Here is a 57,671-nt window from a genome sequence, read left to right as displayed (position 1 = left end):
CCGATGGAGGAGTTCGGCCTGGCCTCGCGCGATGCCATCGCGCTCGGCGGCGACGTCGAGGAACTCACCGGCGTGATGTTGAACGCGACGATCGTGTATCAGCATCCGACCATCGCCTCGCTGGCGGAGCGCATCATCAACGGGGAGCCGGAACTTCCCGAGGAGACCACCGACGACGCCTTCTACACCGCCGGATACCGGCCGGGCGAGGCACACGACATCGCGATCGTCGGCCTGTCCACCCGGCTGCCGGGTGCGGGCGATACGCCGGAGTCGACGTGGGAATTCCTGATCGGCGGCGGCGATGCCATCCGGGACCTGCCGCCGGGACGCTGGTCGGAGTTCACCGCGGATCCGGAGATCGCCGAGGCCGTCGCCTCGGCCAACACCCTGGGCGGTTATCTGGACCAGGACGTCGTGAAGGGTTTCGACGCCGAATTCTTCGCGATGTCGCCGGTCGAGGTGGCACGGGTGGATCCGCAGCAGCGGCTGATGCTGGAATTGACCTGGGAAGCGTTGGAGCACGCCAGGATTCCCGCGAGTGAGCTGAAGGGCGAGTCGGTCGGCGTCTACGTCGGCAGCTCGACCAACGACTTCCAGCTGCTCGCCGTGCTGGGTGCGGGCAACTCCGATCCGGACGCACCCGCCTCTGCCGATGCCTACGCGATCACCGGTAGTTCCTCGGCGATCATCTCCAACCGCGTCTCCTACTTCTACGATTTCCGCGGCCCGTCGGTCGCGGTCGACACCGCCTGTTCCTCGACGCTGGTCGCGGTGCATCAGGCCGTGCGCGATCTGCGTTCGGGCGATGCGGACCTCGCACTCGCGGGCGGGGTGAACATGCTGCTCGCGCCCGCGGGCTCACTGGGTTTCGACGCCATCGGTGCGTTCGCCAAGGACGGGCACATCAAGGCGTTCTCCGCCGACGCCGACGGCATGATCCGGTCCGAGGGCGCCGGCCTGGTGGTGCTGAAGCGTCTCGCGGACGCCGAACGCGACGGCGACACCATTCACGCCGTGATCAAGGGCACCGCGATCAACAACGACGGCCGGTCCAACGGCCTGCTCGCGCCCAACCCCGAGGCGCAGGCCGATGTGCTGCGCCGCGCCTACCGCGATGCCGGAATCGCGCCCTCCACAGTCGATTACATCGAGGCGCACGGCACCGGAACCCTGATCGGCGATCCGATCGAGGCCGGTGCGCTGGGCCGCGTCGTGGGCCGCGGACGCGACGAGGACAAGCCCGCACTGCTCGGTTCGGCCAAGACGAACTTCGGTCACCTGGAGTCCGGCGCGGGTGCGGCGAGCCTGGCCAAGGTGGTCATGTCGTTGCGGCACAATGTCATTCCGCCGAACATCCGGTTCGCGGGCCCGAACCCGTACATCCAGTTCGACGAGGCGCATCTGAAGATCGTCGACACCCCGACCGAATTCCCCCGCTACAGCGGTAAGGCCACGATCGGCGTATCCGGCTTCGGATTCGGCGGTACCAACGCGCACGTCGTGATCCAGGAGTACGTCCCGGCCGCACCGGAAGCTCCGCGGGCCGGCGCCGCGACGGATGCGGACGAGGAGACCACCGACATCGTCGCCGATGCCGAGGCCATTCTCGACCGGTCCGGCGAGCACGCCGAAACCGCCGCGCCGGAATGGACTTCGGAGCGCACCGAGCCGTTGCCGGTGGTCCTGCCGGTCTCGGCCTATCTGCCCTCGCGCCGCCGCCATGCCGCGCAGCAGCTGGCCGATTGGCTGGAATCCGATGCCGCGCAGGACGTTCCGCTCGCGGACGTGGCGCGCTCGCTGGCCAAGCGCAACCACGGCCGCTCGCGCGGCGTGGTCGTGGCGACCACCCGCGCCGAGGCCGTCGCCGGACTGCGCGCCCTGGCCGCGGGTAAGCCCGGACAGGGTGTGTTCACCGCCGACGCGCCCGCCGCGAAGGGCGCGATGTGGGTGCTGTCCGGCTTCGGCTCGCACCATCGCAAGATGGGTAAGCAGCTGTACCTGGAGAATTCGATCTTCGCCCGCACCATCGACGAGGTCGACGAACTGGTGCAGGACGAGGCCGGGTATTCCGTGCGCGAGATGATGCTCGACGACGCGCAGGACTGGGATATCGGCACCTCGCAGGTCGGCGTGTTCGCCATTCAGCTGGGTATCGCCGCGCTGCTGCGTGCGCACGGCGCCGAGCCCTCGTCCATCGTCGGACATTCGCAGGGCGAGGCGGCCGGATCGTATCTGTCCGGCGGTCTGCCGCTCGAGGACGCGGTCCGGGTGATCTGCGCGCGCTCGCGGCTGATGAAGGAGGGCGACGAGATGTTGCCCGACTCCGATATCCGCAATATGGCGCTGCTGGAGTACAGCGCCGAGGACATCGACGCGCTGCTGCCGGAATTCCCGGACATCGAGGTGGCCGTCTATGCCGCGCCCACCAACACCGTGATCGGCGGTCCGCCGGATCAGGTGCACGCGATCGTCGCGCGGGCCGAGGCCGAGGGCAAGTTCGCCCGCGTCCTGCAGACCCGTGGCGCGGGACACACCTCGCAGATGGACCCGCTGCTGGGTGAGCTGGCGGCCGAGCTGGCCGGGATCGAGCCGACCAAGCCGACCGTCGATCTGTATTCGACCGTGCACCAGGGCACCGTGTACCGCGCCGGGTCGGATCCGGTGCACGACGTGGACTACTGGGTGACCAATATGCGGCACTCGGTGTACTTCACCAATGCCGTGCGCCAGGCCGTGGACGCCGGGATCACCACCTTCCTCGAACTCGCGCCGAATTCCATTGCGCTGATGCAGGTTCTGGGCACCACCTTCGCCGCGGGCGTGCACAACGCGGCGTTGATCGCGACGCTCAAGCGCAAGGAGGACGAGTCCGCGGGCATCATCTCCGCGCTCGCCCAGCTGTACGTGCAGGGACATCAGGTCGATCTGTTCTCGCTGGTCGGCCCCGGTGACTACGCCGACGTTCCGCGAACTGCCTTCCTGCGCAAGGAGTATTGGCCCAAGGTCGGCATCGCCACTGGTTCGGGCAGCGGCCGGGCGCCGGGTGCGCACGTCGCGATGCCGGACGGCCGGCACGCGTGGGAGGTGCAGGCCGCGGCCGTGGCCGGACTGCCCCAACTGGTCGCCGCCGCCGCGTCGCAGGTGCTCGCGGACGTCACGGTCGGTGCGGCCGTGACGCATTCGCCGGTGCCCGCCTCGGGGACGTTGACCACCACGCTGACCCCGCATCCGGGTGGTGCGTCGGTGCAGGTGCACGCCAAGCAGGACAACGCTTTCCGTTTGCTGTTCGAGGCCGTGGTGACCTCCGCCTCGGCGGGCTCGGCCCCGATCGCCCCGGCGTCCGCCGTGGAAACCGTTGCGGCGCCTGCCGTTACCGCCGAGAACGGTCCGGCCGTCCTCGCCGAATTCGGCGAGCGCTGGGATCCGGCCGGCGGTGAGACCGTCGAGGCGCGCCTGGCCGTCATCGTCGCCGAATCCATGGGTTACGCCGTGGAGGATCTGCCGATGGAGATCCCGCTGATGGAGCTGGGTCTGGATTCGCTGATGGCCATGCGGATCAAGAACCGGGTCGAATACGAATTCGACATTCCGCAGTTGCAGATCGCCGCGGTGCGCGACGCCAGCCTGCACGAGGTCGGCAAGGTGCTGCACTACGCCATCGAGCACCGCGACGAGATGGTGGCGATGGCCGAGAAGCAGGCCGCCGAGGGCGGAACCCTCACCGTGGACGACGAATTCGTGGCCGCGGCCCGCGCGGCGGTGGAGGCCGGTCACGATCCGGCCGCCGTGCTCGAGGCGAAGGCCGCCGAGGCGAAGCAGCCTGCCGAGGCCGAAAAGCCCGCCGCGACAACCGAGTCGGGTGAATTCGAGGCGAAAACCGCAGTCCCGGAAGAGGTTTCCAATACCGCCGAGGCGAACGTCCCGCCGCGTGATGCCGCCGAACGACTGGCCTACGCCACCTGGGCGACCATCACCGGCAAATCCGCGGGCGGCATCTTCGACACCCTGCCGCAGCTGGACGAGTCCACCGCGCAGCAGCTGGCCGAACGACTCACCGAGCGAGTGGGTTCCGAGGTCACCGCCGCGGACGTGCGCGCGAGCGACACGATCGAGAAGCTCGCGAACATCGTGCGCGAACATCAGGAAGGCGACGTCGACGGTTATGTGCGCACCTTGCGCGCACCCGTCGAGGGCTCGGATGCGTTGCCGGTCTTCGTCTTCCACCCCTCGGGCGGCAACACCCTGGTGTACGAGCCGCTGCTCAAGCGCCTGCCCGAGGACACCCCGATGTACGGCTTCGAGCGCATCGAGGGGTCGATCGAGGATCGCTCCCGGGAGTACGCGGACAAGATCCGCGCACTGCATCCGGGCGGGCCGTACGTGCTGTACGGCTGGTCGCTGGGAGCGGTGTTCGCCCTCGGCGTCGGGCAGGTGATGCGCGCCGCCGGTGACGACGTGCGCCTGGTCGGCCTGATCGACCTGGCGATTCCGGTCGAGCCCGAGGACAACAGCCCGAAGGGCCGGCGCGCGCGCGTCGAGCGTTTCCAGGCGTTCGCCCAGAAGACCTACGGCATCAAGGGCGAACTGGACGACGACATGCTGCAGGAACTCGCGGACGCCTCCGACGAGGAGCAGTACCAGATCATCATGGAGCTGATGAAGTTCGCCGACGTCAAGATCCCCGGCGGAGTCATCGAACATCAGCGCACCTCGTGGCTGGACGGCCGGGATCTGGAGAAGACCCGTCCGTCGCACTACGACGGCGATACCGTGCTGTACCTCGCCGATCGCTATCACGACGGCATCATCGAGATCGAACCCCGTTACGCCGACCGGCTTCCCAACGGTGGCTGGGACGATTTCATCCCGAATCTGGAAATCATCCACATTCCGGGGGATCATCTCCAGATCATCGACGAGCCGCGTATCGCAACGATCGGGGCAGACCTCACCCTGAAACTCGCGGAAATTGCGAAGGGAGCCCAGTGAACACCACGGCGGAGAAGCTTGCCGATCTGCGCAAGAAGCTCGAACTTGCCCAGGAACCGGCGGGCGAAGCCGGTGTGGCCAAGCGCGCCAAGAAGGGAATCCCGTCGGCCCGCGAGCGGATAGACATGTTCCTCGATCGCGGCACCTTCGTCGAGATCGGCGCGCTGATGCGCAACCCGAACGTCAAGGATTCGCTCTACGGCGACGGCGTCGTGGTCGGCCACGGCAAGGTCGAGGGACGTCCGGTGGCGGTGTTCTCGCACGATCAGACCGTGTACGGCGGGTCGGTCGGCGAGATGTTCGGCCGCAAGGTCGGCATGATCATGCAGTACGCGGCCAAGGTCGGCTGCCCGATCGTCGGCATCCAGGACTCCGGCGGCGCGCGCGTGCAGGAGGCCGTGGTCTCGCTGGCCTGGTACGCCAACCTCGCGCTGCTGACCGAACCGCTGTCGGGCATGGTCCCGCAGATCTCGATCATCCTGGGCAACTGCGCCGGCGGCGCGGTGTACCAGCCGATCAACACCGACGTCGTGGTCGCCACCGAGAGTGCGCACATGTTCGTCACCGGGCCGAAGGTGCTGCGCGAGGTGACCGGTGAGGACATCAGCCTCGAGGAACTCGGCGGCGCGTACAGCCAGGCCGAGTACGGCAACGTGCACCACATCGCCAAGGACGAGCAGGCGGCGTTCGACTGGGTGCGGCACTATCTGAGCTTCATGCCGTCGAGCTGCCAGGACGTTCCGCCGGTGATCAATCCTGGGCTCGAGCCGGAGGTCACCGAGACCGACCGGGAACTGGATTCGATCGTGCCGGACTCGGACAACGCCGGGTACGACATGCACGAGATCCTGCTGCGCATCTTCGACGACGGCGACTTCCACGAGGTCGGCGCGGCGGCGGCGAAGAACATCATCACCGGATTCGCCCGCGTGGACGGACATGCCGTGGGCGTGGTCGCGAATCAGCCGATGGTGTACGCGGGTTCGCTGGACGCGCGCGCCTCGGACAAGGCCTCGCACTTCGTCCGGATGTGCGACGCGTACGACATTCCGCTGGTGTACGTCGTCGATACGCCCGGTTTCATGCCCGGTGTCGAGCAGGAGAAGATCGGCGTCATCAAGCGGGGCGGCCGGTTGCTGTTCGCGTTCGTCGAGGCCACCGTGCCGAAGGTGACCGTGGTGGTCCGCAAGTCCTACGGCGGCGGCTACGCGGCGATGGGTTCCAAGCAGCTCGGCGCGGATATCAATCTGGCCTGGCCCACGGCCCGCATCGCGGTCATGGGTGCGGAGAGCGCCGTCAGCCTGATCGGCGGACGGCAGATCGCCGCCGCGCCGGAGGACCAGCGCGAGGGCATCCGCAAGCAGATGATCGACTTCTACAACGCGACCGTCGCGACCCCCTGGGTGGCGGCCGAACGCGGCTACGTCGACGCGGTCATCGAGCCCTCCTCGACGCGCCTCGAGATTCGCCGGGCCATGCGCCTGCTGCGCGAGAAGAAGCTCATCCGCAACCCGCGCAAGCACCACCTGTTGCCGCTGTAGGGGTCCGGCATCTGAACGACAGATGAACGGAGTGTCTTTCCCGGATTCACCCGGTCGGGCCGCTCACATATGAGAGCCTTCAGCTATGGGTAGCGCACCGAAGGCCGTACTAGAAGGCGGGCCAACCGACCTGCCGCAACGCATCGTCCCGATCACCCCGCCCGGCATCGAACTACGTGTGCAGTTCCACGGCGGCTACGAGCGCTTCAAAGTCACCCCCCGGTGGCAGGACACCCCCGAAGGCAACCTTCCGGTCTACGAGTGGTGCGATCGCATCGAGCCGTAGCGGGCCGACGCGGTACGCCGACCACAGGGGTATCGCCCGGCCGTGTCCACCACCATGACGACGACAGACGAAGGGCGGCGCGGTATTTCACCGCGCCGCCCTCCCGTTCTGTCGATCAGTAGGAGCGCATGCGGCCCGGGGACCACAGGCCCGAGCGGGTCGCGGTGCCGGTGGTGATGGCCGCGGGCGTGGCGTCCGGGACGTAGCGGTCGTAGCGTTCGAGCGAACCCCAGTCGCGGGCCCAGTTGTCCTTCAGGTAGGTGGGGATGGTGGTGGAGCTCGCCAGCATCTGGGTGAATCCGAGCGGGCCGCCGAATTCCTCGGCCTGCCAGGTGTCGGTCGAGCTGACCGCGAGGGGGCGGTCCGGCAGGATGCGATAGTTCGGCATATCGGCCACGCCGTAGCGGTGCAGGAACGGCTGCTGGCAGGGGAACTGCAGGCCGACCGCCCAGTCCTCCAGCACCGGCTGCTTCGACCCCAGGAACGTGTTGAGCGTGCGCAGTTTCGGCACGCGGGGCGGTGTGAAGGCCAGCCACTGATCGCCGATCAGCACCCGGCGATCCGCGACGATGCGCACCACGTCGGTGTCGGGGGCGAGCTTGTCCAGCGGGATGCGCAGATTGCGCCAGGACGGCGCCGGACCCACGTCGCGCGGAACGTAACTGCCCTCGGACTGCACGGTTCCGTCGGCGCGGCGCTTGCCGTACTCGAGCACCAGATTCTGGCCGTACTGCATCGCGCCGGTCTGGTCGTAGGACAGGATCCGGCCCGCCGCGGTCACCACGACCAGCGGAGATTGCTCCGAACGCGGCGGCAGCTGATACCAGCTCGAGGTCAGATGCGCCGGGGTCTGCAGGCCATCCTGATAGCTGCCCATGATCGGCGTCTTCGCCGGATCCAGGCCGAACGGCAGGGCGACGGTGCTGCCGTTGACGCCCGGGTGCTGGATGGAACCGCCACCGGTTCCGGCGTTCTGTCCCTCGGCGAAGTTCGCGCCGACCGACTGGCTCGAGGTGTTGCCGGTCCCCGGTTTCACCTCCACCGCATCGGCTTTCAGATCCGAGGGCACACCGTTGGGGGTGAAGCCGGACGGATCGGCACCCGCGAGCGGATCGCCCTTGGCGGGCGGATTCGCCCGATCGATGATCGGCTGCAACCGGCCCTCGTTCGGATTCGGTTCCACCAGAACGTCATTGGCCAGGCCGCAGGAATTGCCGCCCAGGGCGTCGATATTCGAGCGGCCCAGCGAGAACGCCGGGTACTGCGAGTACGCGCCCTTCGCCAGCGAGAGTACCTCGAACAGCACCATCGCGGCCGCGATGACCGTCAGCGGTATCGCGGCGAATTTCCGAATTCGCCTGCCGCGCACGGACTTCGCGGACGCGGGCGGCTTCGCGTAGCCCTCGCGCAAGGCCTGCCAGCCCACCAGGACCAGCGCCAGCCCGAACAGCACCAGGATCACGGTGTTCGACCTGATGCCGTGCAGCACCACCATCTTGTCGAACCACGGCACACCGTAACTCGACACGTACCAGTAACCGTTGATGCCCGAGAACGACACCGCCAGCGTGAACAGCAGCGCCGCAAGGAAAATCGACCGGTTCTTGCGCGAACGCAGCGCGGTCGCCGAGACCGCCACCGCGGTCACCGCCGCCAGCGAGCCGGCGATACCGGCGTACGCGCCGAAGTGGTGGGTCCACTTGGTGGGGTTGAACATCATCAGGAAGACCGTCCCGAAGACCACGCCGAGCAGCCGCCACGTCGGTGCGCTCGCGATACCGGGAACCCGGCGCCGGCGCAGCAGCACCAGCATCGTGGTGATCAGGCACAGGATCATCACCAGGAAGGCGAATCGGCGCGACACCGAGCCGTCCACGGTCTCCACGAACAGGTAGTAGTACCGCAGATAGTCCTCGTACCAGGCCAGATTCGGCCCGGTCTGCTGCCGCAGCCGGTCGGCCTCCTGAATTCCGGCGAAGGTCTGATCGTTGTAGACGACGGTCAGCACCAGGAGCCCGGCCGCGGCGATCGGCGCCAGCAGCGGCAGTGTCGAACCCAGGAACGACCGGTCCCACCGATTGCGTCCCGATTCGGCCAGGACACGTCTGCGACGCACCACGATTCGCACCAGCGGGCGGATTCCGGCGAGCAGCGCGGCGATACAGTTCAATCCGGTCGGCGCGGCGGCCAGGGTGAACGCGGCCGCCAGTACCGCTATCGCGGCGGGGATCAGGCGTCCGGTCGCGATGGCGCGTTCGATGGACACCCAGGTGAGCAGAACTCCAAGGGCGACAATGGGTTCCGAGCGCAGGCCGTTGTCGTAGGGCAGCCAGAAGGCCAGGAACACCAGTCCGCCGGTCCACAGCGCGACACGCGAGTTGCGTACGCCGCGACCCAGGCGCGGCACCACCTCACGGCTGATCACCAGCCAGCACGCGATCGCGCAGAGCGTCGCGGGAATGCGCACCCACGGACTGGCGGTGGAGATGTGCGCGAACGCCTGGATGACGTCGTAGTACCAGCCGAACGGCGCCTCGGGCACGCCGTACCAGCGGAAATAGTTCGCCAGATAGCCCGCGTGCGGTGCCACGCGCACCATGGTCAGGATGTAGCCGTCGTCGGAGGTGTTCGCCCCGATGAAATGCCACACCACCAGCGTGCCGATCACCGCGCCGTCGGCCCAGGTCGGCTTCAGCCAATGCCGCGGGAAGATCCGGCGATGGCCGCGCTCGTCGCCGGAGTCCAGGCGGGCCAGCGCGCCCAGGGCGATCAGCGTGCACAGCAGCGCCGCGATCGAGGCCGTCAGCTTGGTGATCGTCGGGGTGGAGGTGAAGCGCGAGTCGACCGTCATGTGGAAGGACAGTCCCGCCGGGACCGCACCCTTCAGATCCGAGAACACGCCCACCACCTGCGGCCGCAGATCACCGGCCTGGGTGCCCTCGACCGGAACGGTCGCCTTGGTGGTCGCGCCGTCCGGCCCCGGCTGATCGACCTGCGTGGTCAGGCCACCGAACGCGGCGTAGGTGTGGTCGATATCCGAGACGATGTGGATCGTGCTGCAGCCGCGCAGTTCGGCGCGTTTGGCCGAAGCCACGATGGCATTGCGATTCACCACGTCGACGGTGTCCGGGGTGACGCGGACGAACAGCGCCTCGAGCGCGGCTCGATCGCCCTGGGCGGGCGCGGTGTTGAGCACCATCGCCCCGGGCTGGAGCTTGGACACCGCCGAGCACGGAATGTTCGCCTCCAGGTCCACCGGGACCTGGGACATCAGCGGCGCCTCGACGTTGCCGAGCGTGCCGTGCTGCGGCCAGTTCACCTCGGAAGTGGTCTGGTTCACCGGCAGGAACGGCGTCGCCAGCGCGAACAGTGCACCCAGAATCCCGGCGATCAGGGCGATCAGCCGGGCCGTGCGGAAGTCTCGTGACCTCGCTCGCGTAGCGGCGGGGTTCGGGTCTGTCAAGACAGCAGTAGCGGCGTCGGGCACCGGGTGATCGTAACTGTGTTTTTGGTCTCCGCTTCGCTCCGACGGGGTTTTCGGCGCTGTAAGGCTCGTCGTTCAGCCCTCGAGACTCGGCCTTCGGCCATGCGCTTCGAGGGCTGAACGACGAGCCCGCGCCGAAAACCTTTGTGGCTGGTGTTGCTGAACCTATCGCTTCGCGGGCGACTCCCAGCGGAACGGAGACGCTTCGCCGCTGGGCACGTCGGGCTTCGCCTAGCTTGGCTTCGGTGGGCGTTTGGTGGGGTCGCGTCGGGATCTTGTGGGGTTGGTGTTGTGGGGCCTGTTGCTTTGCGGGTGACTTCCGGCGGGACGGTGATGCTTTGCCGTTGGGGCGTTGGTCGTCGCCTCGCTTTGCTTCGGTGGGCGTTTGGTGGGGTCGCGTCGGGATCTTGTGGGGTTGGTGTTGTGGGGCCTGTTGCTTTGCGGGCGACTTCCAGCGAGACGGAGACGCTTCGCCGCTAGGCACGTCGGGCTTCGCCTCGCTTCGCTTCGGTGGGCACAGGGTGCGGTGCGCGCCGAAAATGCTGGGGTGGGCGTTGTTGAATCTTTCGATTCGCCGGCGACTTCCAGTGGGACGGGAACGCTTTGCCGCTGGGGGCGGCATTCTGCATCCGGCTCGCTTCGGAGCTGGGTCTTTGGCCGACGCTTCGCTCCGGCGGGGTCGGGGGCCGGTGGTTGGCTGGGGTCGGGGCTGGGGGTGGTGTTTCTTTTCTGCCGTTTCGGGGTGCTCACTTCGCCTTGATCGGGGGTTGTTTCTTCCAGCCCCAGGTGTTCTGCGCTGTGACGTCGATGGTGGCGGGGGTGGATTGGGGGGCGTAGGGGGTGAAGCGGACCAGGGAGCCCCAGTCTCGGTCCCAGTCGTTGTCGAGGTAGGCGGGGACGGTCTCGGCCTTCAGGAGCAGTTCGGTCCAGCCGAGGGGGCCGCCGCCGATATCGTCCTGCCAGGCGTTGGAGGCGTCCGATCCGGTGCGGTCGGGCAGGATGCGCCACTTCGGGACCTCGGCGACGCCGTCGCGATGGTCGAAGGGACGCTGGCAGGGGAAGGCCAGGCCGACGTGCCAGTCTTCCAGGACCGGATCATGTTGTCCCACTACCGAATTCAATGTCTCCAGCCGGGGCAGGCGGGGCGGGGTGACCGCGAGCCACTGCTTGGCGGTCAGGTCGTTCGCGACCGCGACGATACGAACGGCGTTGGCCTGTGCGGGAATTCGGTCCAGGGGGATCCGCATGTTCCGCCAGGACGGTGCGCCGCCGATATCGAGCGGGACGAACGAGCCGAGCGAAGTCTGCGTGCCGTCCGGTGCGCGATGGGCGAATTCGACGCTCAGGTCCTGGCCGTAGGTGACCACGCCGTCCTTGTCGACCGACTTGATCCGGCCCGCCGCGGTCACCACCAGCATTCGATAGGCCGGATCACGCTGTGCCCGTGCCAGATCCAGGCGATACCACTGCGAGGTCAGGTGTGCCTGCTGTTTGTCGCCGGTCGTATAACTGCCCATGACCGGCGTGCGGGCCGGGTCAAGGCCGAACGGGAGGGCGACCGTGCTGCCGTTGACGCCGGGGCGTTCCGTCGTGCCGCCCCCGGTCCCGGCCGAGGTGGTTCGGGTGGTCTTGTTCTGCGAACCCTGGTTGACCGAGTTCGCGCCGCCGGTCGAGGTCTCCTCCGCGTCGGCGGTCAGATCCTCGGCCACGCCGTTCGGCGTGAATCCGGCGCTGTCCGCGGACAAGCCGTTCGCGGCCGGACCGGAGTACGGCGTGAGCAGCGAGTCCGCGGTATTCGTCTCCACCAGAACGTCGTCGGCGAGGGCGCACGTATTCCCCGCCAGCGCACGCAGATTCGACTTCGCGATCGAATACGCCGGGTACTGGGTGATCGCGGCCTTGCCCAGCGAGGCGACCTCGAACAGCACCATGACCGCGGCGGCGATGGTCAGCGGTTGTACGGCGAATCGGTCGAAGCGTCGCCGTTGACCCGGAACGCCCTTGTGCCGGTACGGTTCCCGGTAGTACTGCCAGGCCGCGAGCAGCAGGCACAGCACCGCCAGGCCCAGGAACGCCGTGGAGAAGCCCTTGCCGAGGATCAGCGGGGCCTTGTCGTACCAGGACACCCCGTAACTCGACACGTACCACCAGCCGTTGGATCCGGTGAACGTCACCGCCAGCAGGAAGAACACCCCGGCGGCGAAGATCGATCGGTTGTATCGCGCGCGAATCCCGTTGGCGCCCACCGCGACCGCGGTCAGCGCGGCCACCGATCCGGCCAGGCCCGCGTAGACGCCGAAGTGATGTGTCCACTTTGTCGGCGTGAACATCATCAGCAGCAGCGACATGAACACGATGCCCTGGATACGCGCGGACGGTCCGCGCGAGGTCCCCGGGATCCTGCCGTTCTTGCGCAACATCACCAGCACGCACACCGCCAGGCACAGCAGCAGGCCCAGGATGCCGAAGCGGCGCGCGAGCGACCCGTCCGGGGAGAGTGACAGCAACGCATCCCAGCGGGTGCGTTCGTCGAACCAGGCGGCATTGGGGCCGATGATCGTGCGCACGCGGGTCGCCTCCAGCACCGCGGCCAGGGTCTGATCGGCGAAGACCACCACCAGGACGAGCGTTCCCGCGGCCACGCCGGGAGCCAGCACCGAGCCGTAACGCAGGACGACCGAACCGATTCCGCCGCGTGCCGCCCCCGGCACCTCGCGGCCCGAACCGTGCCGCGCGCGTTTGATGATGATCTGCAGCACCGGACGAGATCCGGCGATCATGGCGGCGATGCAGATCAGCCCGGTCGGCCCGGCGGCGAGGGAGAACGCCGCGATGAGCACGCCGATCGCGGCCGGTAGCAGCCGGCCGGTGGCGATCGCCCGCTCGATCGAGGCCCAGGTCAGCAACGCGCCCAACGCGATCAGCGGTTCCGGGCGCAGGCCGTTGTCGTAGGGCAGCCAGCCGGCCAGGAAGACCAGCCCGCCGGTCCACAGCGCCACCCGGTCCCGCCGGACGCGAGCGCCCAAGCGCGGCAACACTTCCCGGCTGATCACCAGCCAGCACAGGACTCCGGCCAGCAGGGCCGGCAGGCGCATCCAGAGACTCGAATCGCTGATCCGCGTCATCCAGGACAGCACCTCGTACGGCCAGCCGAAGGGCGCCTCGGCCACGCCGAACCAGCGGTAGTAATTGGACATATAGCCCGAATGTCCCGCTGTGCGAGCCATGTTCAGGATGTAGCCGTCATCGGAGGTGTTCGCGCCGATGACGTGCCACAGCACCAGCGTGCCCAGCACCACCGCGTCCGCGAGGGTGAACCGCCACCACCGCGCGGGCAGGAACCGGCGCGGGCGGCGGCCGTCGGCGGTATCGATCAGGTGCAGTGCGATCAGCGCGATGATGGTGAACAGCACCGCGCCCACGGTCGCGGCGGTCTTCAGCACGGTCGGCGAGGAGGAGAACCGCGCGTCGATGTCGGCGTGCAGATGGGCGTCGCCGAGCTGGGCGCGGGTCAGATCGGTGAAAACGCCCACCACCTGCGGCCGCACATCCCCGGCGACGGTGTTGGTGAACGGCGTGCCGTCCTTGCGGTGCACACCGGTCAGGGTGGCGGTCGTCCCGGCGACCGTGGATTCGAGGGTGAACTCACCACATCCGGCGACCTCGGCGACCGGCGCGGACAGCACCGGAATCTCGCGCTGCAACACCGAGAACGTACGCCCGGCGCCAGGCTCGTCGTTCACCCGCACGAGAAGCCCCTTGGCCGAGGCCTTCGCCGCCTCGACCGGCACGGTGGACAGCACGGTCCCGCTGGACAGCTCGCGCAGAACCGTGCACGGCAGCGAAAGACGCAGTTGGAGTGGTGTATACGAGACCAGCGGCGCGTCGACGTTCACCGACTGCGGCTGCGGCCAGTCCAGCGCCGCCCGGTCCTGCCGCACCGGCAGCAGCGGCGTGATCACCGCCAACAGAACTGCCAGCACCCCCGAGACGAGAGCAATCAGCCGGACACGGGAGAACCCGGAGGAGTCAGCGCGCACGATCCCCGATGCTAGCCATCCGCCCGTTCGATTCCCCCGGCCGGGCTCCGCCGCCCCGTGATCCCGGCCACACGCCGTGCCGGAGGTTGTACCGAGACGACTGCATTACCGCGCCTGCCCGATAGCCGGGAGGCAGCCAAGCGCCCTCGCCAACTGGAAGTGCGCCACTCTCGACATCCAGGTCGGCCCGCACGGATCTGTAGAACTCATCTCTCGATCGTCCAATGGACTCGTAGCGGCGAACGTGCTCGTCGTGCTCGATCGTTGTTTCTTCTCGGGCGACGAATATGAGCATCCAGGCGGCTTGGTGCCGGCTACGGGCAGCTGCGATCGCTTCCGGTGACCCGAGCCGGAGCACAGTCTCCCATTCGGCTGTCCGCCCGGCTTCCCCAGTAGCCAGCGCTTGCACGCCGGTGTCGAGGTCGGTCGGCAACGCGGATGCGGGACAGCCCGTATGGCCGCGACCCGGTACGAAACCTCCGGCGACTTCTTCGATGCAGTGGCGTAGTCGCTGTAGGCGGTCAACCGCTTGCCGTCCCAGCGAGTGTCGAGACTTCGTTGCCACTTCACCCGCTCGGTCATGGCTGTCGCTGTGCACGTCGCGCCCGCGCCGAGTACTACGCGGCGAGTGTCGGAAGCTGTGCTCACCGGTCCGAATCTGCCTGCGGCAGAACGTGGCCGGACGGGATCAGGTGAGTGCTCGCACGTCCCAGAGGTGGACGCCGTCGACGTATTGGCCTGGGACGTCGAGTAATTGGTCCAGGACGGTGCGCAGGGCGTCGCCGTTGCGGCTGGGTGGGAGGACGACGATGTCGGCGTGCCAATAGCGCAGGTCTTCCCGGGCCCGGTCGCGGGTGGTTGCGTCGATGTGTGGGATGCGGCCGGTGCGTTCGACGTCCATGAGCAGACCCGCGGTGGGACGGTCGATGGGGCCGTAGCCGCCCTTCTTGTCCTCCATCGGACCGACGAAATAGCCTCCGGCGATGCGGAAGTCGAAGTTCGCGGCGTACTGCCAGCGCAGCGGGCGGGCATCCAGGCGGGTCGGCGGCGGTGCGATGACCACCGAGCCGCCGCCGGCGTACCGCTCGACGGTTCCGTCGGTGAAGAAGGACGGTACGTCCGGGCGGTGGGTGACCGGCAGGATGGTGGGGGTCAGCGGCACCAGCGCCAGGGCCAGGGCGGCGAACCAGATCAGCGGTCGCGGCTCGGTCAGCGAAATCCGCCAATAGCTCAGCGCGCGTTCGGTGCCCAGCGCGAGGAGCACCGCGATCGCCGGGACCGCGGCCATGGCGAACCGCGTCTCGAGCATGGTGTCCAGCAGGGGCAGATTCTCCAGCCAATGCCATGGCAGCGTGATCCCGGTCGAATGCGTGCCGAACATCGCCGGCGTGCCCAGCGACAGGGCGCCGAAGCCGAGGATCACCACCGCGCACGCCCGCACCACACGGTACCCCGCCAGCTCATCGCCGGAAGGAATGCGCTTGCGCCACAGCAATATCGCGGTCACCGCCAGCAGAATCAGCAGGGGCCAGCCGAAATACGCGTTCTGCTCGGTGGGGTTGATCGCGACGTTCTGTCCCGGTGCGAATTCCCCGCCCAGCGATTCGGACGGGAACTGCGCCAGCGTCTTCACGTCGTTGCCCATCGGCCCGTGGTCGATGGAACTGTAGCTCTGCGGTCCGCAGAACTGCCACCACAGCGGAATCGCGGTGAGCGCGAGGGTGATCAGGGCCGCGCCCAGCACCGTGGGCGTGAGCGCGCACAGCACCCGCAGTCCGGCTCGCGGCCGATGCAGGTAGTACACGATCGCGAAAACCCCGAACGCGAGGGAGAAGATCAGCAGCGGTTCCTCGCCCAGGGCGATCTGCAAGGTCAGCAGCGCGGCCAGCAGCGCTGTGTCCCGAAGACCGCGCTTCGTGCCGGCAAGCGCGCGAATCCCCCTGCCGGCACTGCGAAAGGCGGTCGCGAGCGTGGGCCGGCCGTGCCATGAACCGGGCCGGCCCGGCACGACTCCGGCCTGCTCGGCGGCGGCTCGACGCGCAATGCGGATGAGCAGGGCGGCGATGGCGGGGAGGGCGGCGAGCAGGACGAAATTGGGATGGGCGTTGGCGTGGGAGATCATCGCCGGGGCGAAACCACAGAACAGGCCGCCGAGGAGCGCGGCGAAGCGTGAGCGTACAAGTTCGCGGGAGAACAGCCAGTACCAGGCGAAGGCGGTGGCGCAAAGGCCCATCGTGAGCACCAGCACGAAGGTGACGGTCGGACCGAACACCATGGTGACCGGGATGAGCGGCACGCCGACGCCGAACATGGCCGTATTCGCCATCATGTTCACCCCGTCGGGGAAATTCTGCAGGTGGGTGCCCAGCGGATTCTGCAGATGGGCGAACGCGTGGGCGGTCTCGGCGAAGAACCACTCCCACATGAACTGGTCCTGTCCGCTCTTGACCAGGTAGCCGTGGTGGGTGTCGCGCCACTGACCGGACAGGACGTAGGTGGCCAGGAGCAGGTAGGCGCCCGCGATGACCAGGTCGGCTCGGGAGAGCGACAACGGCCGTCGGCGCGGGACGCCCTGCTCATCGGCTGTGGGCCGATCCAGACCCGCGGTCGCGGCGTCTACCGCCGACTGCTCGGTCCGATCCGTTGCCCGCACCGATACCACTGGTAGAACTCCTCCTGCCGATCACGATCAGCGGCCCAGGCTACCTCCGGGTTCCGGATGCGCGTAGTCGGCCGAGGAGTTATCCACAAGAAAATGTCTTATTCCACAAGGTTATGCACAGGCCGACGGGTGTGTGTGCATCGCCATCATGTCGCATCACCGCACCACGACCAGCGTGAACGGCCCGATATCCGTCGTCTCGAAATGCGGATCCGCGAACAACGTCTTGGGGAAAGTCACAGAATACCGACGCACGTTCGGATCGTTCGGATACACGTCCGAGGACAGGCGCAGGGTGTAACTGTCCCCGCTGCTGCGGAACAGGAAGGCATCCGGCGCGCGCCAGGGTGAGTGCGCCAGCGCGTCGCGCAGTTCCGCCGGCGACTTCAGCTTGCTCCAGCGGGTGATCTCGGCGGCGCGGGCGGAGAAATCGGCCAGCGGATTGGCATAGTGCGGAGTGAGCGCCTGAAAACCGTAGTACGGGTAGTAGGACAGGAAGCTGGTGTCCGCGGTGAGCACCACGGTCTGATCGCGCGGACGCCCGGTCCGGGCCAGCAGCGCGGCATCCACGTCGTGGTAGTGCGATACCGCCGATGGGCTGCGCTGATCCGCGCGCACCCCGTCGCCGTCGGTATCGGTGTAGGCGGTGGTGATCTCGGTGTTCAGGATGCTCGGAATGTCCTGGGTGAACGCGAGCGCGCCGAGCACACCGACCGCGACGGTCACCGCGCGGAACCGCTCGGGCTCGTTGAGGGCGCGATACACCGCCCGGGTCCCCTCGGCGAATCCGAAGACCCCGGCCGCGGCCAGCAGCACCTGCAGGATCGGTTCGAGCCGGAACGCCAGCAGCGTGGTTCCGGCGGCCGTGGCCGTCATCGACAGCAGCGACCACAGATAGATGGCCACCACCGCGATACCCAGCGCCTGCGCCCGCCGCGAACTCGCCGCCCGCAGCACCAGCCAGATCGTGCCGATCAGGCACAGCGCGCCGAGCAGCGAGAATTGGAACATCGGGAATGACAGTTGCGAACCCGGCTCCGGCAGATAGTGCAGCGCGGCGTTGGACATGTGCGCGCTCAGCGACTTTCGCAGATAGGGCCCGTAGGTGATCAGGCCAAGCACTCCCGAGATGACGCCGATCACGATGAGCCGCAACAGAATCGGCCCGAGTTCCCGCAGCCACCCCAGACCGGCACGATCGCTGTCCCGGCGTCGCCGGGCGATCGCCGCGAGCCACGCGAAGAACGCCATCAGGCATACGGCGAATACCGCGATGCCGAAGAACAACGTATAGAACATGGCCGAGACGCCCAAGAAGGTCCCGGTGCCGATGACCGCTCCCCAGCCACCCGCCGTCGCGACCGGCGCGTCCGGACCCGAAACCCGCGGCCGGTGCAGCGCGCCCCACGCCAGTACCATCGCCGGTGCGAACAGCACCACCAGCACCGCGCTGTACGCCTCCGGAGACGCGTAGGCCACCATCACGGCCGTGGTCGCCGCCGCCACGCCGATCGCCCAATCCGCGCGAACCAGCTTGGACCACAACACCAGCGCCAGCACCGAGGCCACCGCCAGCGATACGATCGCCCACGGCTTGAACGCCTCCCACCCCGGCAGCCCGAGCAGACTCGCGACCCGCCCACCGAGCCAGAACCACCCGGCCGAGTAGTAGGGCGGCAGATCCGCATATGTCATATCGTGCAGCGCCGCGGAATCGGTCAGCCGCGTGAGGTATTCGGTCCGGAACTCCTGATCCACCGAGATGCCGAACAGATACAACTTGGTAGCCGCCAGCGGCATACCCAGCGTCACCGTGACGAACGCCGAAATCCCGGCCCACGACAGCACTTTCGCCAGCCAGGGCCACCGCCGCATTCGCACGATCGTCACCGCCGCGATGAGCAGCACCGCCGCGCCGACCTGCCCGACGGTCGTGATCGCCCGAGTCACATTGGACGCGTTGAACGCCGGCCAGTGCACCACCGAGAACGCCTCGAGCCCAACCACTGCCACCACGACCGCGACCACCGTAGCGAGCACGCCGTCTCCCACGGCCCCGCCGACCCGCCGCCCCAGCACCGCGAACCCGCCGGACACGTGCTGCTCCGGATCCACTGCCATCGTGCTCATCCGCGGGCTCCTGTCGTGCTCTCGCCGATGGCCGGCGAATCGTCCTGCCGCAGGAGACCCTGCCCTCGATCCCTTCCGTGCTGCGCTGACCGGCCGGACGCCGGCACGCTCGTTGCGGTGCCGTCGGTCCAGGCGCGGATAACGTTGCGTCGCTCAGCAATTCGGTGTCCACGGCACACGACCGCAGAGGGGTGGCCGCTCGCCTGTGAACCGGAGATCGCCGGGACAGCAACACCCCGTGGCGGGGTCGACACGGCCGCGTCGCTCGAACGCGATGAAAGAAGGTGCGGGCCGAGTGTGCGGGCACGTGCCGGGGTGCTCCTGGCGTGGGCCTGCCCGCCGAATCGTCGCGCGGATGACCCGCCTACCGGGAACTGCCCGATCCTGTGCACTGTGCCCTCCGGAAAAGTCTTCTCACCACGCTGTCCGAGCGTCCGTCGCCGGGCGTCAGCCTAGCCACTCGTCCTCGCGCTGACAGATGAGGTCCGGTTGGTGACGGATGCCGCCTGGTGGTAGTACCGTGATTCCTACTGGAAGTAGCATTGGGGGTATGAAGTTGAGCGTCAGTCTCTCCGAGCAAGATGTTGCGTTGCTCGACGAGATAGTGCAGGAGGGGGGCTGTCCTCGCGGTCGGCGGCGGTGCAGGAGGCATTGCGCCTGATCAGGCAGGCCGGTCTGGCCGATGCTTACGCGGATGCCTGGTCGGAGTGGGAGTCCTCGGGCGAGGCGCAGCTGTGGGGCGACACCACCGGCGACGGGGTCGAGTGAGTGCGGCGAGGTGAGATCCGGCTGGTCGATCTGGAGCCGGTACGCGGTGCCGAGTCGAACGAGCGCCGCCCGGCGGTGATCGTCAGCAACGACCGTGCCAACGAGACCGCGGCCCGCTTGGGGCGAGGCGTGGTCACCGTCGTGCCGGTGACGAGCAACACCGGCCGTGTGTATCCGTTCCAGGTTTTTCTGAGTAGCGAATTACCCGGTGTCCGTGTGGATTCCAAGGCGCAGGCCGAGCAGATTCGCTCGGTGTCCGTGGAACGGCTCGGCCCCGCGCTCGGGCGGTTGCCCGAATCGGTTGTAGCCGAGATAGATCGAGCGATATGCCTGCATCTGAGCCTGTAATGCCCGCCGGAGAGTTCAGCTGGGACGCGCTGCGTGAGGCGTTGGCCGAGGGGGGAAGGCCGTGGCCCGTCGATCCCATTGGATCGGGACGCGTTCCTCGCACGAAAGCGCGGCGAAACCGCACGGTGAGGTCGGCACCTGTGCCCGGGACCGTCCGGCGGTCCCGGGCCGGTGACTCTAGATCGGCAGCCGGCGGAAGATCGGGCGCGGGATGTGGCGCAGGATCATCATGACGAAGCGGAACTGGTTGGGAGCCCAGACCAGCTCCTTGCCCTTCTGGGCCGACGAAACCGCAAGCGTCGCAATATCTTCCTTGTCGACGGTGAGCGGGGCCTCCTTGACGTGCGCGGAGAACCGGGTGCGCACCATGCCGGGGCGGATGACCGTGACGCGCGTGCCGTGCGGGCGCAGCGCCTCGCCGAGGCCGAGGTAGAACCCGTCCAGTCCGGCCTTGGTGGAGCCGTAGACGAAGTTGGAGCGGCGCACCCGCTCACCGGCGACCGAGGACATGACGATGATCCGCCCGAAGCCCTGCGCCTTCATCTTCTCGCCCAGCAGCACGCCGACCGACACCGAGGCGGTGTAGTTGACCTGAGCCACCCGGACGGCCTTGGCCTGGTTCTGCCAAAGCTCCTCCGGATCGCCGTCCAGGGCGAACGCGACGATGGCGACGTCGATATCGCCCGCGCTCCACGCCGCGTCGATCACCTTGGCGTGGCTTTCGGTGTCCAGCGCGTCGAAGTCGATGACCTCGACCGCGGACGCGCCCGCGGCCTCCATCTGCGCGACCGCGTCCGCGCGCAGCGGATCGTTCGGCAGCGCGGCCAGCACGATGCGCGCCGGGCCCTTCTTCAGGTACTCGGCGCAGATCGCCAGACCGATTTCCGAGGTGCCGCCCAGGAGCAGAATCGTCTGCGGATTACCTACGGCGTTGATCACTGCAGCTCCAGCCTTCTCGCCATATCGGACATGAAAACGCCTGTGGGATCGACACTTCGGCGGATCTTGATCCACTCGTCGATCCGGGGGTACATCTGGTGGAAGGCCTCGGCGGTGGTCCGGGAGTCCTTCGCGGTGTAGAGCCGGCCGCCGAACTCCATGACCCGGCGGTCCAGATCGCTCACCAGCTCGTTGAGGCCGGGACGGATCGGGAAGTCGCAGCAGATGTTCCAGCCCGGCATCGGGAAGCTCAGCGGCGCCGGGTTGCCCGGACCGAACAGCTTGAAGACATTCAACGCCGAAATGTGGCCGGACGCCTGGATATCGACGATGATCCGCTTGAATTCCTCGACCGCCTCGGTCGGCACCACGAACTGGTACTGCAGGAATCCGGCCGGACCGTAGGCGCGATTCCACTCCGCGACCATGTCCAGCGGATGATAGAACTGCGTCAGGTTCTGGATCTTGCCGGTGTAGTTGCCGCCCATCGCGTAGTACGCCTCGCCGACCGCACCCAGCGTGAGCCGGTTGGCGGTGAAGCTCGGAAAGATCGGCGGCACCGTGAGCAGTTGCGGCGCATCGAATTTGAGCGGGTTCTTCTGCTTCTTCTTGGGCAGCTCGTCGAGCTTGGCCAGGCGGCCGCGGGTGATGCAGGCCCGGCCCAGCTTCGGCGCCGGGTTCATCACGTCGAACCACGCGCTCGAATACGTGTAGTTCGCCTCGCTGCCGTCGCTGTGCGCGGCGATGGTCTCGTCCAACGTCGAGGTCTTGACGCCGTCGTTGATGAAATAGGCCGTCTCGGTCGGCGCCATCTCGATGCTCGCGCGCAGGATGATTCCGGTCAGCCCGTTGCCGCCGACCGTCGCCCAGAACAACTTGGCGTTGCGCTTGGGCGTGATGTGCTGCACCTGGCCGTCGGCGGTGAGCAGCTCGATCGAGCGGACGTGGTTGCCGAAGCTGCCCTCGCTGTGATGGTTCTTGCCGTGGATATCGGAGGCGATCGCGCCGCCGATGGTGACCTGCCGAGTGCCCGGCAGCACCGGAACCCACAGCCCGAACGGCAGCGCGGCCTTCATCAGCTGATCCAGGCTGACGCCGCCGTCGACGTCGACCATGCGGGTGTCGCGGTCGATCCGGTGGATCCGGTTCATCGCGGTCATATCGACGACCAGGCCGCCCGCGTTCTGCGCGTGGTCGCCGTAGGAGCGGCCCAGTCCGCGCGCGATGACGCCGCGGCGCAGGTGCGCCGGCTTGGACTCGTTGTCCTCGGCGACCATGGCGACGGCGCGGGCGATCACTTCGGGATCACCCGTCGAGAGCACTTCGGAAGTGGTTGGCGCGGTGCGACCCCACCCGGTCAGCCGACGAGTGTGCGTGGCGAGTGCTGGGGATTCCTGCGACCCAGCGCTGCCGATCTGCGGTTCGCCGCCCTCACTGGCGGCCGTATCCGCGGCTGTGGAGGTCTGAGCTTTCGTGGACATCGGCATAGAGGCTACAGGTATCGCCGGAGGAAGGACCGGGCGTCACCACCGCCTGCCTCGGATGGAATCCACATCACAGTGCGCTGGGAAGTTACTGGACATCCGATCCCCGCGGGGACTGGCGCACCGCGCGCGGCCCGCTACGCTCGTGCCCGTGACCGCGCAACCCCATCTTCCGCTGCCGCCCGAGTTGCCCCTGGCCGACGAGCCCGGTGGTACGGATGTCGATCTGAAGACGCAGATCTTCCGGTTCATCCTGACCGGTGCGCTGTCCGCGGTCGTGGATTTCGGGCTGTACCTGGTGCTTTGGAAGGGCGCGGGCCTGGATCGCGACATCGCCAAGGCGTGCAGTTTCATCGTCGGCACCACGACGGCGTACCTGATCAACCGCCGCTGGACATTCAAGGCCGAACCCAGTCGCGCCCGGTTCATCGCGGTGGTCGTGCTCTACGCGATAACCTTCGCCGCCCAGGTCGGCATCAACGCGCTGCTGAATACGACCCTGCCCGCGATGAAACTGCACGTCCTGGGCCACCCGGTGACGCTCGCGGTCCTGGTCGCCTTCGTGGTCGCCCAGGGTGTGGCGACCGTGATCAATTTCGTCGTGCAGCGCGCGGTCATCTTCAAGATCTGACGCGCTGACCCGCCTCGCTCCCCCGCCTCCCCGAGACTTCAGCGGGCCGTTGGGGGCGTGGGACTTGGGCGTCGGGCCGGCGGTTGTGAGCCGATAACCTTTTGGGCGTGCCCGGGGTGTTGCCCGTGTGCTTCCGAGATCAGCTGTTGCGCTTCCCCGCGGCCTCCACGGGCCGTGGGTGTCCCTAGATTCAGGGGCCGGGCCGGCGGCCGGGTGCGTACTTCGGTCCTGGGTGTGCCCGGGAGTTATTCATGTTCTTGCGAGATCAGTGATTCCCGTTCAGTGAATCTCGGTTGCTGCCCAGTGGCTCAGGCTGGGGTCAGGGTTACCGGGACTCCGTTGAAGACCGCGTTGCCGGAGGGGGCGTCGACCAGCGAAACGTCGGTGAGGGTGTTCGCGTTGACTCCGGGATGGGTGCGGGCGACCGATTGGGTGTCGTTCTCCTCGTGACCCCAGCCGTGCGGGAGGCTGACGACGCCGGGCATGATCTCGTCGGTCGGTTCCACCGGGACGGTGACCGCGCCCGCCGCGGACTTCACCACCGCATGGTCCGTGAGCCCGAGGCGTTCGGCGTCGGCGGGGTGGATGTGCAGGGTGCAGGTGTTGGAGCCGCCGACCAGGGTCGGGATGTTGTGCATCCAGCTGTTGTTGGAACGCAGCTGCCGCCGGCCGATGAGCAGTAGTTCAGGTGCGGTGTCGGCGAGGCGCTCGCGCAGCCGGGACAGGTCGTCCAGCAGTGGCCGCGGCGCGAGTTCCACTCGGCGCGAGGCGGTGCGCAGAATTCCGGGCAGACGCGGGCGCAGCGGACCCAGATCGATGCCGTGCGGATTGTCCAGCAGCACTCGCAGATTCAGGTCGCCGCGGACGGCGGTGTCTTCTTCGGCGGCGGCCGCATTCCACTCCCCGTACGGGCCCAGACGCAGCATCATATCGATGCGCTGCTCGGTGCTGTTCTCGCCGTGCAGTTCCTCGCGACGCTCCAGCAGTCCGGCCTTGTGCAGCGTTCCGGCGATGACCAGCTCGTCGACGGCGGCGATCGGGTCGCGGCTCGGTTCGGGTTGCTGCCCGGAAACCGCCATCGCCAGCCGGGCGAGGATCTCCGCCTCCGAGGCGCTGTCGCCCAGCGGCACCAGCGGCCGCGAGTAGCGCGCGTAGTTGCGCACCGCGAACTGCAGCAGCGCGAAATCGTAATGCGGCGACTGCACGGTGCGCGGCGGCGGCAGGATCACATCGGCGTGCCGGGTGGTCTCGTTGAGGTAACGGTCCACGCTCACCATGAAGTCCAGTTCGGCGAACGCCTCGGCGAGCCGGGGCCCGCCCGGTGCGGACACCACCGGATTCCCGGCGACGGTGATCAGCGCCCGGATCTGCCCCTCACCGGGTGTGCGGATCTCCTCGGCGAGTGCGGCGATCGGGAATTCGCCCATGGCCTCGGGCAATTCGCGGACGCGGGTGGTCCAGCGGCCGAGCCGGAACGGGCGGGTCCGGACGATGCCGAGCGCGGCGGCGGTGGCGAACATCGCCCCGCCGGGACGATCCAGATTGCCGGTGAGCACGTTGATCACATCCACGAGCCATTGCGTGAGCGTGCCGAATTCGGCGGTACACGTGCCGATCCGGGCGTAAACGGTGGCGCTGGGCGCGGCGGCGAGTTCCCGGGCGAGCCGGATGACGGTGTCCGCGGCGACGCCGGTGCGTCCGGCGACCACGTCTGGGGTGAAATCGGCCGCGGCCGAGCGCACCTCGTCCAGGCCCTCCACCGGTACCCGGACATCGGTGAGATTCTCCGCGAAGAGCGTGTGCACGATCCCGAACAGCAGGTAGGCATCGCTGCCGGGGCGGATGAACAGATGTTCGTCGGCCAGTTTCGCGGTGCGGGTGCGTCGCGGATCCACCACGACGAGCCGGCCGCCGCGTTTGCGCAGCGCCTTCAGCCGTCCCGGATAATCCGGCGCCGTGCACAGTGACCCGTTGGACTCCAGCGGATTCGCGCCGAGCATCAGCAGATAATCGGTGCGATCCAGATCCGGCACCGGCACGGTGAGCGGATCGCCGAACATCAGACCGCTGGCGACCTGTTTGGGCATCTGGTCCGCGGTACTGGCCGAGTAGAGATTGCGAGTGCTCAACGCGCGCATCAGCACCGGGGCGTACAGCGCCCCCGCCAGGGTGTGGGCGTTGGGGTTTCCCAGATACAGCGCCACTGCCGAGCGCCCGAATTCCTGGACCAGCGCCGGAATTCGCTCGGCGATCAGATCGAATGCCTCCTGCCACGAGGCGGTGCGCCAACTGTCGTCGGCGCGATCGCGGATCATCGGACGGGTGAGCCGGTCCGGATCGGCGTCCAGATGCCCCAGACTCGCACCCTTCGGGCACAGGAATCCGCGACTGAACGGATCCTCCCGATCTCCGCGGACCCCGATGACGTGATCCTCGGCGTCGAGGGTCAGCTCTAATCCGCACACGGCCTCACACAGCGGGCAGGTGCGCAACAGGGTGCGAGGAGCATTGGTGACGTCGGTCATAGCACCATCATCACCCGCGCTGCCCACCGCTGAAATGTAAACAGCCATACGCAACACAAAACCGCGAGAACCGGGCGGTTCTCGCGGTTTTGTTGTTGAAACTTCAGCGCTGGATCAGCTGGCGATGCGGGCCAGCTGCGGCTTGCGCCGCCCGGCGAGGGCCGAGCGGACGGCCGCGCCCAGCGCGACCACCGGCGGGATCCAGCGGGCCTCGCTCGGGGCGACGCCCCAGCAGGCGTCGCCGGTCGAGAGCTGGGTCGGCGGCAGCGGGATGCCCGCGCCGTCGGTGTGGACGATCGCGCCCGCCTTGCGCAGCGCCTCTATCGCCATGGCGGCCTTGGCAACGCCGGTGACGAGGTGGATCTCGCGGCGCTCGGCGCCCGGGATCTCGATGACCGGGCCCGTCAGGTCGTTCGCTCGCAAGAACCGGCGCACGGCAGCGGCGAGTTCGCCGATGACCTCGATGCCCGATACATCCTCATCGGTGATCAGGCAGATGCCGTTGGCCGTTTCGGCGACCGTCCAGCCGCGCTGGATGTAGTCCTGCGCGCTAGCGGCCAGCGTGGCCGCCTTGACGGAAGTCGGAAACGTCGTACGCACTGTCTTCTCCATTCCCCGTAAAGATCTGGGTCCTGCTTCGATGCTGTTGGGTCTTGCTGCTGTCACTAGCTGGTCACGAGTCATATCGGGATGCGGCATCCGCGGTGTTACATGTCCTCGAAACTTTTTCGGCAGCCGTAGAATTCATCACAAGTCGGGCGGTCTGATTTGTAACGGCTATCACCCGGACGGTGTCGCCTTCGGCTGTCATGGCTCCTACCTTCTCGCTGCTGCCTGTGAATCCCCGAGGTGCTACCTGTGAATCAAATCCGTTGGGACTGGCAGATTCCCAACGGAATTCTTAACGTCGGCTGGGAGCGGTCGCATTGCCGCAGGCCGCGGGCGGGTAGAGGATCACGGATATGACCGACGACACCGGCGAACCTGTGAGCGTGGAGGCGGACGAGGAGTACCTCGCCTGGCGTGAATCCGTGGCCCAACGCCTGCCGCTGCGCTCGCGGAGTACCGGCGAGGAACCGCGTGCGGAGCCCTTCCGGAGTCCGGGGGCGTTCCGCGAATGGTGTGCGTCGGCCGCGCGAGCCCTGCTCGACGTGCAGTTCGCCCGGCCCGCGACCCGCACCCTGCTGCCGCTGGCCTACATACTGGGCCTGGCCTTCGCGCTCGCGGTGCCGATCGTGCTGACCGTATTGCTGTGGCGGGTGTCGCTGCCGCTGGGGATCGCGTTCCTGGTGGTGGTCGCGGTGCCGCTGGGCCTGACGATCGCCGCCGTGGTTCGGCTGGCGCTGGAGTTCCTGGTGAACGCCGCGCGCCTGGCCGGCCGCGTCGAGCACATCACTCAGCTGGCGGACGACCTGTTCCAGGCGCTGTCCGATGTGGCCGAACCGGTCAACCAGCTGTCCGAGGATGTGCGCGCGGTGCAGTTCTGGCGGTTCCGGAAGCGTCCGCCGCGAAAATAACCCTGGTTGGCGCATCTGTGAGGTTGGCGTGAATGCGCCACACCCCATATCGGGAGATCGTTTTGTTGTGCGACAATCCGAACTCGGGTCCGGCAAGCCGAATCCGGTATCGCATAAGGGTTTTGCCGTTCGGTGTGCCGCGATGGCGAGTACGATCGGCGCACGGACGCAGGGGGAAGTACATGGGCCTACCGCACGGGATCACCGGTTCGACGATGCCCCGCCGCCAGCTGGGCCGACGCCTGCGTGATCTGCGCAACCGGGCCCGGATGACCACGCGGGTGGCCGCGCAGCGGCTGGAATGGTCCGAGGCCAAGATCTGGCGGATCGAAACCGGGCAGACCTCGTTGCGCGGCTTGGACGTCGAGGCCATGTGCAAGGTCTACGGCGCTTCCGGGGAGGCGGCCGAACCGCTGATCGCGCTGGCCCGCGAGACCAAGGCGCGGGGCTGGTGGACCGAGTACAGCGATGTGATCGCCGAGGGTTTCGAGGTGTACCTGGGTCTCGAGGAGGCCGCCACTCGCCTGTCCACCTACGAGAACGAACTGGTCCCCGGCCTGTTGCAGACTCCGGACTACGCCCGCGCGGTGCTGACCGGCGCGCGCCCGGACATCTCGTCCGTCGAGGTCGATCGACGGGTGGCGGTGCGCATCGCCCGCCAGGCGGTACTCACCCGCGGCTCCAAGCCGCTTCGGCTGGAAGCGATGATCACCGAGGCGTTGCTGTGGCACCGGATCGGCAGCGCCGGGGTGATGGCCGCCCAGCTCGACCACCTGCGCCGGCTGTGCGAATTACCCAATATCGAGATCCGCGTCGTCCCAACCGATTCCGGCTACCACGAGGGCATGGACTCGGGCAGCTTCGCCCTACTCGAATTCGACGACGCCACAGGCGAACTCGCCGAACCCCCGGTAGTATTCGTCCAGAACTACACCGGCACAGCCTATTTCGACAAAGAAAACGAAATCACCCGCTACCGCCAGGCTTTCGAGAGCATCCGCGCCGCGACCATCGATGCCCGCGCCCCCCTCGAACAGGCCCGCGCGGGCCTGAACACGTGATTCCCCGTCTCGATTGCGTCACAACAACATCCGATCCCGCCAGAACACGGGCAAACTCCCCGGGTTGCAGCCGAAACGCATCAACTCGCGACCATCGGCCCGACGCCCGATGCTCCAGACGCTCAACTGCCACCCGAAGTCGCGGAGAGGCTGAGTAACAACGGTTTTCGCACGGACACGGCTGGCTCCCAGCTGACGTCCGGAAGGTAATCAGCTCCCAGCCGCCCGCCCGACGCGCAAGTCCCAGCGCACTCAACGACCCGCTGAAGTCACGGAGAGGTGAGGAAGCGTAACAACTGATCTCGTACGGACGTGGGTAACTCCCGGGTACGCCCAGGAGGTAATCGCCTCCCAACCGCCAACCCGCTGCGCAAGGGAGGCGGGGAGCCTAGAGGAGTTGGGACAGGATTTCGCGGTGGGTGCGGGCGGAGGCGGCGTGGACGGCGCGGCCCTTGTCGGTGAGGCAGACGAAGATGGCGCGGCGGTCGTCGCTGCACATGCTGCGGCTGACCAGGCCATCGCGCTCGAGCCGGGCTACGGCGCGGGACAGGGCGCTCTGACTGAGGTAGATGTCGGCGGCCAGATCGCTCATCCGGTATGTCTCACAGGCGGCGTCGACCAGCCGGTCCAGCGTTTCGAATTCGCTCAGGCCGATGCGGTGCCGGTGCTGCAATTCCTTCTCCAGGGCGCAGGACACGGCCGCGTGTTTGTCCAGGAGCTCACGCCACTGCCCCACCAACGCGGTGGGTGCTGCCGCTCGCGGCGCTGACGCTGTCGACGCCTTCGTCATGCCGCCATCCTAGTGGCCCGGACCGAACAATGCAAACGCATTAAATGCTTGCACATTTAATGCACACGCAAGTAATGTTCCGTGTCATGACTTCCACGGCAACGTTCTCGGCGGGCTCCGCTGCCGATACCCGGTGGTCAGCACGCCTCTGGGGCATGTTGATCACGCTGTGCATCGTGTTGTTCCTCGACGGACTCGACGTTTCGATGATCGGTGTCGCCCTGCCGTCCATCGGTAAAGATCTGCATCTGGGCACCTCGACCCTGCAATGGCTGGTCAGCGGCTATGTGCTGGGTTACGGCGGATTGCTGCTGCTCGGCGGGCGCACCGCCGATCTGCTCGGCCGGCGCCGCGTCTTCCTGCTCGCGCTGGGCGTGTTCGCGCTGGCCTCGCTCGCGGGCGGGCTGGTCAGCTCGGCCGCACTGCTGATCGCGACCCGGTTCATCAAGGGTCTGGCCGCGGCGTTCACCGCGCCGACCGGCCTGTCCATCATCACCACCAACTTCGCCGAGGGGCCGGCCCGCAACCGGGCGCTGTCCATCTACACCGTGTTCGGTGCGGGCGGATACTCGATGGGCCTGGTGTTCGGCGGCCTGATGACCGGTCTGGGCTGGCGTTGGACGTTCCTGCTCCCGGTGCCGATCGCGCTGGCCGCGTTGATCGCCGCGGCCGTCCTGGTGCCCCGCGACCGCCGGGCAGAGGAGGGCGGACACGATCTGCTGGGCGCGCTGTTGTCCACCGCGGCCATGCTGCTTCTGGTCTACACCGTGGTTTCCGCGCCGCAGGCCGGATGGGCGTCGGCCCGCACGATCGGTTCGTTCGCCGCGGTGGCGGCGTTGTTCATCGGCTTCGTGGCGGTGGAGAAGCGGGTGCGGCATCCGCTGATCCGGCTCGGCATCCTCCGCCGCGCGACGCTGGTGCGGGCCAGTCTGGTCATCGTCGCACTGGCCGGGTCGTACTTCAGTTGGCAGTTCATCGTGACGCTGTACCTACAGGACACGCTGCACTGGTCGCCGCTGCAACTGGCCATGGCGCTGCTGCCGGTGGGTCTGCTGGTCGCGCTGTCCTCGGTGTTCTCCGACAAGTTGGTCGACCGGTTCGGCACCGGCCCGATCATCGCGGCGGCCATGATCGCGATGAGCATCGGCTACCTGCTGTTCCTGCGGGTGAACACGCACCCGTCCTACCTGACGGTCATCCTGCCCGCGGTCCTGCTGGTCGGCATCGGCTGGATCGGCTTCCCGTCGATCAACATCCAGGCCACCGCCGGTATCGATGATGACGAACAGGGCCTGGCCGCCGGAGTGCTGCAGACGTCGATGCAGGTCGGCGCGGCGATCGTCCTCGCGATCAACACCGCGATCATCGCCTCGGGAGCCCACACCGACGCCTCGCCCGCGGCCGTCCTGAGCGGCTACCGTCCGGGCCTGATCTTCGTCGGCGTGGTGGCGATGATCGGCGCACTCGTGGCACTGACCCACTTCCTGCCCACCCGCCGGGCCGCCGAACCCGTCGTCGGCCTGGACGATGAGCCGAAGCAGGAGGAACTCGCCGCCGCCTGAATCACATGATCGGACGAAGCTCTCGGTGGACGAATACGATTCGTCCACCGAGGGCTTGTTCGCGTACCGATTACGAGGCCGCTCCGAGGTTTGCGGCCCGTCGCACCGACCGGGCTCGCGGCCATGCGGTCGAGACGCACGCCGGAGAACACCCGGGACGTTCACCCTCGATAATGCCGACCCCGAGGTTCGCGGCCCGTCTCGCCGCTCGGACGCGTGGCGGGTGCGAGGAACGAGTGCCGAAACGGGGCCGAGCGGGCGAGACTTCGAGGGCCGCGAACACGCCGTAGCGAAGCGGAGGCCAATTACAACAGCGTGCGCAGTGCGGGCGCCGCGGCGTCCTTCGGGGAGCGGACGTAGGTCAGGGGCCGGCCGTCGCGGCCGGTAGTCGGCCAGTCGATGGCGAGGTCGGGGTCGAAAGCGTCTATGTCGCGGTCGAATTCGGGAGAGTACTCGAGCGAGCAGAGGTACGTGGCGGTGGAGCCGTCGGCGAGGGACAGCAGGGCGTGGCCCAGGCCGTCGGACAGAAAGACCGACCGGCGGTCCACATCGTCGATCAGTACGGTGTCCCAGGTGCCGAAGGTGGGCGAGTCCGGACGCAGGTCCACCACGACGTCCAGGAAGGCGCCGTGCGCACAGGTCACGTATTTCGCCTGGCCGGGCGGGGTTTCGGTGTAGTGGATACCGCGCAGCACCCCGGCCGCGGACACCGAGGTGTTGACCTGCCGCAGATCGAACGGCCGCCCGACCGCCTTCTCGAACTCCGAGGCCTTGAACGACTCGAGGAAGAGCCCGCGATCGTCGCCGTGCAGCCGGGGCGTGAACTCCCAGGCGCCGGGTACGGACAACTCACGAATCTGCATCTCACCAATCCTGTTCGTATTCCGGCGTATTCGTCTCGCGCCCGCGTGCGAGCAGGCCGAACAAATACTCGCCGTAGCCCGAGCGGGTCAGCGGTTCGGCCAACCGCGCGAGCTGTTCGTCGTCGATATAGCCCATCCGCCAGGCGACCTCTTCGGGCGCACCGATTTTCAGGCCCTGGCGTTCCTCGATGGTGCGGACGTAGTTGGCCGCGTCCAGCAGCGAATCGAAGGTTCCGGTGTCGAGCCAGGCGGTGCCGCGGGCCAGCACGTCCACCCGGAGCCGGTCCTGCTCCAGATAGGTTCGGTTGATATCGCTGATCTCGTATTCGCCACGTGCCGAGGGACGTAGCGCGCGGGCGATCTCCACGACGTCGTTGTCGTAGAAGTACAGCCCCGGGACCGCGTAGCTCGACCGCGGCTTCGCGGGCTTCTCCTCGATGGAAATCGCACGGCCGTCGGCGAATTCGACCACTCCGTAGGCGGTCGGATCGGACACCGGGTAGGCGAAGATCGCACCGCCGCTGATCCGGCGGAACCGCCGCAGTCGCGTGCCCAGTCCCGGCCCGTGAAAGATGTTGTCGCCCAGCACGAGGGCGGCCGGTTCGTTGCCGATGTGATCCGCGCCGAGGACGAACGCCCGCGCCAGCCCGTCCGGTTTCGGCTGCACGACGTAGCTGATCGCGATGCCGAACTGCGATCCGTCGCCCAGCAGCCGGGTGAAGGACAGGGCGTCCTCGGGTGTGGTGATGATCAGGATGTCCCGGATACCGGCCAGCATGAGGGTGGAGAGCGGGTAGTAGACCATCGGCTTGTCGTAGACCGGGACCAGTTGTTTGCTCACCCCGCGCGTGATCGGGTGCAGCCGTGTTCCGGTGCCACCGGCCAAGATGATTCCGCGCATGTCACACGAGTCTGCCAGCTTCGGCGGGATAGGGCTCGATGAGGTTCCGACTAGGCGGCGAAATCGTCACGGAAGGTTATACGGGCCTCGATCCGGCCGATTCATATTGTGTAGATCACTTCCACGTGGTCTTCTGAATCGACACTGTGTGAGATGTCAGCGCCGACAACTCGCCGCCGGAGCTCCGGTTGCCGGTGACGCGGCGCGTCCGGAGTGAGGTGGTGCGTGATGACGACCCTTGGAGTGCGCGAATCCGGATCGGGTGTCGTGGCGAATCCAGACGGGAGCAGTCTGACCTCCCGAATGTTGCTACTCGCTTGCCGGAGTTTCGTCGGCCCTTTCGCGCGGCACTATCCGGTCACGCCGTTGACCATGCCGGCGGCGCGGATGCTCGTCGACGGCCTCTCCGCCCTTCGCCCCGGGCCCACCGGTGTGGAACGAGAACAGGTGTGGCTCAACGGTTTCCGCATGGAGATCCTGCGTCCCGCCGGAGCCCGCAAGGCATTGCGCGACGGCGCGGTGATGTACATGCACGGCGGCGGGTTCTTCCTGTGCGGCCTGGACACGCATCGCCCGATCGCGGCGGCGATCGCCCGGCGCACCGGCCTCGCGGTGGTCAACGTCGAATACCGCCAACTGCCGGGCATAACCATCGCGGAATCGGTGCAGGACTGCCTGACCGCGTACCGCTGGCTGATGCGGCACGGGGTCGATCCCGCCCGGATCGTCTTCGCGGGCGACTCGGCCGGTGGATATTTGAGTTTCGTGACCGCGATGCGCGCGATCGAGGCCGGTCTGCCGTCCCCGGCCGGGTTGGTCGGCCTGTCCCCGCTGCTGGACCTGGACTGCGCGGCAAAGAAGGATTACATGAACGTCGGCCGCGACGCCTACATCCCGCTGTGCGGTCTCGAGCAGGTGGTCGAACACGGTGCGAAGGTCGGGGGCCTGCTGGATCCGGCGCTCTCACCGGTCAACGGCGCGCTGGCGAGTCTTCCTCCGGCGCTGCTGATCGTCGGGGAGGACGAATTGCTGCGCTACGACTGCGAATTGATGGCCGAGCGGCTGACCGCGGCCGGGGTGCCGAACTCGCTGGAGTTGTGGCGCGGCCAGGTGCACGCGTTCATGAGCATCCTGCCGAACATGCCCGAGAGCCGGTCGGTTCTGGGCCGGGTGGCGCGTTTCGTGCGGGCCCGGATCGAGCCGGAAACCCCCGCGCGCACGGCATGAGAGTTCGTGTGCCGCAGCACGACTCGATCGAAGCGGCCGCAAGGCCCGAATGAGAGAGCACCCCCGCACCGGCGATCGGTGCGGGGGCGCTGTGGCGTTCGTGCGGTATTACTTGGCCGGGGTGAACGGCGCGTTGATCGTGGTGAAGTACTGCGCCGCGGCCGCGATCGCGACCGGGGCGGTCACCAGCAGCTGGCCCGCGAGGGTGCCCAGCGCGCCGACGGCGATGATGCCGCCGAGGCAGCCGATCGCGGCGGCCGGGATGAACGCACCGAACAGGCCGACGATGGCCGCGGCCGCGACGGTCGCACCCGCGATGCCGCCGAGCACGCAACCGACCGCGCCGCCGCCCAGGCCACCGACCAGGGTGCCGATGGTGGCGCCGGTGGAGATGGTGTCCTTCATGCGGTTGAAGGCGGCCTGCTCACGGTCGTACGGGGTCTTCCAGGGCGCGGTGTTCTGGTACGGCAGGTCGACCGGCTTGTAGACCGCGTGCTGCATGTCGAACTGCGGGGTCAGCGTCGCGGTGTGGTCGGCGATGTTCGCGGCGATCGGGAACTCGAAGTCGTCCACCCGGAACTTCAGCGGCGTTCCGGCCAGCACGGTGCCGTTGGCGGCCTTGATCTTGAAGACGCCGTTCTCGACGTCCATCGAGCCGGCATCGGTCTTGATGATGGTCGCGGTCTTGGTGGTGGTGGCCTTGTAGTCGACCGCGCCGTTGGCGGCGGTGGCCGGGGCCGCGTTCACGGTGCCGGCGGTGATGCCGAGCGCGGCGATCACCAGAGCCGACGTCGCGGCGAATTTCCTCATCAACATGTTCGTGGAACCTCGGTGGTTTCGAATCGGGGGGACCAGGGAATCGAAATCCAGGTCAGCTAACGCCCGGTGAATCTGCTGTGACCGTTAATTCAAATTCTGTTCACCGAGCGGTACTGGCGGTTTGTGCGATGTCGGAAAAACGCAGCGCGCGTGGGGTTTTCGGCAAGCTATCGGACCGCTGGCCGGTACTTACAGTGACGAACATCACATCAAATGAAGGTATCCAGTGCTGGAAACGCGACCTGAATAGGGTATTGACACGGCGCACCCTAGGGGTGTCCACTCGGCGGATATCATCGGTGATCGTGCGATTGCTCATTACCGGCGGCGCCGGATTCATCGGCGCGAACTTCGTCCAGCACACCGTCGCCGAGCGGCCGGATATCCGCGTCGTGGTACTCGACGCGCTGACCTATGCCGGTAACCGGGCGTCACTGGATTCGATCGCGGATCGAATCGAGTTCGTGCGCGGGGATATCGCCGACGCGGAATTGGTCGACCGGCTGGTGGGCGGCGCGGACGCGGTCGTGCACTTCGCGGCGGAATCGCACAACGACAACTCGCTGGCCCGGCCGTGGCCGTTCGTGCAGACCAATATCGTGGGCACATATACCCTGCTCGAGGCGGTGCGGCGGCACGACGTGCGGTATCACCACATCTCCACCGACGAGGTTTACGGCGACCTGGACGCGCAGGCTCCGGCATTCACCGAGAACACTCCCTACAATCCGTCCAGTCCCTATTCGGCCTCCAAGGCCTCGAGCGACATGCTGGTGCGCGCCTGGGTGCGTTCATTCGGGGTGCGCGCGACGATCTCCAACTGCAGCAATAATTACGGTCCGTATCAGCACGTGGAGAAGTTCATTCCGCGGCAGATCACCAATCTCATCGACGGTGTGCGACCGCGGCTGTACGGCGAGGGCAATCAGATCCGGGACTGGATTCACGTCGAGGACCACAACCGGGCGGTCTGGATGATTCTGGAGTCCGGCCGGATCGGGCAAACCTATCTGATCGGTGCGAACGGCGAACTCGACAACAAATCCGTGGTGCGGCTGATCCTGACCGAATTCGGCCGCGATCCGGACGATTTCGACCACGTCACCGATCGGCCCGGACACGACCGACGCTATGCCATCGATGCGAGCCTGTTGCGCACCGAACTCGGCTGGACACCGCGATACGGCGACTTCCGTGCCGGCCTGGCGGCAACCATCGAGTGGTACCGCGAGCACGAAAACTGGTGGCGGCCGGGCAAAGCCGCCGTCGAAACCGCGTATGCGCAAGCGGGGGAGCGGGTTCTGTAACCGCTCCCCGGGTCGCTCAGCCCCAGACCATGAAGCGGTACTTCAGGACCGCGGCCACCAGCGCCACGACCGTCGCCACGACGATCAGCACGGCCGGGCCGCGCGCCGGTGTGCGACCGCCGGAGTCGGTGAGCCGCAACGGGACCCAGCGCAACAGCACCGCGAGGCCGACGATGGCCAACGGGACGAAGTAACGCCCCTGCACCCCGTCGACGAGGTAGAACCCGACCGGTGAGAAGGACATGTACAGCGTCACGTAGATCATCGCGACGCTCGCCAGGATCACCAGCGCGACGATCGCGGTGCGCAGCCGCGCCGCGGACATCCGCTCGGCGATCCCGGTGCTCACCGCGAAAGCCAGCAGGCAGGCCAGGACCGACAGCGCCGGCACCTCGACATAGGCGAAGCCGAGTTCACCGAAGAACTGGGTGAACCAGTGCTGATCGCGGAGCCAGATGCTGTGGACGAAGATCTGCGTGAACCGCCACGGATGTTCCAGGATGAACTGCAGCTGATCACCCGGCCGCACCGAATACCATTGCGCGGGAGGGCGCATCAGGCCCATCCCGTCGCCGGTCGGCGCGGCGATCTTCATCCACACCGCGAACAGCGCGGCCCCGAGAACCGCGAAGCACCACGGGATCCAGCGCAGGGCGCGGCCGAATCCGTACTGCCGCGCGGGAATCAGCGCGACCAGCATCGCCAGCAGGACATAGGTCGGTTTGCTCAGCGGTAGCGCGACCGTGGCGAACAGTGCGGCCGCGACCTCGCCGCGAGACAGGCGCGCGTTCAGGAACAGGCCCTTGACCAACAGACAGGAGACCAGAACGGCCAGTGCGTTGGTGATGGTGTCGGCGGTGACCGTACCGGCCTGGAACAGTGCGATCGGCAGCACCGACACGGTGAACGCCAGCCACTGCACCCGATATCCGCGCAACGCGCGCAGCCCGAAGGCGACCAGCACCAGATAGGCGAGCAGTCCGGCGAGCCTGGTCAGCAGCACCGTCTGCCCGACGTTCAGTCCCGTCGCCTGCGCGATGCGCAGCCCCACGGCCGCGGGCACGTATGGAACCGGGGAGTAGGCGGCGGTGTTGGTGAACCACATCTGCTTGGTCGCCGAGGAGACCGGCGCGTCGCCGAGCCGGTCGTACTGCGCGCGACCGGCCGACAGCGGTGCCGGCTCGGGCGGTTTGCGGTTGTAGTCCCGGAACGCGTAGTTCATCATCGCGTCGATGCTCACCGGAATCTGCCCGCCGTAGGCGACCCCGCGCGAGTCCGCGATCCGCTGCGGTCCGAAACCGCCGTGTGCGACCTGATAGGACCGGCCGAACTGGGTGAGTTCGTCGTGTCCCCAGAACGGCGGCGTGAGCACGGTGAACACCGCGCCGAAGAGCCCCGCGACCAGGACGAAGGCGAGCGCGCCGAGGCCCAGGTGGCGCTGTACCCAGCACAGCGCGGCGCCGGTCCGGCTCGCGCTGCGGGAATTCGCCTGGGCCCCAGCGCTTTCGGACTTGCTGTCGGTCCGCTGCCCGGCGTCGTCGGCGGGCGATCGGTCCGCTTCGGGTTCGGCCTGCGTGGTCATCTCGCCTGCCTGGCAGGTTCGGGCACCGCGGCGCCCACCGCCGAATACCGCAGATACATCAGCCTGGCGGCCTCGTGGCGGGAACGGCGGATGCCGTCCAGGATCAGCCCCGCGGTCCAGGCCAGACTGCCCAGCAGCAACAGCGTGAAGGCCAGGAACAACGTGGGGAACCGGGGCACCGAGTGGATCTGGTAGAACTGCACGATGATCGGCACGGTCAGGATGATCGAGATCAGCCAGGCCAGCGTGCCGAACAGGCCGTAGAAGGCGACCGGACGCTCGTGCCGGGCCAGGCCGATGATCAGCGCCAGGATCTTGAATCCGTCGTGGTAGGTGCGCAGTTTGCTCTCACTGCCCGCGGGGCGATCGCGGAAACCGACCGGTACCTGAGTCTGCGGAACCCGCAGGTGCAGCGAATGCACCGTGAGCTCGGTTTCGATCTCGAATTCGCGCGAGACCGCCGGGAAACTCTTGACGAACCGGCGCGAGAACACCCGATAGCCCGAGAGCATGTCCTCGACGTTATCGCCGAACACCTTGCCGACAACGCCGTTGAGAACCTTGTTGCCCGTTTCGTGACCGGTGCGGTAGGCCGAGGCGCCCGCGTCCTCGCGGCGCACACCGAGTACATGGTCGTAGGGCCCGGACAGCAGGGCCTCGATCATCCGGGGCGCGGCGGCGGCGTCGTAGGTATCGTCGCCGTCGATCATCAGATAGATGTCGGCCTCGATGTCGGCGAAGGCACGCCGGACCACGTTGCCCTTGCCCTTGGTCGTCTCGGTGCGCACGATCGCACCCGCTTCGCGGGCCCGTTCGGCGGTGGCGTCGGTGCTCAGATTGTCGTAGACGTAGACGACGATATCCGGCACGGCGGCCTTGAGGTCGCTGACGACCTTGGCGACCGCGGCCTCCTCGTTATGACACGGCACCACAGCGGCGATGCGAAATTCGGTGGGGTCCACCCCGTCAATCCCTCGGTATTTTGATCGGCCGACGAAATTACGAACACCGGGAGGCTACAGGGCTCCCACGAGCACCTGTTCGCGAACCCTGTATACGAGCTGTGCCGCACGTCCGGTCTTCGCGCCGGGTACCGCCCGACCCGAGGGCGATTCGCGGAACGCTGAAAGTTCGCGGCGCGTCACGATCCCGCATGCCCGGATCCGTTCCCGGGCCACCCCGACGCCGGTCGCGGTGGGCCGGAGGCGGGGCGGGTGCCCGGCACGGGGTGAGTTGCGGGGACTGGCCTGATCGACAACACGCCCGTGCGGAAGCCCGCATACGCCTCGCGCCCGTCTCGCCGACCCGGTGCGTGCCGGGCGTCGGACATGACCGCGGGGAACCGGCTCAACGGCGGGATTCGGGGGCCGCGAACACCTCGGAACGGCGCGGAGGTGAAGATTGCAGCGTGTCCCGGAATGAGATAGTGGCCGAGGAAACCGGGAGATCCGGTGCTGCCCTGCTCGGCAGGTTGATCACCGCATTGCGGACCGGCGGAGCATTTCTGGTGGTCGGCGCGATCGGGTTCCTGGTCGACGCGGGCACCTACAACCTGCTGGTCTTCTGGGGCGGTCACGGCCTGCTGTACCGCTCGCCGCTGATCGCGAAGATCATCGCGATCGCGGTCGCGACGGTGGTCACCTATTTCGGCAACAAATGGTGGACCTTCGCGCACAAGAAGGGCGGCAGCGCGGCGCGCGAATATCTGCTCTACACGGTGTTCAATCTGATCGCCATCGCGTTGCAACTCGGCTGCCTGGGGTTTTCCCGATATGTGCTGCATCTGTCGACGCCGCTGTCGGACAACATCTCGGGCACCCTCATCGGTCAGATCGTGGCCGTTGTTTTCCGCTATTGGGCATACGACAAATTCGTGTTCACCGGCGCGTCGGCGACCCGCCCCGACACGCGGGCGTGAGTCGGCGATAATGATTGCCGCCGCACAGGAATCACCGATCATACGAAACACAGAGGGAAATCCAGTATGGAACAGTCGGCTGGTCAGGCCGTGACCGAGAACGACCGGCGCTCCGTCGCCCCCACACCGGGGGTGCGGGCCGCGGAGAACCTCGCGCCGGACCGGCTGGTGCTGGCGCGCGGCGTGTTCACCGGCCCCGCGCCCAAGATCAGCGACGAACTGTATGCGGTGGTCAAAGGCAAGTCACGGCGCGAGCGGCTGTCGTTACGGCTGGACAAGGGTGCGAGCGCGCACACCAACACGTATTTCGGCCGGTTCGCCGCCAGCTACTGGCAGCGTTGGACGACCGTGACCGAGGTCGAGGTCGCGATGACCCTCGAGGTGGCCGATCGGGCGCACATCCGCCTGGCGGCCTCCGATATCGCCGGACACCGGCGCATCATCGACTCCGCCGACGTGTCGAGCGATGCCCGCCTGAACGGTCAAGGCCCGAAGGAGGCAGCGCGCGTAACCACGCAGGGCCTCCGATCAGGCGGAATTCAACACAGAGTGGTGCTGCGCGCACCGCTGGACCAGTACGTCGACGGCGGTGCGCTGTGGCTCGAATTCGACGCTGTCGGTGGCGAACTCGGCATCAGCGAACTGGTCTGGAGTGCGCCCGCGCCCGAACGCGTGCGCCCGCTGGCCATCGCGATCTGCACGTTCAACCGTGCCGAGGATTGCGCGCACACCGTCGCGGCGCTGGCCTCGGACCCGGTGGTGCTGTCGGCGCTGACCGCGGTGTACGTGGTGGATCAGGGCACCGATCTGGTGGAGAACCGGCCGCTGTACCAGGAGACCGCGCCGCGGTTCGGCGAGAAGCTGCACTACATCCGCCAGCCCAATCTCGGTGGCGCGGGCGGTTTCACGCGCGGTCTGTACGAGGCGTCCGCGCCGGGCAGTTTCGCCGATTCCGAGCACGCCGACATCATCCTGATGGACGACGACATCCTCTGCGAGCCGGAAACCGTTGTGCGACTTCAAGCTTTCGCCAATCTGACGGTGGAGCCGACGCTGGTCGGCGCGCAGATGCTGTTCCTGCTCAACCCCGACTACCTCAACGTCGGCGCCGAGGAGGTACATCTGAACGAACTCGAGCACGGGCAGAAGGTGCCCAAGGCGTTGCGCAACACCAGCATGCTCAAGCGCAACCAGGAACGTCGCGTCGATGCCGGCTACAACGCCTGGTGGACCTGCCTGATCCCGGCCGAGGTGGTGGACCGGATCGGGCTCCCGGTGCCGATCTTCTTCCAGTGGGACGACGTGGAATACGGCATCCGGGCCCGCGAGGCGGGTTTCGTGACGGTGACGCTGCCGAACGCCGCGGTGTGGCACGCGGACTTCTACTGGAAGGACTACGACGACTGGGCGCGCTATTTCAGCATGCGCAACTCGCTCATCGTCGGGTCGATGCACACCGACCTGGATCCCAAAGCGGTTACCCGCCAGCTGTTCCGGACTCTGGCCGAACATCTCGTCGCGATGCAGTACGGCCTGGTGCACACCACGTTGCAGGGCATCGAAGACTTCCTGAAGGGCCCGAAGGTGTTGCGGGACGGTGGCATCGCCGCCCTCGCCGCCGCGCGCGGCACTCGCTCGGAGTACGAGGAGACGGTCAAACATCCGGCCGCGACCGCTCCGGTCCGGTCCGCCGACATCCAGGTGCGCCGCGACGTCGGCGATCCCAGCCGCCCCCTGCTGGTACTGATCAAGCGTGCGATCCAGCAGTGGACCGGCCGCACCCAGCCGGGCCTCAAGGCCGTCACCCGCGAGGACGCGCACTGGTGGCACGTGGCCCTGTTCGACCACGTCATGGTCACCGACGCTTCCCAGTCCGGTGTGCGAATCCGCAAGCGGGACAAGGCCAAGGCCCGCGCCCTGCTGCTGCGAACCATCCGCGTCCTGCGCCGCCTCCGCCGCGAACTCCCGGCCCTGAGCCGGCAGTACCGCACGGCCATGCCCGAACTCACCAGCCGGGAGAACTGGGAGCGGTTGTACGAGCTGTGATTCCGGCGCTATCGCCTCGGCTCCCCGCTTCGCGGCGACAGGGCCGGGTCCTGTCGACTCCGGCGCTATCCCGCCTCGGCTCCCCGCTTCGCTCCCGGCGTTTCGGCCGGTCCGGGCCCGCGGCGGGCCTCGGAGTGTGAGTTGCTCGGGGAATCGGGTGCTCTGCTCCGTGCGTCTGGTCTGTGTGCGTAACCGCACAGGGCGCTGTGTTCCAGGGCGGCCTTGTCTTTTGCGTGTGATCGCGTGTGCGGGCGGCTACGGCCGCACATTCGGTACGCATCACCCGTAGACGTGGAATTCGGGCCGAGGTCCGAAATTCCTCGGGACGGCGGGAACTTGTCGTCGTGAGGTCAGTTGTCGTCGCGGGACCGGTTGGCGGTCAACAAGATTCGCGCAGCCTCGGCGACTTCGGCTTCGAGCCACGGGGGCAATTCCCCTTGGCGCGCGTGACGGCGGAGGGTGGCGCCCGGGAGGTCGACCACGGCGTTGGCCACCCGGTCCAGGTCGCGGGGGCTGGTGCTGTGGAACAGGTCTCGGGCGAGGCGCTGGATGTGGGCGAACAGCGGGGCGTTCATCTGCTCGAGGCGGTGGCGCAGATCGGATTCCGGTTCGCCGTCGAGCAGGTCGCGGGGGCGTAGTTGCAGCAGGAGTCTCGCGTCCTCCGGCAGCGCCCGGGCGAAATCTATTGTGGATACGGCCATTCCGACCGCGGCCTGGAGCGGGTCGGGATGTTCGGCCGCGGCCAGGGCGCGGGCCTGGAAGCGTTCCAGGGCCCGAATCCAGGTCGCGACCAACACGCCGTTGCGGTTGCCGAACCGGTGGTAGAGCGTGCCGACGGGCGCACCACTGGCCGCCGCGATCGCGGCGACGCTGGCCGCGCGTGGACCGTCCCGCAGCACCAGGCCGCGGGCGGCATCCAGGATCGCGTCGGTGTCGTGCTTGCGGGGCGGCGCCATCTACCAGTGCATTCCTCGGTCGGGAAGTCCATCGCTGACGGCACCCCAGACTAGTCCGGCCCGGACCTCGCACCGGGTCCGGGCGCGGACCGGATCAGAGGAACAGGTCGGTGGTGAGCGGCCCGTCGCCCGGGGTCACCCGATATTTGTCCAGATCGGTGATGCCGTGTTCGGCGAGCACCTCGTCATCGATGTAGAAGTTGCCGGTGGCGCTCTTGCCCGGCGAGGTCAGCACCAGGTAGGCGGCGTCGGCGTAGATATCGGGCGTGCGCGAGGTGGAGACCATCTCGTCGCCGCCGAGCAGATTGCGGACCGCGGCGGTGGCGATGGTGGTGCGCGGCCACAGTGAGTTCACCCCGATGCCGTACTTGCGCAGTTCCTCGGCCAAACCCAGTGTGGTGAGCGACATTCCGTACTTGGCGATGGTGTAGCCGAGCGAGGCGCCGGCCCATTTCGGGTCCAGGTTCAGCGGCGGCGAGAGGGTCAGGATATGCGGGTTGCGATCGGCCTCGGCCGACGCCCGCAGCGCCGGAATGCTCAGTTTGGACAGCAGGAAACTGCCACGGCAGTTGATGTCCTGCATCAGGTCGTACTTCTTCATCGCCAGCTGTTCGGTGGGTGCGAGATCGATCGCCGAGGCGTTGTTCACCACGATGTCGATCCCGCCGAACCGTTCCACGGTCTCCTGCACCGCGCGGGCAACGCCCTCGTCGTCGCGCACATCGCCGACGAATTTGTGTACTGCGCCGCCCGCCTCCTCGAGTTCCGCGGCGGCGGTGTGGATGGTGCCGGGCAGCTTGGGATGCGGCTGATCGGTCTTGGCGATCAGGGTGATGTTGGCCCCGTCGGCGGCGGCGCGCTTGGCGATCTCGAGTCCGATGCCCCGGCTGCCGCCGGACATGATCATGGTTTTGCCCGATAGCGGCTTCGCTGCGTTCGTCATGCCTGTCTCCAATCTTCTCGGCGTCGCTCCCATTCGATGATCTCGAATGAGCCGCCGCCGGTGTCCGGATCGACCTGAAACGCACCCTAAGCCACAGTCGGCCGCTATGCAATCAGTTGCATATAATGTCACAGTGCGCGAGATCGGCCGGATCACCGGACGGGGTATGGCGAAATCGGATGGCGGAGCGCAAGTTCACCGGTGCACAGGCCGCCGATGTTGGTATCCGCCCGCGGCAGCGCGCACGCGAGAGCCCGGTGGGTGTCGCGATATCTCGTGTGCGTTCGCATCCCTTCCGGATCATCGGTGGGGATCGCGCGGGCCGGGACCCAGCCGGTATCGAACAGCCGTGCATACCCAGCGAAAACGGCCGTATTCAGCCGTGCGGACAGGGGGACGCGTCGACGGTGAGTGGGATCGCGGGCGACCGGACCGGTAGGGCGGTCCGGTCGCCGCGCGGGACTCAGCGCAACGCGAGGTGGAGGGAGATGGGTGCGACGACAGGGGTCGCCTCACCACCTCGCAGTCCGGTCCTCCCCGGCCGGATATTCGCCTTCACGTATCTCACCTCCCGCGCTTCGATGGCTGCTGAACTGTGATACCTACTGTCGCAGCCCATTACGCGGACCGCAACGGAATTTAGCGGTGGCTCCTACGCGGCCAGGCCGACGAAGATTTCGAGCAGGATCAGAAGCGCCACGACACCCCAGATGACGTACATGGCCGTGACGCCGGGCGTCTTCTGCGGTACCGGGCCGATCGCGCCCCCGAGCATCCACATCACCGGTGAGCGGTAGTAGACCTTGGTACTCTGCCCGTCGGCGACGGGCACGACCGCGTCACCCGGGCCGAAATCCCAGATCCACTTGGTCTTGACCTGTACGTGGTACTGACCCGCGCCGACCGGAATATGCGTTGTGCCCCAACGGGCTCCGGGCACCTCCTGCCCACTCAGCAGGATCCGCGGGCTGCTCAGCGCGAGCAGGGCCTGCAGCGGGAAGTACGACGCCTCCACCACGATGCCGGGCGGACCGGGCTGCGGCTGGAAGAAATCGCCCTGTGGTACACCATAATTCGGTTGCGGGTAGGGGGCGGGCTGACCGCCGTAGGGATTCGCCGGACCGCCGAACTGCTGTGGCGCACCAGGATTCGGCGCACCGTACCCCGGCTGGGGCACGCCCTGCTGCGGATACCCCGGTTGCGGAACTCCCGGCTGCGGATAACCGGCCTGCGGGATCCCCGGCGACGAAACGTTCTGCGGCTGTGGATAACCGGGTTGCTGATAGCCGGCCTGCGGATACCCTGGCACCGAATTACCTTGCGGCTGTGGGTAACCCGGCTGCGGCACCGCGGCTTGCTCCGGACCGGTCTGCGGCTGCGGTGTGCCCTGGGCGCTGTGTCCGTTGGGCGACTGCGGCGCATCGGGACTCGGCTGTGGGCTGTTCGGCTGCCAGGGCTGCCCGTAGGGTGGTTGTCCGCCGAAGGGGTTGCTCACGCCCATGCCTCCAAAAAAGTACTGGTCTATCCGGGTTTGTGGAATTGCTCGCGCCGCCCGAGCCGCCGCAGGCGCAACCATTCTCGCAGACCCGCCGGATCTTTCTGCTGTACCAGGAAGAACCAGGAGAACCGGGCCCACTCCTGCGGCAACAGTTTTCGCATGCCGGGCTGGGCCATGAGGTACCCGCGATTGCGGTAGGTGAAGTACCGCTTCACCGGATCGTCCGGGTACTGGGTGTGCATGCGGCCGCCGAGAATCGGCTTGAACTCCGCGGACCCGTTCGGATGCAGATAGGCAGTGCGCAGACACGTCCCGAACGGCAGGCCCGATCGAACCAGCCGCCGATGCACCTCCACCTCGTCACCGCGCACGAACAGGCGCAGATCCGGCACGCCGATCACATCCACCGCGCGAGCGGAGATCAGCGCGCCGTTGAACAGCGAGGCGATACCCGGCAGCAGATCCTCGTCGCCGTCCGCGGAGGTGTACAGCTCCGAACGCCGGCGCCGCCACACCACACCGCGGCGCAACGGGAAGGCGAGCTGATCCGGATCGTCGATATCGCAGACCACCGGCGACACCTCGGCCAGACCGTGTTTCGTCGCGCAGTCCGCGAGCGTGGCCAGCACCTCGGGTCCCTCGGGACGGCCGTCGTCATCGGCCAGCCACACCCAGTCCGCGCCGAGCGTCAGCGCGTGCAGCATGCCCAGCGCGAAACCGCCCGCGCCGCCGAGGTTGTGCTCCGAACCCAGATAGGTCGACTCCACCCGCTGCTCGCGCACCAGCTCGCCGACCTCGGGTTCGTTGGCGTTGTCCACGACGATCAGGTGATCGATCGGACGCGTCTGCGCGGTGAGCACCTGCAACGATTCGGCGAGCAGTTCGCGACGCTTGTGCGTGACGACCACCGCGACGATCCGGGACTTCGGGCCGGGGCCGGACAGCTGTACGCCCTCACCCGGGACCTGATCACTCATGAACGATTGTGCTCCAGTTCCCGTGCGAGTTCGCGCTGTATCTGGGCGACATGGTCACCGGCCTCCGGGCCCTCGTAGGCCCGCACCACTTCCTCGATGCCGCCGCGCATCCGCACGGTGCCGTGATCGATCCAGATCGCGGAATCGCAGAGCTGGGCGAGGAATTCGTTGGAATGGCTGCAGAACACCAGGATGCCCGAGCGGGCCACCAGATCGCGCAGCCGGTTGCGCGCCTTCTTCAGGAACTCCGCGTCGACCGCGCCGATACCCTCGTCCAGCAGCAGAATCTCCGGGTCGATGGAGGTCACCACGCCCATCGCCAGGCGCACCCGCATACCGGTCGAATAGGTGCGCAGCGGCATGCTCAGGTATTCGCCGAGTTCGGTGAATTCGGCGATCTCGTCGACCTTCGCCAGCATCTGCTTGCGGGTCTGCCCGAGGAACAGTCCGCGAATGATGATGTTCTCGTATCCCGAGATCTCCGGGTCCATGCCGACGCCGAGATCGAACACCGGCGCGACCCGCCCGCGCACCTGCGCGCTGCCGCGGGTGGGTTCGTAGATTCCCGAAAGCAACCGCAGCAGAGTCGATTTGCCCGCGCCATTGTGCCCGACGAGTCCGACGCGATCGCCCTCGGAGAAGGACAGGCTGATCTCGCGCAGCGCCTCGACCACCACCACGTCGGATTGATTGCGCCCGATCGCGCCGCCCGCCTTACCCAGGAACGCCTTCTTCAGCGATCGCGACTTGGCGTCGAAGATCGGGAATTCCACCCATGCGTCATGGGTTTCGATGCTCACTCGCTCGGTCATATGGCCCTTTACACCCAGTACGGGACGCGAGAACGGAACTGCTTCATGGCCAGGATCGCCACTGCCCAGCCCACCACGGTGATGCCCAGCACCACAACCCAGCTCAGCAGGCTCGACGGCTCACCCAGCAGCGGGGCACGCACGATCTCCAGATAGTGGTAGGTGGGGATGATCTCGATCAGCCGGGCGCGTTCGCCGATGGCGCCGGCGTGGTCGGTGAGCGATTTGGTATTCCACATCACCGGCGTCAGCACGAACAGCATCAGCGTCATGCTGCTCAAGATCGGGGCGATATCCCGGTAGCGGGTGGCGAAGATGCCGAACACCAGCGTCACCCACATCGCGTTGAGGAAGATCAACCCGATCGCCGGAATCGCCAGCAGCACACTCCAATGCAGGTGGTGCCACAGGCCCGCGACCGGAATGAGGATCACGTAGATGATCAGGTTGTGCGCGAAGAACAGCAGTTGCCGCCACACCAGCCGGTAGACGTGCACGCTCAGCGCCGACGGGAGTTGTTTGATCAACCCCTCGTTGGCGATGAAGATCTCCGAACCCTCGAGAATGCTGTTCGAGATGATGTTCCAGGTGATCAGGCCGACCGTCACATAGGCCACATATGCCCGGAGGTCCTGGCCCAGCAGGGTCGAATAGAGCACCGCCATCGCCCCCGCCTGCACCGCGGTCGCGATGGTGATCCAGAACGGGCCCAGGACCGATCGCCGATAGCGCTGCTTGATGTCCTGCCAGCCGAGCGACAGCCATAGCTCACGTTGGGCGAAGCCGTCGCGCAGATCCTTGAACGCACGCCGGAACGATTGGGAATCGGACACTATGGCTACCGAGACGTCGGCCGGGCTCTGTTCGGCGACCGCCGACTCGGCAGGAGCAGCTGCAGGCACAGTGCTCGACTGTAGCGGAAGACGGGTGCCGCTCTACAGGTACTGGCCACTGACTCCCGAGGACCCCTGCTGACCGCCCTCGCGCGGAGCGTGCATTCCGGGCGGGAGCGCGTGACGCATCTGTTCGAGCTGCGCGCGGGCGGCCATCTGCTGGGCGAACAGCGCGGTCTGGATGCCATGGAACAAACCCTCCAGCCAGCCGACCAGCTGGGCCTGGGCGATCCGCAATTCGGCGTCGGAGGGGATGGTGTCCTCGCCGAACGGCAGCGCCAGCCGCTCGAGCTCCTCGCGCAGCTCCGGCGCGAGGCCCTGTTCCAGTTCGCGGATGGAAGTTTTGTGGATCTCGCGCAGCCGGCTGCGGCTGGCGTCGTCGAGCGGGGCGTGCCGCACTTCTTCCAGCAGCTGTTTGATCATCGTGCCGATCCGCATGACCTTGGCGGGCTGCTCGACCATATCGGCCAGCGACTCCTCCTTGCCCTCCTCGTCGCCGGCCCCGGTAGCGCCCTCGCCGACCACCTGGCCGGTGAGCGGCGATACACCCCGGGAACTGGCGGGCACGACCAGCGGCTGGCCGTCGGGTCCGATCACCACGATGGAATCCGATTCTCCGTCCGAGTGCGTCATGGCCTCCATCATGTCCGCTTCGAGCCGGATGCGCTAAGCGGGTATCCGGTCCGCGGCCTGTCCCGCCGGTCGGACGCGGGGAATGAGTCTTCGCCGCAGGCCCGGCGGTGAGTTGCCGACGTCACGAACCCCGCCGCAGCGACGGCGACGGCCCACGACATGACTTCGCCCACCCGGCCTCATTACCCAGGACTCCGCCAACTCCGAGGTTCGCGGCCCGTCTCGCCGGTCGGACGCGTTGCGGGTGCGAGGAACGAGTGCCCGGCACGGGGCCGAGCGGTGCGACTTCGGTTGCCGCGAACACGCCGGAGCGAAGCGGAGGCAAATCAGACACAGTATTCTGTTGCGGTCGTTTCCGCATCGTGTGTGGTGCTCGGTTTGCTGAAAGTCGGTTACCCATGTTGCGTGATCTCCCACCCGGTAGCCCGCTCGATGCGGGTTCCACCGTCCTGCCCTCGTCGGTGCGCGAGCGGTCGTTTGCCGTGAACACGGTTACGCCGACTTGCCCCCTGCGCTTAGAGTGGCCTGCATGACTTACGACGTCGCACGGGTTCGGGGCCTCATACCGTCCCTGGGCGACGGGTGGATCCATCTCGACCCGCAGGCGGGCATGCTTGTTCCGGATTCGGTATCGCGTGCCGTCTCAACGGGTTTCCGCACGTCGGCCTTTTCGCACACCAACCGCCACGCCGCCGCCCGGCGTAGCGGCGCCATCCTGGACGCGGCCCGCGAGGCCGTGGCGGACCTGGTCGGCGGTGATCCGGCGGGCGTCGTGCTCGGTCCGGACCGGGCGGTCCTGCTGGCCTGGCTGGCCGAATCGCTGAGCTCCCGGCTCGGCCTGGGCACCGGGATCGTGCTCTCCCGCCTGGACGACGAGGCGAATGTCGCGCCGTGGCTGCGGATCGCGAATCGGTATGGCGCGCACGTGCGCTGGGCCGAGGTCGAGATCGAGACCTGTGAGATGCCGGCCTGGCAGTTCGAGGAGCTGATCGGGCCGACCGCGCGTCTGGTCGCGCTCACGGCCGCCTCGCCGATCGTCGGTTCGGCCCCGTCGGTGCGGGTGGCCGCCGATCGCGTGCACGACGTCGGCGGGCTGCTGGTCGCCGACTGCTTCGGCGCCGCACCCTATGCGCTGATCGATATCGACGATCTCAACGCCGACGTGGTCGCCCTGTCGGCCCCGGCGTGGGGCGGCCCGCAGATCGGTGCGCTGGTTTTCCGCGATCCGGCCTTCCTGGACCGGATTCCGTCGATGTCGCTGAACCCGTACGCCAAGGGCGCCGAGCGGCTCGAGGTCGGCGGGCACCAGTACGCGCTGCTGGCCGGGCTCACCACCTCGATCGACTATCTGGCCGGTCTGGACGAGCAGGCGACCGGCTCCCGGCGGGAGCGGCTCGAGATATCGATCACCTCGCTGCAGGACTATCACGACCACCTGTTCGAGCACCTGATGGAGGTGCTCGACCGCATCCCGAACCTGACCGTCATCGGCCGGGCCTCCACCCGCATCCCGACGGTGAGTTTCACCATCTCCGGACTGCAGGCCGAGAAGGTGTCCGCGAAACTCGCCGATCTGCGGATCGGCACGCTGTCCGGCGCGCACGGCGGGAGTCGTCTGCTGGACGCGCTGGGCGTGAACGACGAGGGCGGCGCGGTGACCATCGGATTGGCGCCTTACACAACGAAATTCGAGATCGATCAGCTGGGCCGGGCACTCACCTCGCTGGACTGATACTCCCCGCCTCTCCATGACTTCAGCGTGTCGCGGGTGCCGCGAGATTTTCGCTTCGGACCGTCGGTAGGGGCGTGACCGAGTTTCCGGGCGTTCCCGGCGAGTTGCCCATGTCGTTGCGAAATCGGTTGTCGCGGTGGCCCGGAGCGAGGTTCGTGGCGCTCGTGTCAGTTCTCGCGGATTCGCAGCAGCACCTTGCCGACGGTTTCCGAGGAGTCCAACAGCTCGTGGGCGGCGGCGGCCTCGGTGACGGGAAGTTCGGCGTGCACGACCGGGACGACGGTGCCCTGGGCGATCAGCGGCCACAGGTGGCGGTGTAGTTCGGTGACGATCTCGGCCTTGCTGGAGCGTCCGGTGGCCGGGCGTCTGCGCAGGTTGGTGGCGTGCACGGTGCCGCGTTTACCCAGCAGCGTGGACAGGTTCATCTCGCCCTTGACCCCGCCCTGCATGCCGATGACGCACAGCTGGCCGTCCTCGGCGAGCGCCTCGATGTTGCGGCCCAGATACGCCGCGCCCATATTGTCGAGAATGATGTCCGCGCCGCCGGATTCGGCGAGGGTGGCGACGAAATCCTCCTCGCGATAATTGATCAGGATGCTCGCGCCGAATTCCTTGCAGCGATCCAGCTTTCCCTGCGATCCGGCCGTCACCGCGACCCGCGCGCCCCGGCTGACCGCCACCTGGATGGCGTGCGTCCCGATCCCGCTGCCGCCGCCGTGGATCAGCAGCAGTTGTCCGGCGTGCAGTCCGGCCCGCATGACCAGATTCGACCAGACGGTCGCCGCGACCTCCGGAAGTGCCGCTGCCACAGCGAGATCCATCCCGTCCGGCACCGGCAGCAGCTGCGTCGCCGGAACCACCACCTGTTCGGCGTACCCGCCCCCGGACAGCAGCGCGCACACCCGATCGCCGGGGTGCCAATCCCGCACGCCGTCCCCGACTCGCGCGATCACTCCCGAACATTCCAGCCCGAGCGTTTCGCTGGCCCCCGGCGGCGGCGGATAGAACCCCTGCCGCTGCAACACATCCGCCCGGTTCACCCCCGCCGCGGTGACCTCGACCAGCACCTCTCCGGCACCTGGACCGGGCAGGTCGGGACTCTGCGCCCACCGCATCACCTCGGGCCCGCCGAAGCCGTCCAGCTCGATCGCATACATGACGCTCATTGTGGACTCCACGCGCCTGCGATGCGGTCCCGGGCCCTGTCCGGGCGTGGCACCGCGAGCCGCATTCGCGCGGACGCGCAGGTTGTCCGCATGGCGAGGTTCAGGGGGCTTGCGCGGGACCGGCCGCGATAAGGGGCCGGACCGGCCGCGATATGGGATACCCGGTTCGCGGTCCGGCACGGCAGGCTAGCGTCGGAGCATGAGCTTCGCCGACTTCCAGAACGAGATCTATCTGGCCGGGCTGTCCGGTGCGGTGCCGGAACTGCCGATGTCGGCCGCGGGGTTGGAGCGACGAGCCCGTGAGCAGCTGGATGCGGTCGCCTATGCGTACGTGGCGGGCAGCGCGTCGGCGGAGCGGACCGCGGCGGCGAACGCGGCCGCCTTCGATCGGTATCGGCTGGTGCCGCGGATGTGGCGCGGGACCAGCGGTCCGGACGGGCGGGACCTGTCGGTCGAGGTGCTGGGCACCGAACTCGCGGCGCCGGTGCTCACCGCGCCGATCGGCGTGCTGGAGTTGCTGCGCGACAAGGGCGAGACGCTCGTCGCGGAGGTCACCCGGGAACTGGGTGTGGGCATGGTCCTGTCGACCGCGTCCTCCACACCGATCGAGGAGGTCGGTGCGGCGGCGGGCGCGTGGTGGTACCAGCTGTACTGGCCCAGCGACCACGACCTGGCCCGGTCACTGGTCGAACGGGCCGCGGCGGCCGGGGCGCGGGCCATCGTCGTCACCGCTGACACTCCCGGAATGGGTTGGCGCCCACGCGATCTCGAACTCGGGCATCTGCCGTTCCTGCAGGGCAAGGGCATCGCGAACTACCTCTCCGACCCCATTTTCCGCGCCAAACTCGCCACCCCGCCGGAGGAGAGCGAGGAGGCCCTGCGGATGGCCGTGCTCACCTGGGTTGGCCTGTTCGGCAACCACACCCTGCGCGCTGCTGACATCGGGCGGCTGCGCGAGTGGACCGATCTGCCGATCGCGGTGAAGGGCGTCCTGCATCCCGCCGACGCCCGCGAACTGATCGACGCGGGCGCCGACGCGGTCGTGGTGAGCAACCACGGCGGCCGTCAGGTCGACGGTTCGATCGCGGCCCTGGACGCCCTGCCCGAGATCGTCGCCGCGATCGGCGACCGCGCCGACGTCCTGTTCGACTCGGGTGTGCGCACCGGTTCGGACGTCATGATCGCCCTGGCGCTGGGAGCGAAGGCGGTGCTCTACGGACGTCCGTGGGCATATGGCCTCGGGCTGGCCGGCCGCGACGGCGTTCGCCACGCACTGCGCCTGCTGCTGGCCGATTTCGACGCGTCGATGGGACTGTCGGGTTTCTGCCGTCCCGCCGAACTGGATCGCGGCGTGCTGCGGGGTGCGCCGAACTGAGCAACGGCCCGTTCATCGAACGGGAGGTGGACACCGAGGTCGATGTCCGCATCGGCCCGGGAAATAGAATGTCCGGATGATCGAGGAACCGAGCGGTCGCGCGGCGGCAGAGCCGAATTGGCTCAGCTCGGCCGAGCAGCGGACCTGGCGTGCCTACATGGACGGGCATCAGCGCCTGATGGCGGAACTGAATCGTCAGCTGCAACGTGACAGTGATCTGACCGTCGCCGAGTACCGCATTCTGGTACTGCTGTCCGAGGCCCCCGACCGTTCTCTCCGGATGAGCGATCTCGCCGACGGCGTGCTGTCCTCCAGAAGCCGTCTCACACACCAGATCCGGCGCATGGAATCCGCGGGTATGGTCCGCCGCACGTCCTGCGAGGAGGACGGCCGAGGCGTCCGCGCACACCTCACGGACGAGGGCATGGAACGCCTCCGCGCCGCCTCCGCCGGCCACGTCACCGAAGTCCGCCGCGACTTCGTGGACCTGCTCACGCCCACCCAACTCCGCGTCATAGCCGAGGTTTTCGAACTGGTCGACGCCGAATTATCCGGTCGCGGCGGCAAATAGCGGCCTTCTCCAGCACGGATTCTCGGCCCGGCGTGGTGCCTACCGGATCATCTGCCGCATCGACGACGAAGCGATGGTCGTCACCGTGGTAGATGTCGAAGCGGCATCCACCGGGGATGAGCTTCGGCGGCCCTGACGTTCTCGACCCACTGGTGGATACCGGTCGGCGGATCCTGTTGTAGCCCAGTCGATTACCGCATCTCACCCCGGGTGTTCCGGCATCGTTCGCCCGGTCCGCCGCGGTTGTCGCCGGTCTGTCGCGGTTCGGTGCGGTTCGGATGCGAGCGGGAAGCCGGGTGACCGGGCATGCGGTTGCTGTCGGCCGTGCCGCAAACGGGTGAGGCCCCGGGTGACCCGCTGTGCTGTTGCGAACCTCCCGGGGTGGTGATCAGTTGGTGCCCAAGGCGTTTCGCAGCGTAGTGATCGCAAAGGCTGTGCAGTACAAGAGTCTTCGGCCCCAAAGTTTCGTTCTACTCGCCCCTTACCTTTGCCGATGATTTGCGCGCTAATAGCGGCTGACAATCCTGAAAGTACTGTCCGACGGTCGCGCGGCATGTGAGCGGCATCGAACGATTTGGGGGAAAAGCGATTTCATGTCCGGTTGTAGGAAGCACGGCCTGGTTCCGGCGCTCGTATTGGTACCTGTCGTAGCCGGTCTGTATCTCGTCACCGGTTGCGGCCCGGACTCGACGACCGCCGCCCCGCAATCGCCGCCCACGACCGACTGGTTCACCCGGACCACAACGCGGACAACACAACCGACGACAGCGCCGCCGGCGTCGACAACGCCGTCATCGGCCATGCAAACCAGCACCGAAACCACCACCTCGCAATCCGAAGCGCCCGACGTGGATTTCGCCGCCGTATGCGCGGACGCTGTCACCGGACTCCGGGTGGACGACACCGAATGCGACGACGCCACCGACGACTACTACGGCGACGACACCAACGCCGCCACCTACGCGGCAGCGGGCCTGGCGGGCGGCGCGCTGGGCGCGGCCATGTGGTACTACTTCTCCACCCGAAACAGGGTGGTGACCCCGGCGCTCGGCGCCTTCGTCCGTGACGGCACCTACACCACCCCGCACCTGGTCGACGGCAGACCGCCCATCATCTACCGCACCGGCAGCATCGACTACAACGGCGGTCCCCTCACAAAATCCGCCATCCACCGCGGCGGCCTGGGCCTACGCCCGCACAGCAGCCATTCGTGAGCCGTTCGAGCAGCCCGGAGCGCACGAAGTCGTCCTTTCGGATCGGCCGAAAGACGACACGCCGAATCGCACGCCGAGAAAGGAGATGCAGAAAATCTGCGGTGGGTGTGGGATTTGAACCCACGGTGGCGTGAACCACGACGGTTTTCAAGGTCGTCGGTCTCGACGTTTGGGCGATATGTGTTGGTTCTGGTGACGTTGGGTGTGTGAGCTGACCAGGCCATTTGGACGCTGGCCACGTTGGTGAGATTGGTTACGTCGAAGGCTGCTGCGGGCCGGTTGCGGGCGCGCAGCCTTCCACGACCCAGTCAAGAACCGTTTGTGCTTCTTGTGCGGAACACGGCGCGCTCGTCGTCGGTGAGGTGGCACCAGAACGCCACTTGCCAGGACTGGGCACGGACGTCGAGCTCCACCAACAGCTAGGCTCGCCCCTTTCGATCGCGATGAGCACGCTGCCGACAAGTGCTGTCGCAGTATTGCTTTGGACGCCCCCGCTGCCCTTCCTGCCGTCGTGGTAACTCTCTGAAGCAACCTGGACACAACCGGTAGTCCGATGGCGGCGCGCTGTAGTGGTAGTCAGCAAGTGCGTGACGTGACTCTGTAGTCCGTAAACGCCTCAAGCCGATCTCGATGTAGTACTCAACCCAGTGCGGAGGAAACCCCATGTCACGTCCAATGTCCTCCAGTGTTTCGCCTTCGAGGACGAAGCGTCGGATCATCGTTTCCGACCAGCCCGGCACGCTCGGGCCCCAGCCCGATCCGTCGCCTTGCCACATGTGTTTCAGGGCCGTCTTGACTTCGTCACTGAGGAACCCGTTAGCAACAAGATCGGCGAGCGACTTCCCGTTCCGGTGTCGGCGGCGACTCATCGAAGCTCCTCATCGAAGTCCGTCTGTTGATCGTATTCCGTGGGCGCCGAGAGCCCATGCTGAGCGGAACGTGAGCGAAGCGACCTCAGATGTCCGATCTTTTGATGATGGCCAAATGCAGCCGTGAAGGCCGCGAAAATCTGTGGGATATCTTCTCGCCGAGCCCGGATCAGCCCGATGATCACTGCCAGCCCCAGAACCAACATCGGAAGCTGGATCCAGAACATAAGCCATCCGTCTGCGGTATAGGCCAGGTCTGTCCTCGCTGCGACGTCCGTAGTCACCGATCAACCTCCAAGAACGAAAGAAGGCCCCCGGCAAACGTTTGCCGAGGGCCTTCTGCGGACACGAAAAAAGGCCCCAGCCGCTGGCGGCTGAAGCCTGTGGGCACACCTGTACCCGATGGAGGAGAGGTTAGCGAATCCGGTTGATGTGGTCAATAGTTGAGCATCACTCCAGGTCAGAGGGCTTATCTTAAGCTGCTACGTGGGAGCATCGCACTGCGATGCCGTAGGCGAGTTTCGTGACCATTCTGGTCCGAAAACCCTTTCAACGTGCTGTGACCTGCATTTATAGCGCTGTGGGCGAGTGCCCCGAACACGCTATCTGGAGTTCCCTGAATATCGTGACGAAACTGATTACCCGGCAACGTCCCGGAGGGGCAGGGCGACCGCCTGATTGAGCGCCTTTCCGCCGGGGACCAGGGTGATCGATTCGGCTGGTGTGTTGGATTCCCACGCCGGAAGGGTTTTCGTTCAGGCGATGCAGTCCACGACGTATGCGCCGATCACGATGAACCGGCGACACTGTCCATCAGGATGGGTAGTTCCACTGTTGACCGGTGCCGCGGTATTGCGCCACAGGAATCGGCTGTGCCAGGCAGCATCCGCCACCGGTACAGCAGTCCGGCCAGGTGGTCGATTTCGTGTGCGACGAGCCGCGCCAGACCGAGTGATCTGTTCATTGCCGTCGATATCGACGTGCTCGACATTGAGGAAGGTCGAACGGCCGCGCAGGTTCGGACAGCGCCGGGTCGCCCTCCTGGAGGATCCCGAGGGCCGACATTCGCTCGCTGGGAAGTACGTCGGAGGTGGGCATCTCGTCCTTCGGGTGATGGTTCTTGAAACGCCATTCGAGCCGGTAGCGTGCATGAAGCGGAGGACTGTCCGTGCTCCAGGAAAACTGTACGCGGTCACCGGATTCCACCCGCTGGATCGGATCCCGGAACGGCTGAGCTTCCGCGCTCATCGACGTTTCCATGCCCCAGACCTTCGGCCGGATTTCCATCGGGAAATCGAGGCGGACGACGATCTGGTCGGTCGGCAGCCGAATGGCGCGCTGGAACCACTGCCCCCACTTGTCATCTCCGACCGTGTATGAGTAGTCGATCACGGTCGATTCGCCTGGATACAGCGGGAACCGGGACTCTTTGTTCTCGAACAGCAACCACAGCTCTTTGAACGCGTCCCGATCGTGCTGGACGTGCCAGGTCATCGGCTCATCGTCACAGGAGGCCTTCGCGCGGACGTGTCGCCTTCTAGGCCCGGCCAGGGTAGTTGTTCAGATCCTCCAACCGGCTTTGTAGCGTGTGCTAATCTGCCCATGACCTGGTCATTGACCGGTTTTGAACAGAATATTGAGGCGCGACGGAGGTATCAGCACCATGAGCCAGCCCATGCCGTTTCAGTCCCCGATCGTCATCGAACCTCCGGACAGCGCCCCATATCTGAGCCGCATGGGAATCGAAGTCCCTGATGTCGTGGCCGCCATCGCGGCGGGCGACACTTGGGCCCGCAACATGACCAGCCATCACCCGGTTACGGCCGCTGGTCTGATGCGGTGGATCTACGTCGTCGGCACGCTACGTGAACGACTTGCTACGACGAAGCTGTGGGCAGGGGGCGATCCGAAGAATCGCCCGATCTCTGTGCGGAAGGATGGCACCTACACGCTGTCCATCGTTGGGGGTAACGAAATAACTGGAATCGGCGATCACTCCCCGGGCCCGTCTGCTGCACGTCGTCGGGGGAAAGCGACCGAGGAGGCGGTTAATGGCACTCTACCGCTGATCACGGTCGAGACGCTGCGCGGCAACGCCGGCGACAACCATGACAGTGACCTGCGTGTACAGCCACCACGCGGACCGTGGTTCCTTCTGTACTACCGGGACACCGAGGGTGTGCGTATGGAAATATCCCTGCCGGTCGGGTTCAAAGACGGCCAGTTCACTGGTTGGATAGTGCGGGTGATCCTCGATGAATGGAGGCCGGACAGTGACAGCGCGAGGCCGCGCGACGTCGGGGGACAAGACGTTGACTTCCGGGTTGTCGAAGTCGGCTGAGGCGTACCTGGATCCGGATCGGATTCGGATTGCGCGGATGCGTCGGGGAATGACGAAAGCTGAACTGGCGCGGCGTTTGTCGGTCATTCCCCGCACGATCACTCGGTACGAGACGGGAGAAGCCCCGCACGGGGTTCGCCCCGCACTTGCAGAGGCGTTGGAGTTCCCGGAAGGTTATTTCGATCGGGGTGGTGCGCCGGTGTTCGAATCAAACGAGGTTCGATTCCGCGCTGCTCGACGAGCCGGTGCCCGTGAACGCGATGCCGCG

At 67.0% G+C, this 57,671-nt stretch carries 43 protein-coding genes (2 of these 43 running past the window's edge); 19 read left to right on the top strand and 24 right to left on the bottom strand.

Features of this window, described 5'->3' with window-relative positions; translation table 11 throughout:
- The 3 genes from pks13 to AC5WS7_RS13650 form a co-directional block, all read left to right on the top strand.
- Window positions 1-4,992, top strand: partial view of a polyketide synthase Pks13 gene (gene pks13 / locus AC5WS7_RS13660; RefSeq protein WP_495955175.1) — the 3' portion only. Its footprint begins 87 nt before the window's first position; only the last 4,992 of its 5,079 coding nucleotides appear in the window; its start codon lies off the left edge, out of view; the stop codon is at window positions 4,990-4,992.
- Window positions 4,989-6,533 (top strand): acyl-CoA carboxylase subunit beta, encoded by a 1,545-nt coding sequence (locus AC5WS7_RS13655; protein ID WP_495954828.1) that lies wholly within the window; start codon window positions 4,989-4,991, stop codon window positions 6,531-6,533. The genes pks13 and AC5WS7_RS13655 overlap by 4 nt, the downstream gene beginning before the upstream one ends.
- 85 nt (window positions 6,534-6,618) lie before the next feature.
- Window positions 6,619-6,819 (top strand): DUF5988 family protein, encoded by a 201-nt coding sequence (locus AC5WS7_RS13650; protein ID WP_495954827.1) that lies wholly within the window; start codon window positions 6,619-6,621, stop codon window positions 6,817-6,819.
- A 115-nt stretch (window positions 6,820-6,934) separates the two neighbouring features.
- Here AC5WS7_RS13650 and AC5WS7_RS13645 read toward each other — a convergent pair whose 3' ends face one another.
- The 4 genes from AC5WS7_RS13645 to AC5WS7_RS13630 all read right to left on the bottom strand — a co-directional run bounded on the left by AC5WS7_RS13645 (window position 6,935) and on the right by AC5WS7_RS13630 (window position 19,135).
- Window positions 6,935-10,306: an arabinosyltransferase domain-containing protein gene (locus AC5WS7_RS13645; RefSeq protein WP_495954826.1), complete on the bottom strand. Its 3,372-nt coding sequence runs from the start codon at window positions 10,304-10,306 to the stop codon at window positions 6,935-6,937.
- A 743-nt stretch (window positions 10,307-11,049) separates the two neighbouring features.
- Window positions 11,050-14,343: an arabinosyltransferase domain-containing protein gene (locus tag AC5WS7_RS13640; protein ID WP_495954825.1), complete on the bottom strand. Its 3,294-nt coding sequence runs from the start codon at window positions 14,341-14,343 to the stop codon at window positions 11,050-11,052.
- Window positions 14,344-15,031: 688 nt separating this feature from the next.
- Window positions 15,032-16,996, bottom strand: coding sequence for a glycosyl transferase (locus tag AC5WS7_RS13635; RefSeq protein WP_495955174.1), 1,965 nt, complete (start codon window positions 16,994-16,996; stop codon window positions 15,032-15,034).
- 165 nt (window positions 16,997-17,161) lie between these two features.
- Window positions 17,162-19,135, bottom strand: coding sequence for a galactan 5-O-arabinofuranosyltransferase (locus AC5WS7_RS13630; protein ID WP_495954824.1), 1,974 nt, complete (start codon window positions 19,133-19,135; stop codon window positions 17,162-17,164).
- Window positions 19,136-19,774: 639 nt separating this feature from the next.
- Between AC5WS7_RS13630 and AC5WS7_RS13625 the strand changes: the two genes are divergently transcribed.
- Entirely contained in the window at window positions 19,775-19,903 is a 129-nt protein-coding gene (locus AC5WS7_RS13625) for a hypothetical protein (RefSeq protein WP_495954823.1), read from the top strand.
- Window positions 19,904-20,251 carry a type II toxin-antitoxin system PemK/MazF family toxin gene (locus AC5WS7_RS13620; protein ID WP_495954822.1) on the top strand — a complete coding sequence of 116 codons (348 nt, stop codon included), beginning with the start codon at window positions 19,904-19,906 and terminating at the stop codon, window positions 20,249-20,251.
- A 177-nt stretch (window positions 20,252-20,428) separates the two neighbouring features.
- On the opposite strand, the gene dprE2 is transcribed toward AC5WS7_RS13620, so the two are convergent.
- Both dprE2 and dprE1 read right to left on the bottom strand, forming a co-directional pair.
- Window positions 20,429-21,190, bottom strand: coding sequence for a decaprenylphospho-beta-D-erythro-pentofuranosid-2-ulose 2-reductase (dprE2, locus tag AC5WS7_RS13615; RefSeq protein ID WP_495954821.1), 762 nt, complete (start codon window positions 21,188-21,190; stop codon window positions 20,429-20,431).
- Window positions 21,187-22,671 carry a decaprenylphosphoryl-beta-D-ribose oxidase gene (gene dprE1 / locus AC5WS7_RS13610; protein WP_495954820.1) on the bottom strand — a complete coding sequence of 495 codons (1,485 nt, stop codon included), beginning with the start codon at window positions 22,669-22,671 and terminating at the stop codon, window positions 21,187-21,189. Before dprE1 ends, dprE2 begins: the two co-directional genes overlap by 4 nt.
- 154 nt (window positions 22,672-22,825) lie before the next feature.
- On the opposite strand from dprE1, the gene AC5WS7_RS13605 reads away from it, so the two are divergent.
- Window positions 22,826-23,305 (top strand): GtrA family protein, encoded by a 480-nt coding sequence (locus AC5WS7_RS13605; RefSeq protein WP_495954819.1) that lies wholly within the window; start codon window positions 22,826-22,828, stop codon window positions 23,303-23,305.
- 308 nt (window positions 23,306-23,613) lie between these two features.
- Here AC5WS7_RS13605 and AC5WS7_RS13600 read toward each other — a convergent pair whose 3' ends face one another.
- Together AC5WS7_RS13600 and AC5WS7_RS13595 are read right to left on the bottom strand one after the other, a co-directional pair.
- Window positions 23,614-25,830: a molybdopterin-dependent oxidoreductase gene (locus AC5WS7_RS13600; protein WP_495954818.1), complete on the bottom strand. Its 2,217-nt coding sequence runs from the start codon at window positions 25,828-25,830 to the stop codon at window positions 23,614-23,616.
- A 114-nt stretch (window positions 25,831-25,944) separates the two neighbouring features.
- The gene (locus tag AC5WS7_RS13595) at window positions 25,945-26,430 is read right to left on the bottom strand and encodes a hypothetical protein (protein ID WP_495954817.1); all 486 of its coding nucleotides are present in this window, start codon (window positions 26,428-26,430) and stop codon (window positions 25,945-25,947) included.
- Window positions 26,431-26,792: 362 nt separating this feature from the next.
- On the opposite strand from AC5WS7_RS13595, the gene AC5WS7_RS13590 reads away from it, so the two are divergent.
- On the top strand, window positions 26,793-27,347 hold the full coding sequence (locus tag AC5WS7_RS13590) for a DUF4282 domain-containing protein (RefSeq protein WP_495954816.1): 555 nt from the start codon (window positions 26,793-26,795) through the stop codon (window positions 27,345-27,347).
- Between the two features lie 182 nt (window positions 27,348-27,529).
- A complete protein-coding gene (locus tag AC5WS7_RS13585; protein WP_495954815.1) occupies window positions 27,530-28,408 on the top strand; it encodes a helix-turn-helix domain-containing protein in 879 nt (292 codons plus the stop codon).
- A 388-nt stretch (window positions 28,409-28,796) separates the two neighbouring features.
- Here AC5WS7_RS13585 and AC5WS7_RS13580 read toward each other — a convergent pair whose 3' ends face one another.
- Window positions 28,797-29,198, bottom strand: a complete 402-nt coding sequence (locus AC5WS7_RS13580) for a MarR family winged helix-turn-helix transcriptional regulator (RefSeq protein ID WP_495954814.1) — start codon at window positions 29,196-29,198, stop codon at window positions 28,797-28,799.
- A gap of 86 nt (window positions 29,199-29,284) precedes the next feature.
- On the opposite strand from AC5WS7_RS13580, the gene AC5WS7_RS13575 reads away from it, so the two are divergent.
- Window positions 29,285-30,760, top strand: a complete 1,476-nt coding sequence (locus AC5WS7_RS13575; RefSeq protein ID WP_495954813.1) for an MFS transporter — start codon at window positions 29,285-29,287, stop codon at window positions 30,758-30,760.
- Window positions 30,761-31,065: 305 nt separating this feature from the next.
- Here the strand turns inward: AC5WS7_RS13575 and AC5WS7_RS13570 are convergent, their stop codons facing one another.
- Window positions 31,066-31,623 (bottom strand): dTDP-4-dehydrorhamnose 3,5-epimerase family protein, encoded by a 558-nt coding sequence (locus AC5WS7_RS13570; RefSeq protein ID WP_495954812.1) that lies wholly within the window; start codon window positions 31,621-31,623, stop codon window positions 31,066-31,068.
- Window position 31,624: 1 nt separating this feature from the next.
- Window positions 31,625-32,524, bottom strand: coding sequence for a glucose-1-phosphate thymidylyltransferase RfbA (gene rfbA / locus AC5WS7_RS13565; protein WP_495954811.1), 900 nt, complete (start codon window positions 32,522-32,524; stop codon window positions 31,625-31,627).
- 228 nt (window positions 32,525-32,752) lie between these two features.
- Between rfbA and AC5WS7_RS13560 the strand changes: the two genes are divergently transcribed.
- Complete coding sequence (locus AC5WS7_RS13560) at window positions 32,753-33,751, top strand: alpha/beta hydrolase (protein WP_495954810.1); 999 nt, start codon at window positions 32,753-32,755, stop codon at window positions 33,749-33,751.
- 108 nt (window positions 33,752-33,859) lie between these two features.
- On the opposite strand, the gene AC5WS7_RS13555 is transcribed toward AC5WS7_RS13560, so the two are convergent.
- A complete protein-coding gene (locus AC5WS7_RS13555; RefSeq protein WP_495954809.1) occupies window positions 33,860-34,567 on the bottom strand; it encodes a DUF8020 domain-containing protein in 708 nt (235 codons plus the stop codon).
- A gap of 308 nt (window positions 34,568-34,875) precedes the next feature.
- Between AC5WS7_RS13555 and rfbB the strand changes: the two genes are divergently transcribed.
- Entirely contained in the window at window positions 34,876-35,877 is a 1,002-nt protein-coding gene (rfbB, locus tag AC5WS7_RS13550; RefSeq protein ID WP_495954808.1) for a dTDP-glucose 4,6-dehydratase, read from the top strand.
- 16 nt (window positions 35,878-35,893) lie between these two features.
- Here rfbB and AC5WS7_RS13545 read toward each other — a convergent pair whose 3' ends face one another.
- Window positions 35,894-37,459, bottom strand: coding sequence for a DUF2142 domain-containing protein (locus tag AC5WS7_RS13545; protein ID WP_495954807.1), 1,566 nt, complete (start codon window positions 37,457-37,459; stop codon window positions 35,894-35,896).
- Entirely contained in the window at window positions 37,456-38,421 is a 966-nt protein-coding gene (locus AC5WS7_RS13540; protein WP_495954806.1) for a glycosyltransferase, read from the bottom strand. The genes AC5WS7_RS13545 and AC5WS7_RS13540 overlap by 4 nt, the downstream gene beginning before the upstream one ends.
- A gap of 446 nt (window positions 38,422-38,867) precedes the next feature.
- Here AC5WS7_RS13540 and AC5WS7_RS13535 point away from each other — a divergent pair, with 446 nt between their 5' ends.
- Window positions 38,868-39,377: a GtrA family protein gene (locus AC5WS7_RS13535; protein ID WP_495954805.1), complete on the top strand. Its 510-nt coding sequence runs from the start codon at window positions 38,868-38,870 to the stop codon at window positions 39,375-39,377.
- Window positions 39,378-39,443: 66 nt separating this feature from the next.
- Window positions 39,444-41,423: a glycosyltransferase gene (locus AC5WS7_RS13530; protein WP_495954804.1), complete on the top strand. Its 1,980-nt coding sequence runs from the start codon at window positions 39,444-39,446 to the stop codon at window positions 41,421-41,423.
- Between the two features lie 350 nt (window positions 41,424-41,773).
- Here AC5WS7_RS13530 and AC5WS7_RS13525 read toward each other — a convergent pair whose 3' ends face one another.
- The 7 genes from AC5WS7_RS13525 to AC5WS7_RS13495 all read right to left on the bottom strand — a co-directional run bounded on the left by AC5WS7_RS13525 (window position 41,774) and on the right by AC5WS7_RS13495 (window position 48,135).
- On the bottom strand, window positions 41,774-42,379 hold the full coding sequence (locus tag AC5WS7_RS13525; RefSeq protein WP_495954803.1) for a TetR/AcrR family transcriptional regulator: 606 nt from the start codon (window positions 42,377-42,379) through the stop codon (window positions 41,774-41,776).
- 94 nt (window positions 42,380-42,473) lie between these two features.
- Window positions 42,474-43,322 carry an SDR family oxidoreductase gene (locus AC5WS7_RS13520; RefSeq protein WP_495954802.1) on the bottom strand — a complete coding sequence of 283 codons (849 nt, stop codon included), beginning with the start codon at window positions 43,320-43,322 and terminating at the stop codon, window positions 42,474-42,476.
- A 652-nt stretch (window positions 43,323-43,974) separates the two neighbouring features.
- On the bottom strand, window positions 43,975-44,817 hold the full coding sequence (locus AC5WS7_RS13515; protein WP_495954801.1) for a hypothetical protein: 843 nt from the start codon (window positions 44,815-44,817) through the stop codon (window positions 43,975-43,977).
- Between the two features lie 26 nt (window positions 44,818-44,843).
- Window positions 44,844-45,797 (bottom strand): galactofuranosyltransferase GlfT1, encoded by a 954-nt coding sequence (glfT1, locus tag AC5WS7_RS13510; protein WP_495954800.1) that lies wholly within the window; start codon window positions 45,795-45,797, stop codon window positions 44,844-44,846.
- On the bottom strand, window positions 45,794-46,609 hold the full coding sequence (wzt, locus tag AC5WS7_RS13505; protein ID WP_495954799.1) for a galactan export ABC transporter ATP-binding subunit Wzt/RfbE: 816 nt from the start codon (window positions 46,607-46,609) through the stop codon (window positions 45,794-45,796). Before wzt ends, glfT1 begins: the two co-directional genes overlap by 4 nt.
- A gap of 8 nt (window positions 46,610-46,617) precedes the next feature.
- Window positions 46,618-47,511 (bottom strand): galactan export ABC transporter permease subunit Wzm/RfbD, encoded by an 894-nt coding sequence (gene wzm / locus AC5WS7_RS13500; RefSeq protein ID WP_495954798.1) that lies wholly within the window; start codon window positions 47,509-47,511, stop codon window positions 46,618-46,620.
- Window positions 47,512-47,544: 33 nt separating this feature from the next.
- Window positions 47,545-48,135, bottom strand: a complete 591-nt coding sequence (locus tag AC5WS7_RS13495) for a bacterial proteasome activator family protein (RefSeq protein WP_495954797.1) — start codon at window positions 48,133-48,135, stop codon at window positions 47,545-47,547.
- Between the two features lie 529 nt (window positions 48,136-48,664).
- On the opposite strand from AC5WS7_RS13495, the gene AC5WS7_RS13490 reads away from it, so the two are divergent.
- A complete protein-coding gene (locus tag AC5WS7_RS13490) occupies window positions 48,665-49,867 on the top strand; it encodes a cysteine desulfurase-like protein (RefSeq protein WP_495954796.1) in 1,203 nt (400 codons plus the stop codon).
- Window positions 49,868-50,034: 167 nt separating this feature from the next.
- On the opposite strand, the gene AC5WS7_RS13485 is transcribed toward AC5WS7_RS13490, so the two are convergent.
- Window positions 50,035-51,024: an NAD(P)H-quinone oxidoreductase gene (locus AC5WS7_RS13485; RefSeq protein WP_495955173.1), complete on the bottom strand. Its 990-nt coding sequence runs from the start codon at window positions 51,022-51,024 to the stop codon at window positions 50,035-50,037.
- Window positions 51,025-51,232: 208 nt separating this feature from the next.
- On the opposite strand from AC5WS7_RS13485, the gene AC5WS7_RS13480 reads away from it, so the two are divergent.
- The 3 genes from AC5WS7_RS13480 to AC5WS7_RS13470 all read left to right on the top strand — a co-directional run bounded on the left by AC5WS7_RS13480 (window position 51,233) and on the right by AC5WS7_RS13470 (window position 54,193).
- A complete protein-coding gene (locus AC5WS7_RS13480; RefSeq protein ID WP_495954795.1) occupies window positions 51,233-52,408 on the top strand; it encodes an alpha-hydroxy-acid oxidizing protein in 1,176 nt (391 codons plus the stop codon).
- A gap of 76 nt (window positions 52,409-52,484) precedes the next feature.
- Window positions 52,485-52,979 (top strand): MarR family winged helix-turn-helix transcriptional regulator, encoded by a 495-nt coding sequence (locus AC5WS7_RS13475; RefSeq protein ID WP_495954794.1) that lies wholly within the window; start codon window positions 52,485-52,487, stop codon window positions 52,977-52,979.
- A gap of 800 nt (window positions 52,980-53,779) precedes the next feature.
- On the top strand, window positions 53,780-54,193 hold the full coding sequence (locus tag AC5WS7_RS13470; RefSeq protein ID WP_495954793.1) for a hypothetical protein: 414 nt from the start codon (window positions 53,780-53,782) through the stop codon (window positions 54,191-54,193).
- A gap of 865 nt (window positions 54,194-55,058) precedes the next feature.
- On the opposite strand, the gene AC5WS7_RS13465 is transcribed toward AC5WS7_RS13470, so the two are convergent.
- Both AC5WS7_RS13465 and AC5WS7_RS13460 read right to left on the bottom strand, forming a co-directional pair.
- Window positions 55,059-55,346 (bottom strand): hypothetical protein, encoded by a 288-nt coding sequence (locus tag AC5WS7_RS13465; RefSeq protein ID WP_495954792.1) that lies wholly within the window; start codon window positions 55,344-55,346, stop codon window positions 55,059-55,061.
- Between the two features lie 676 nt (window positions 55,347-56,022).
- Entirely contained in the window at window positions 56,023-56,556 is a 534-nt protein-coding gene (locus AC5WS7_RS13460) for a hypothetical protein (protein WP_495954791.1), read from the bottom strand.
- Window positions 56,557-56,725: 169 nt separating this feature from the next.
- On the opposite strand from AC5WS7_RS13460, the gene AC5WS7_RS13455 reads away from it, so the two are divergent.
- Window positions 56,726-57,403, top strand: a complete 678-nt coding sequence (locus tag AC5WS7_RS13455) for a hypothetical protein (RefSeq protein WP_495954790.1) — start codon at window positions 56,726-56,728, stop codon at window positions 57,401-57,403.
- Window positions 57,318-57,671, top strand: the 5' end (the start) of a protein-coding gene (locus AC5WS7_RS13450) for an ImmA/IrrE family metallo-endopeptidase (RefSeq protein ID WP_495954789.1). The gene runs 825 nt beyond the window's last position; the window shows 354 of its 1,179 coding nt (coding positions 1-354); it begins with the start codon at window positions 57,318-57,320; its stop codon lies off the right edge, out of view. The genes AC5WS7_RS13455 and AC5WS7_RS13450 overlap by 86 nt, the downstream gene beginning before the upstream one ends.

The organism is Nocardia sp. PLKS1-43, assembly GCF_059510335.1.
The sequence above is the reverse complement of the archived record's forward strand: the minus strand, read 5'-3'. Positions and strand labels throughout refer to the sequence as shown.

Excerpts from the sequence above, each read along its gene's own strand:
- AC5WS7_RS13555 (WP_495954809.1), bottom strand. The coding sequence starts at position 34,567 with ATGTTGATGAGGAAATTCGCCGCGACGTCGGCTCTGGTGATCGCCGCG.
- AC5WS7_RS13560 (WP_495954810.1), top strand. The coding sequence starts at position 32,753 with ATGACGACCCTTGGAGTGCGCGAATCCGGATCGGGTGTCGTGGCGAAT.
- AC5WS7_RS13575 (WP_495954813.1), top strand. The coding sequence starts at position 29,285 with ATGACTTCCACGGCAACGTTCTCGGCGGGCTCCGCTGCCGATACCCGG.
- AC5WS7_RS13485 (WP_495955173.1), bottom strand. The coding sequence starts at position 51,024 with ATGTATGCGATCGAGCTGGACGGCTTCGGCGGGCCCGAGGTGATGCGG.
- AC5WS7_RS13630 (WP_495954824.1), bottom strand. The coding sequence starts at position 19,135 with ATGAGCACGATGGCAGTGGATCCGGAGCAGCACGTGTCCGGCGGGTTC.
- AC5WS7_RS13530 (WP_495954804.1), top strand. The coding sequence starts at position 39,444 with ATGGAACAGTCGGCTGGTCAGGCCGTGACCGAGAACGACCGGCGCTCC.
- AC5WS7_RS13590 (WP_495954816.1), top strand. The coding sequence starts at position 26,793 with ATGACCGACGACACCGGCGAACCTGTGAGCGTGGAGGCGGACGAGGAG.
- AC5WS7_RS13545 (WP_495954807.1), bottom strand. The coding sequence starts at position 37,459 with ATGACCACGCAGGCCGAACCCGAAGCGGACCGATCGCCCGCCGACGAC.
- AC5WS7_RS13480 (WP_495954795.1), top strand. The coding sequence starts at position 51,233 with ATGAGCTTCGCCGACTTCCAGAACGAGATCTATCTGGCCGGGCTGTCC.
- AC5WS7_RS13585 (WP_495954815.1), top strand. The coding sequence starts at position 27,530 with ATGGGCCTACCGCACGGGATCACCGGTTCGACGATGCCCCGCCGCCAG.
- dprE1 (WP_495954820.1), bottom strand. The coding sequence starts at position 22,671 with ATGTCCACGAAAGCTCAGACCTCCACAGCCGCGGATACGGCCGCCAGT.
- AC5WS7_RS13460 (WP_495954791.1), bottom strand. The coding sequence starts at position 56,556 with ATGACCTGGCACGTCCAGCACGATCGGGACGCGTTCAAAGAGCTGTGG.
- wzt (WP_495954799.1), bottom strand. The coding sequence starts at position 46,609 with ATGACCGAGCGAGTGAGCATCGAAACCCATGACGCATGGGTGGAATTC.
- AC5WS7_RS13525 (WP_495954803.1), bottom strand. The coding sequence starts at position 42,379 with ATGGCGCCGCCCCGCAAGCACGACACCGACGCGATCCTGGATGCCGCC.
- AC5WS7_RS13650 (WP_495954827.1), top strand. The coding sequence starts at position 6,619 with ATGGGTAGCGCACCGAAGGCCGTACTAGAAGGCGGGCCAACCGACCTG.
- AC5WS7_RS13600 (WP_495954818.1), bottom strand. The coding sequence starts at position 25,830 with ATGACCGACGTCACCAATGCTCCTCGCACCCTGTTGCGCACCTGCCCG.
- AC5WS7_RS13455 (WP_495954790.1), top strand. The coding sequence starts at position 56,726 with ATGAGCCAGCCCATGCCGTTTCAGTCCCCGATCGTCATCGAACCTCCG.
- AC5WS7_RS13470 (WP_495954793.1), top strand. The coding sequence starts at position 53,780 with ATGCAAACCAGCACCGAAACCACCACCTCGCAATCCGAAGCGCCCGAC.
- glfT1 (WP_495954800.1), bottom strand. The coding sequence starts at position 45,797 with ATGAGTGATCAGGTCCCGGGTGAGGGCGTACAGCTGTCCGGCCCCGGC.
- AC5WS7_RS13580 (WP_495954814.1), bottom strand. The coding sequence starts at position 29,198 with ATGACGAAGGCGTCGACAGCGTCAGCGCCGCGAGCGGCAGCACCCACC.
- AC5WS7_RS13490 (WP_495954796.1), top strand. The coding sequence starts at position 48,665 with ATGACTTACGACGTCGCACGGGTTCGGGGCCTCATACCGTCCCTGGGC.
- AC5WS7_RS13570 (WP_495954812.1), bottom strand. The coding sequence starts at position 31,623 with ATGCAGATTCGTGAGTTGTCCGTACCCGGCGCCTGGGAGTTCACGCCC.
- AC5WS7_RS13475 (WP_495954794.1), top strand. The coding sequence starts at position 52,485 with ATGATCGAGGAACCGAGCGGTCGCGCGGCGGCAGAGCCGAATTGGCTC.
- rfbA (WP_495954811.1), bottom strand. The coding sequence starts at position 32,524 with ATGCGCGGAATCATCTTGGCCGGTGGCACCGGAACACGGCTGCACCCG.
- AC5WS7_RS13520 (WP_495954802.1), bottom strand. The coding sequence starts at position 43,322 with ATGACGAACGCAGCGAAGCCGCTATCGGGCAAAACCATGATCATGTCC.
- AC5WS7_RS13495 (WP_495954797.1), bottom strand. The coding sequence starts at position 48,135 with ATGACGCACTCGGACGGAGAATCGGATTCCATCGTGGTGATCGGACCC.